This is a genomic window from Bacteroidia bacterium (genome assembly GCA_041391665.1).
Lineage (GTDB): Bacteria > Bacteroidota > Bacteroidia > J057 > J057 > JAGQVA01.
Genome location: JAWKNO010000003.1, coordinates 1,787,815 through 1,845,485, shown reverse-complemented (window position 1 = coordinate 1,845,485; position 57,671 = coordinate 1,787,815). Strand labels below are relative to the sequence as shown.

At 46.7% G+C, this 57,671-nt stretch carries 45 protein-coding genes (2 of these 45 only partly in view); 16 read left to right on the top strand and 29 right to left on the bottom strand.

The features are described from left to right. The 9 genes from R3D00_30270 to R3D00_30230 form a co-directional block, all read right to left on the bottom strand. Window positions 1-410: the start of an SMP-30/gluconolactonase/LRE family protein gene (locus tag R3D00_30270; protein ID MEZ4777501.1), read on the bottom strand. Its footprint begins 499 nt before the window's first position; the window shows 410 of its 909 coding nt (coding positions 1-410); it begins with the start codon at window positions 408-410; its stop codon lies off the left edge, out of view. A gap of 107 nt (window positions 411-517) precedes the next feature. After that, window positions 518-1,498, bottom strand: coding sequence for a MoxR family ATPase (locus tag R3D00_30265; GenBank protein ID MEZ4777500.1), 981 nt, complete (start codon window positions 1,496-1,498; stop codon window positions 518-520). Continuing rightward, complete coding sequence (locus R3D00_30260) at window positions 1,498-2,850, bottom strand: peptidylprolyl isomerase (GenBank protein MEZ4777499.1); 1,353 nt, start codon at window positions 2,848-2,850, stop codon at window positions 1,498-1,500. Before R3D00_30260 ends, R3D00_30265 begins: the two co-directional genes overlap by 1 nt. A gap of 7 nt (window positions 2,851-2,857) precedes the next feature. Then, window positions 2,858-3,751 carry a hypothetical protein gene (locus R3D00_30255; GenBank protein MEZ4777498.1) on the bottom strand — a complete coding sequence of 298 codons (894 nt, stop codon included), beginning with the start codon at window positions 3,749-3,751 and terminating at the stop codon, window positions 2,858-2,860. After that, entirely contained in the window at window positions 3,720-5,720 is a 2,001-nt protein-coding gene (locus R3D00_30250) for a peptidylprolyl isomerase (protein ID MEZ4777497.1), read from the bottom strand. The genes R3D00_30255 and R3D00_30250 overlap by 32 nt, the downstream gene beginning before the upstream one ends. A gap of 122 nt (window positions 5,721-5,842) precedes the next feature. Then, the gene (locus R3D00_30245; protein MEZ4777496.1) at window positions 5,843-6,277 is read right to left on the bottom strand and encodes a YqaE/Pmp3 family membrane protein; all 435 of its coding nucleotides are present in this window, start codon (window positions 6,275-6,277) and stop codon (window positions 5,843-5,845) included. A gap of 85 nt (window positions 6,278-6,362) precedes the next feature. Then, window positions 6,363-7,340, bottom strand: a complete 978-nt coding sequence (locus R3D00_30240) for an acyl-ACP desaturase (protein ID MEZ4777495.1) — start codon at window positions 7,338-7,340, stop codon at window positions 6,363-6,365. A gap of 53 nt (window positions 7,341-7,393) precedes the next feature. Then, entirely contained in the window at window positions 7,394-8,128 is a 735-nt protein-coding gene (locus R3D00_30235) for a lysophospholipid acyltransferase family protein (protein ID MEZ4777494.1), read from the bottom strand. Between the two features lie 64 nt (window positions 8,129-8,192). Then, on the bottom strand, window positions 8,193-9,341 hold the full coding sequence (locus tag R3D00_30230) for an NAD(P)/FAD-dependent oxidoreductase (protein MEZ4777493.1): 1,149 nt from the start codon (window positions 9,339-9,341) through the stop codon (window positions 8,193-8,195). Between the two features lie 125 nt (window positions 9,342-9,466). Here R3D00_30230 and R3D00_30225 point away from each other — a divergent pair, with 125 nt between their 5' ends. The 6 genes from R3D00_30225 (at window position 9,467) to R3D00_30200 (ending at window position 14,347) form a co-directional block, all read left to right on the top strand. Continuing rightward, complete coding sequence (locus R3D00_30225) at window positions 9,467-10,630, top strand: aldose epimerase family protein (protein ID MEZ4777492.1); 1,164 nt, start codon at window positions 9,467-9,469, stop codon at window positions 10,628-10,630. A 6-nt stretch (window positions 10,631-10,636) separates the two neighbouring features. Then, the gene (locus R3D00_30220; protein MEZ4777491.1) at window positions 10,637-11,173 is read left to right on the top strand and encodes a DUF1415 domain-containing protein; all 537 of its coding nucleotides are present in this window, start codon (window positions 10,637-10,639) and stop codon (window positions 11,171-11,173) included. A gap of 53 nt (window positions 11,174-11,226) precedes the next feature. Continuing rightward, complete coding sequence (locus R3D00_30215) at window positions 11,227-12,150, top strand: hypothetical protein (protein ID MEZ4777490.1); 924 nt, start codon at window positions 11,227-11,229, stop codon at window positions 12,148-12,150. Window positions 12,151-12,264: 114 nt separating this feature from the next. Continuing rightward, on the top strand, window positions 12,265-12,861 hold the full coding sequence (locus R3D00_30210) for a superoxide dismutase (GenBank protein ID MEZ4777489.1): 597 nt from the start codon (window positions 12,265-12,267) through the stop codon (window positions 12,859-12,861). Window positions 12,862-12,984: 123 nt separating this feature from the next. Beyond that, window positions 12,985-13,680 carry an SDR family oxidoreductase gene (locus R3D00_30205; GenBank protein MEZ4777488.1) on the top strand — a complete coding sequence of 232 codons (696 nt, stop codon included), beginning with the start codon at window positions 12,985-12,987 and terminating at the stop codon, window positions 13,678-13,680. A gap of 25 nt (window positions 13,681-13,705) precedes the next feature. Beyond that, on the top strand, window positions 13,706-14,347 hold the full coding sequence (locus R3D00_30200; protein MEZ4777487.1) for a flavin reductase: 642 nt from the start codon (window positions 13,706-13,708) through the stop codon (window positions 14,345-14,347). Window positions 14,348-14,373: 26 nt separating this feature from the next. Here R3D00_30200 and R3D00_30195 read toward each other — a convergent pair whose 3' ends face one another. After that, window positions 14,374-14,811, bottom strand: coding sequence for a hypothetical protein (locus tag R3D00_30195; GenBank protein MEZ4777486.1), 438 nt, complete (start codon window positions 14,809-14,811; stop codon window positions 14,374-14,376). A 31-nt stretch (window positions 14,812-14,842) separates the two neighbouring features. Further along, window positions 14,843-15,565: a transglycosylase SLT domain-containing protein gene (locus tag R3D00_30190; GenBank protein MEZ4777485.1), complete on the bottom strand. Its 723-nt coding sequence runs from the start codon at window positions 15,563-15,565 to the stop codon at window positions 14,843-14,845. 238 nt (window positions 15,566-15,803) lie between these two features. Here R3D00_30190 and R3D00_30185 point away from each other — a divergent pair, with 238 nt between their 5' ends. The 3 genes from R3D00_30185 to R3D00_30175 all read left to right on the top strand — a co-directional run bounded on the left by R3D00_30185 (window position 15,804) and on the right by R3D00_30175 (window position 20,962). Beyond that, window positions 15,804-16,256: a hypothetical protein gene (locus tag R3D00_30185; protein ID MEZ4777484.1), complete on the top strand. Its 453-nt coding sequence runs from the start codon at window positions 15,804-15,806 to the stop codon at window positions 16,254-16,256. 440 nt (window positions 16,257-16,696) lie between these two features. Then, a complete protein-coding gene (locus tag R3D00_30180; protein ID MEZ4777483.1) occupies window positions 16,697-16,906 on the top strand; it encodes a hypothetical protein in 210 nt (69 codons plus the stop codon). A 6-nt stretch (window positions 16,907-16,912) separates the two neighbouring features. Further along, window positions 16,913-20,962: a tetratricopeptide repeat protein gene (locus R3D00_30175; protein MEZ4777482.1), complete on the top strand. Its 4,050-nt coding sequence runs from the start codon at window positions 16,913-16,915 to the stop codon at window positions 20,960-20,962. 417 nt (window positions 20,963-21,379) lie between these two features. Here R3D00_30175 and R3D00_30170 read toward each other — a convergent pair whose 3' ends face one another. The 6 genes from R3D00_30170 to R3D00_30145 form a co-directional block, all read right to left on the bottom strand. Further along, window positions 21,380-22,171 (bottom strand): (Fe-S)-binding protein, encoded by a 792-nt coding sequence (locus R3D00_30170; GenBank protein MEZ4777481.1) that lies wholly within the window; start codon window positions 22,169-22,171, stop codon window positions 21,380-21,382. 18 nt (window positions 22,172-22,189) lie between these two features. Next, window positions 22,190-23,548: a (Fe-S)-binding protein gene (locus R3D00_30165; GenBank protein MEZ4777480.1), complete on the bottom strand. Its 1,359-nt coding sequence runs from the start codon at window positions 23,546-23,548 to the stop codon at window positions 22,190-22,192. Window positions 23,549-23,651: 103 nt separating this feature from the next. Then, a complete protein-coding gene (locus R3D00_30160) occupies window positions 23,652-24,530 on the bottom strand; it encodes a class I SAM-dependent methyltransferase (protein ID MEZ4777479.1) in 879 nt (292 codons plus the stop codon). A gap of 5 nt (window positions 24,531-24,535) precedes the next feature. After that, complete coding sequence (locus tag R3D00_30155) at window positions 24,536-25,840, bottom strand: hypothetical protein (GenBank protein MEZ4777478.1); 1,305 nt, start codon at window positions 25,838-25,840, stop codon at window positions 24,536-24,538. Then, window positions 25,837-26,589, bottom strand: coding sequence for a type III pantothenate kinase (locus R3D00_30150; protein MEZ4777477.1), 753 nt, complete (start codon window positions 26,587-26,589; stop codon window positions 25,837-25,839). The genes R3D00_30155 and R3D00_30150 overlap by 4 nt, the downstream gene beginning before the upstream one ends. A gap of 14 nt (window positions 26,590-26,603) precedes the next feature. After that, window positions 26,604-27,359, bottom strand: coding sequence for a biotin--[acetyl-CoA-carboxylase] ligase (locus R3D00_30145; GenBank protein ID MEZ4777476.1), 756 nt, complete (start codon window positions 27,357-27,359; stop codon window positions 26,604-26,606). Between the two features lie 74 nt (window positions 27,360-27,433). On the opposite strand from R3D00_30145, the gene rsfS reads away from it, so the two are divergent. After that, complete coding sequence (gene rsfS, locus R3D00_30140) at window positions 27,434-27,793, top strand: ribosome silencing factor (protein MEZ4777475.1); 360 nt, start codon at window positions 27,434-27,436, stop codon at window positions 27,791-27,793. 10 nt (window positions 27,794-27,803) lie between these two features. On the opposite strand, the gene R3D00_30135 is transcribed toward rsfS, so the two are convergent. The 3 genes from R3D00_30135 to recQ form a co-directional block, all read right to left on the bottom strand. Then, complete coding sequence (locus tag R3D00_30135; protein ID MEZ4777474.1) at window positions 27,804-28,361, bottom strand: leucine-rich repeat domain-containing protein; 558 nt, start codon at window positions 28,359-28,361, stop codon at window positions 27,804-27,806. Between the two features lie 714 nt (window positions 28,362-29,075). Then, the gene (locus R3D00_30130) at window positions 29,076-29,630 is read right to left on the bottom strand and encodes a hypothetical protein (GenBank protein MEZ4777473.1); all 555 of its coding nucleotides are present in this window, start codon (window positions 29,628-29,630) and stop codon (window positions 29,076-29,078) included. A gap of 27 nt (window positions 29,631-29,657) precedes the next feature. Beyond that, the gene (recQ, locus tag R3D00_30125; protein MEZ4777472.1) at window positions 29,658-31,853 is read right to left on the bottom strand and encodes a DNA helicase RecQ; all 2,196 of its coding nucleotides are present in this window, start codon (window positions 31,851-31,853) and stop codon (window positions 29,658-29,660) included. A 350-nt stretch (window positions 31,854-32,203) separates the two neighbouring features. Here recQ and R3D00_30120 point away from each other — a divergent pair, with 350 nt between their 5' ends. After that, a complete protein-coding gene (locus R3D00_30120; GenBank protein ID MEZ4777471.1) occupies window positions 32,204-32,776 on the top strand; it encodes a sigma-70 family RNA polymerase sigma factor in 573 nt (190 codons plus the stop codon). After that, window positions 32,769-34,520: a porin family protein gene (locus tag R3D00_30115; GenBank protein ID MEZ4777470.1), complete on the top strand. Its 1,752-nt coding sequence runs from the start codon at window positions 32,769-32,771 to the stop codon at window positions 34,518-34,520. Before R3D00_30120 ends, R3D00_30115 begins: the two co-directional genes overlap by 8 nt. A gap of 336 nt (window positions 34,521-34,856) precedes the next feature. On the opposite strand, the gene R3D00_30110 is transcribed toward R3D00_30115, so the two are convergent. From R3D00_30110 to dusB, 4 genes are all read right to left on the bottom strand, one after another. Then, window positions 34,857-38,615: a hydantoinase B/oxoprolinase family protein gene (locus R3D00_30110; GenBank protein MEZ4777469.1), complete on the bottom strand. Its 3,759-nt coding sequence runs from the start codon at window positions 38,613-38,615 to the stop codon at window positions 34,857-34,859. A 29-nt stretch (window positions 38,616-38,644) separates the two neighbouring features. Next, a complete protein-coding gene (locus R3D00_30105) occupies window positions 38,645-40,405 on the bottom strand; it encodes an ATP-binding protein (GenBank protein MEZ4777468.1) in 1,761 nt (586 codons plus the stop codon). Between the two features lie 175 nt (window positions 40,406-40,580). After that, complete coding sequence (locus R3D00_30100; protein MEZ4777467.1) at window positions 40,581-42,965, bottom strand: hypothetical protein; 2,385 nt, start codon at window positions 42,963-42,965, stop codon at window positions 40,581-40,583. Window positions 42,966-43,065: 100 nt separating this feature from the next. Next, window positions 43,066-44,154, bottom strand: coding sequence for a tRNA dihydrouridine synthase DusB (gene dusB, locus R3D00_30095; GenBank protein ID MEZ4777466.1), 1,089 nt, complete (start codon window positions 44,152-44,154; stop codon window positions 43,066-43,068). A gap of 187 nt (window positions 44,155-44,341) precedes the next feature. On the opposite strand from dusB, the gene R3D00_30090 reads away from it, so the two are divergent. The 4 genes from R3D00_30090 (at window position 44,342) to R3D00_30075 (ending at window position 50,730) form a co-directional block, all read left to right on the top strand. Next, the gene (locus R3D00_30090) at window positions 44,342-45,295 is read left to right on the top strand and encodes a CPBP family intramembrane glutamic endopeptidase (GenBank protein ID MEZ4777465.1); all 954 of its coding nucleotides are present in this window, start codon (window positions 44,342-44,344) and stop codon (window positions 45,293-45,295) included. Continuing rightward, the gene (locus R3D00_30085; GenBank protein MEZ4777464.1) at window positions 45,288-46,115 is read left to right on the top strand and encodes a phosphatidate cytidylyltransferase; all 828 of its coding nucleotides are present in this window, start codon (window positions 45,288-45,290) and stop codon (window positions 46,113-46,115) included. The genes R3D00_30090 and R3D00_30085 overlap by 8 nt, the downstream gene beginning before the upstream one ends. Window positions 46,116-46,262: 147 nt before the next feature. Further along, a complete protein-coding gene (locus R3D00_30080; GenBank protein MEZ4777463.1) occupies window positions 46,263-47,534 on the top strand; it encodes a Glu/Leu/Phe/Val dehydrogenase in 1,272 nt (423 codons plus the stop codon). Between the two features lie 163 nt (window positions 47,535-47,697). Beyond that, window positions 47,698-50,730, top strand: coding sequence for a PKD domain-containing protein (locus R3D00_30075; protein MEZ4777462.1), 3,033 nt, complete (start codon window positions 47,698-47,700; stop codon window positions 50,728-50,730). 1 nt (window position 50,731) lies between these two features. On the opposite strand, the gene R3D00_30070 is transcribed toward R3D00_30075, so the two are convergent. The 5 genes in view from R3D00_30070 to R3D00_30050 are tightly spaced (at most 30 nt apart) and all read right to left on the bottom strand, a layout consistent with a single transcriptional unit that may run on beyond the window. Next, a complete protein-coding gene (locus tag R3D00_30070; protein ID MEZ4777461.1) occupies window positions 50,732-51,904 on the bottom strand; it encodes a family 16 glycosylhydrolase in 1,173 nt (390 codons plus the stop codon). A 30-nt stretch (window positions 51,905-51,934) separates the two neighbouring features. Next, the gene (locus R3D00_30065) at window positions 51,935-52,771 is read right to left on the bottom strand and encodes a glycoside hydrolase family 16 protein (GenBank protein ID MEZ4777460.1); all 837 of its coding nucleotides are present in this window, start codon (window positions 52,769-52,771) and stop codon (window positions 51,935-51,937) included. A 12-nt stretch (window positions 52,772-52,783) separates the two neighbouring features. After that, entirely contained in the window at window positions 52,784-53,620 is an 837-nt protein-coding gene (locus tag R3D00_30060) for a hypothetical protein (GenBank protein MEZ4777459.1), read from the bottom strand. Between the two features lie 24 nt (window positions 53,621-53,644). Next, window positions 53,645-55,159, bottom strand: coding sequence for a RagB/SusD family nutrient uptake outer membrane protein (locus tag R3D00_30055; protein ID MEZ4777458.1), 1,515 nt, complete (start codon window positions 55,157-55,159; stop codon window positions 53,645-53,647). A gap of 18 nt (window positions 55,160-55,177) precedes the next feature. Continuing rightward, window positions 55,178-57,671, bottom strand: partial view of a TonB-dependent receptor gene (locus R3D00_30050; GenBank protein MEZ4777457.1) — the 3' portion only. Its footprint extends 548 nt past the window's final position; only the last 2,494 of its 3,042 coding nucleotides appear in the window; its start codon lies beyond the right edge, outside the window; the stop codon is at window positions 55,178-55,180.

Here is a 57,671-nt window from a genome sequence, read left to right as displayed (position 1 = left end):
CCATTTGCTGAAAAATCCACCTCTCCGGCTGCGGCTTTGGTCGCGAGGTCAAATACTTTTACCTTATCGACATCGGCTACATACAATTTGCCACTTACTATTGCTGATCCTTTTGGCGCGTCGAGTCCGGTAATAAATTTTTCTTCCACGACATTGCCTTCGGCATCCAGTTTGGCGATAAAACCATCGCCGTCTTTATCCATAGGTTTGAGTTCTACCCCAACGTTGGATACATAAAAAAATGTTCCATCCCCAATGACTGACTCAGGGGAAGCGAGACCCTTATTTTCCAGTTTGACTGACCGGGAAACAGTTTCAGGCGTTGTATCCTGAGTGGTTTGTTCGGAGGAACTGTTGTTGCATGCGAACATGCCCAACGCAAAAAATGTAAGGATAAATATGCGGTGCATAATGTTAAAGTTTAGAGTTGATCCTGTTTGTGAAAAAAGATAACGGGTGCTTTTCAAAAGGAACAAATGGGTTGCAGCATAAATGGCGAGAGATAAACTCCTGTATTTTACAGGAGTTTATCGATAATATCATCAGTTGTAATGCCTTCAGCTTCTGCTGTAAAGGATGCGACAACTCTGTGGCGGAGGACTGATTTTGCTACCTCATTGACATCTTCGATGTCAGGGGAGTATTTTCCTCTTAGTAATGCGGTGGCTTTGGCTCCCAGGATCAGATATTGTGAGGCTCGTGGTCCTGCGCCCCAGGTAATCAGTTCTTTGATACCAGGTGCAGCATGTGGGGTATTGATACGGGTTTTGTTGACAAGCCGTACGGCATGATCCACAACATTATCGGTAACCGGCACACTTCGCACCAGATCCTGAAAATAAAGAATATCTTCCCGCGAAAGAATGGTATTCAGTTGCGGTGCGGCGTTGCCGGTTGTTCTTTTTACGATTTCTTTTTCTTCCTCTATGGATGGATACCCCACCATGATATTAAACATAAACCGGTCAAGCTGAGCTTCCGGCAGGGGATAGGTACCTTCCTGCTCGATGGGGTTCTGGGTGGCAAGTACAAAAAACGGCGCTTCCAGCTTATGGTCTTCCCCTGCGATAGTTACCTTTTTCTCCTGCATGGCTTCCAATAGGGCAGCCTGAGTTTTTGGGGGAGTACGGTTGATCTCATCTGCGAGGACGATATTGGCAAATACGGGTCCCTTGATAAACTTGAAGTACTTTTTATTGGACTCTTCGTCAATTTCAAGGATTTCTGTACCAATAATGTCACTTGGCATCAGGTCAGGGGTAAACTGGATACGACTAAATTTAAGATCCAGTACCTCCGCTATCGTACTGATAAGGAGGGTTTTGGCGAGACCAGGTACACCTACCAACAGCGAATGCCCTTTACAAAAAAGGGCAATGAGTAATTTTTCAATTACATCATCCTGTCCGATAATTACTTTGCTGATCTCTTTTTTCAGTTCCAGGTATTTTTGGGCGAGCGCGTCTGCGGCCTCAACCTCGCTTTTATATTTCTGCATTATTCGACCCAGTTTTTAAGTGCGTTTGAACATTCTGTGGGTTTGATGTCAATATAGATATTTTTCTTAGCGGATTGCAACCATTTATCAAAAATCTCTGACTGCTTGTTTTGCAGAGCAGCATTTTGAATTTTTTGGTAATCGTCCTGCAGGTTTGGGGTATGTGGGGGGATTTTATTTTTAAGGTAAATCACATGAAACGCTCTGGATCCGTCGGGTTGAAGCAGTTCCATAGGTTTGGAGATTTCCCCGGGTTTCATTTCATCAATTTTGAAATACATATCGGCATCCAGCGCATCCATCGGGATACGAAGTTCGTTGGTTTGCGGGTTGGATATACAGCCGCCGCAGTGTTTGGAGTTCCGGTCCGAAGAGTAAAGAATGGCTGCCTGCTCGAATGTAAGGGAGTCGGTGTTGACCAGTTCCATAATCTTTGTCAGGGAATCAATCGCGATGGAATCACCGTTGGTGCTGTAGGAAAGGCGTTTGAGGATATGGGCAGCGTGGACCATTTCTCCTCTTTTTTCATACAGCTTGACGATGTGGTAGCCAAACTCCGTCTTAAAGGGTGCGGAAACCTCTCCAACGCGCATTTGGTAGGCAACTTCTTCAAATTCAGGTACCATTTGCCCGCGGCCAAACCAGCCCAGGTCGCCCTTTCTTTCCCGCCCTCCGGGCTCTTCTGTGTTTTTGGCCGCCAGCTCGCCAAAGTCCGCGCCCTCATCCATGATTTTTTTTCGTATTTCTGCCAGCGATTCTTTGGCTCTTGTTTCGCTTTCCTTCGAAAACGGAGGCGTAATGACAATATGGTTGATCTGGACTTCAGCGGGTAGTAGCCCCAGGCTGTCGACAGGGATTATTTTAAAAAACTGTTTGACTTCTTTCGGGGTGATTTTTGCCCCTTCCATCATTTCACCGCGTTGTTTATTGATCAGCAATTCATTCCGGATATCGTCTCTGATATCTATTCGGAACTGATCGACCGTTTTTCCATACACTTCCATAAACTTTTTCTCTCCCCCCATTTGCTCCAGGGTATATTTAATGCGGCGATCTATTTCGACTTCGACTTCAGCTTCGGAGATTTCAATACTGTCCTGAATAGCTTTATTGAGAAGGAGTTTTGAAACGATGAGATTATCCATGACCTGGCAACGAAGGGTTCCGTCGTCTTTTTGACCATTGATCACCATGTAGTTGTACTGGTTGTCAACGTCTGACTCCAGGATAATTTCTTCTCCGATAATAGCTACAATCCTGTCAAGTAGTTGTGACTGGGCCTGGGCTTTTGTCATAAAGACCAGCATTACAGGAAGCAGTAAAAACCGGCAATAAAACGGTAAGATTTTCATAAGAGGTTCAATAGTAGGTAACCTTTCCGGCGGCTTTTGCCTGTTGGATAAGGTTTGATTCAGTTTGGTCAACAAGTGTATTTTTCCGCTGGTTGAGAATGATATTAATGATTCTGTCGCGGCAAAGGCTCAGCGGCAACTGGTCTCCGGGGTTAATGACATCCAATAGCCGGAAAAAATCATAATAGGTTGTCTCATCTTCGGTATGGGCGTAGGGATAGACGGTGCTTTCTGAGGCTTTCCGGATATTTCCGAAATAGAAGCCTTTGGATATACGGTCGAGTTCTACGCCGGGAACATAAGTGCTGTCGAGCCGAAAATCCGCCGCATTGGTCGCAGACCAGGTGATAAGTTCCTTTATTTTCTGCGGATCGGTGGTTTTCATTTCATTGACGAGTTGATATTGTCTTTCCAGTTTGGTTGAAATATAGAAGTACTGGTAATATTCCTGTTTAGAGACAAATTTATCAGGATATTTGTTGTAATAATTGCGAATCTCTGCATCAGACACGATCAGCAGCTCTGGTTTTTCCTGAATCAGCCACGCGGCAAACTCAGTTTCCATTAACTTTTTCTCATAGGTCTTCAGTTTATAATTCACTTTATTTTCCAGATCATCGACTTCCCGCAATGCTGCACTGGCAATGGTCTGGCTACGAACCCATTCTTCGATATATTGTTTTGCATATTTTATACTGTCTTCCCCCTTCAGGGTGTCTGGTGTAAAATAATCGACTTCTTCCCGCAACAATAATTCGTTATCGAAACGGGCGATCACATCTCCTTTACCTGGCCCTGTATTATTTTGGCAGGCAGCGAATGTCAATAGAAGCAAGACGATACAAACCTGTGAAAGGTTGTACCTCGTATTATTTGAACAGGTTGTTAAATACACTTTCATTAATTTTTACCGGATATTTTTTTGCCAGTTCGGCCAGCCATTGTTCTTCCAGGAAGTCCTGGTATTTAGTGATTGCCTGTGATTTTACTTTTTCAAATGGCTGAACGCCTGCAGGATTTTTTTCTACACTGATAAGAATTCTGAAAAAATTATTCTGCTGAAGGGTTTCTGTCTGATAACCTACGGGCTGAGAAAACAATTCGGCTGGGACTTCTCCTTTTTCTTTTTCATAGGTCTGGCTGGTAATGCTGAGTTTCAGGGCAGAGCTATGATTGATTTCTTCTTCAATTTCTGCATCAGATTTCCCTGCTGCAATCAGTGTTTTTACCTGGTTAATGGCCTCTTCATCTGTGGTGCGATATTCTTTTACATCCACGGTTTCGCCTGCATGGAATTCGGACTGGTGATCTTCATAATATTTTTTCAGCCCGGTGGTATCTTCCACTGCTTTTTTCCAGACTTTTTGTTCCATAAGGGTAAATAACAGGATTCCATCCCGGTATTCCTTTAGCAGATATCGAAAATCAGGGTTTTTGTTGGGAAGTTGATCCTCTTCGTATTTCAGCAATTCCTGTTCCAGCCATGTATTGAGGATTTCATCGGCAGCCTGGGATACGGTCATTCCTGTCCGCCGTGAGCGTGTGCGTACATAAAAGTCAACAAACCCCTGGATCGGCTGAATGTATGATGCGCCGAGGGTAAAGAGGGGCTTCTGGTAAAGCGCGGTTTTGGCGGTATCGGGTTTCCATACGCCACGCAGGAATGACTCGTCGAGGGTTGCTTTAAACTCGTCAAAGTTGGCTTTGTTGAGTGCAAAAGAATTTTCCTTCTTGATTTTTTCCACCAGGGCATTGCGGCTGATTTGGGCTCTGGAGTCTCTCGAAATCTTTTGTTTGAGGATATTGCGCGAATCATCAAATGATGCCCGTTTTTCTTCTTCTGTTACTTTCAGGATATGCCAGCCAAAGCGGGTGGTGAAGGGTTCGGAAAATTCACCTTCGGCGAGCTGAAGTTTGAGGTTTTCCATTTCTGGAAGGAGCCTTCCGGTTCCCAGATCGCCACCTTTGTTGGAAGAGGACGGGTCATCGGAGAATTGCGCAGCGAGTTGTGCAAAATCAGCACCGGCTTTTAATTGGTCGTAGATTTCACGGATACGTTTTTCTGCCTGTTCTTCTGTCTTGGAAGAATATCGGTCACCCACTCTGACGATGATATGAGCTACTCTTTTGGTGCCGGTTGAGGCCATTTTGTCATGGACAAAGATCAGGTGATAGCCAAACCTTGTGCGAATGGGCTGAGAAACCTGACCTACAGGGGTCGTGAAGGCAGCTGTCTCAAAAGGATAAACCATATCGAAGGCTGTGAAATAGCCCAGGTTTCCTTTGTTTGATTTTGCCGAAGGGTCATCGGAGTATTTTTCGGCCATTTCTCCGAAATCTTTGCCATGATTGACAATCGAGTCGCGGTAAGCCATCACCCGGGCAAATGCTTTTGCTGTGTCTTCGGGGGAAGCGCTTTGGTCAACCGTTACAAGCAGGTGGCTGGCATTGACCAGAAACCCTGAACGGTCATAGGCTTCTTTTATCAGTTCGTCTTCCACCTCTTTGGCAGAAAGGTAGGGCTGAGCCAGTTGTTTGCGGTAAGTATTAAACTCCTGCTTAAATGCGGGGGTCGTGTCAAGTCCCATCGCTTCGGCTTCAAAAACCTTGCGTTTGAAGTTGATATAGAGGTCGAGGTACTCCTGCAGTTGAGCCTGGGTATGGCTGGCTGCAAGTTCTTTCCCTCCGTTATTTTTGGCATATACCCGCTCAAACTCTTCTTTACTGACATTTTCTTTGTCAAAACCGAGAAGTACGGGCTCTGCTACAGCTGCTGCCTGTGGCTGGCTGGCTGTTTTTGTACCCTTACAAGCGGAAAATATCAATACCGGAAAAATCAATAGCAGAAATAAATTGCGAACTCTGTTCATAAGGTCTAAAAATTTTTGATCTGCAAATTTAGTAATATGGGTAGAATAAAGAAACCCATAAAAAAACCCTGATCACGAAAGTGATCAGGGTGAGTATTTTCATACTGAGATAAGCTGTTTTCTTAAATCGTACCGGTTACAATCAGCAGTGCGTGGATAATCGCTACGAGACCACCGATATAACCAAATCCCAGGATACCCAGTCCACCATAACCCAAAAGGGTCAGGATGAGGTTCAGCCAGAAACGGTTGGTCGCGGCGCCATCATAGAGGTACACAGCGAGCGGTGGAATGACAATAGCCAGAATAATCAAAATCACCGGATCGAGGTCTTCAGCCGTATTGTCCCTGGAAAAAAGTTGTTTGACCATCGCTTTGCGGGCTTCTTTGCGATAGGCTTTTTTATGGGCTTTTTCGAGCTGCTGAGGAGCGGCAGAAAAGTTCTCTGAAGAACGTGCGTTCTCTGTTGAAAGTGTTCCGTCTGCCTGACCTGCGAAGGCTGGCAAGCTAAACATAAAAAAACCGGTAAGCAGAAAAATGAAGTACTTGTTTTTCATATCAATAGTGGTTAGGATTTGTGAAAACCTTTTTGTTGCGCTTATAACGATCCAAAATCTGACTCATTGTTGGTGGGCAGAAAATTTATCCGGCAATCCATTTGAACTTGTATTCCAGTGTAGGGGTAGAAAGTCTTTCCGCTGCGCGTTTCAGGCGTTCGGGCAGACGCATCATATAGTCTCTGGCTCTTTCTGCCTGGTCTGAAAGGTCTACTACTTTATCTATTTCCCAGTATTTGATCAGTGTGTCGAGGATATGGATATAGTCATGGGTGGTATAAACACCGAGCCTTTGTGCGGAGTTGGAGAAGTGTTCAAACAGTTTGCCTACCGCTCCGCCCGATTCACGCAGAAAATGTGCAGGCATAACGATTTTTTTGCGCATCATATCCTCAAAAGCCAGCATCATTTCGCTCGGGTCAAATTCGAAGATTTTTTTCACAAATGCCTGGTAAGCACGTGCATGTCTGGCCTCATCGGAAGCGATCTGTCCGCACATCCGGCCAAGTTGTGCATTTCCGGCTTTTACAGCCAGGGTACCTACCCTGCGGTGAGAGATATTGGTTGCCAGCTCCTGAAAGCTGGTATAAACAAAATTTCTGTACGGGTCATGCATGGTTCCGATATCAAACCCGTCATTGATAAGATGCTGGGTAGAAACTTCTACTTCACGCATATTGACCTGCCCGGAGAGGTACAGGTATTTACTCAGCAGGTCTCCGTGGCGGTTTTCTTCGGCTGTCCAGCCGCGTACCCATCTTGACCAGCCATTTCTATTTCCCTGGTCCACGCCTTCCACCTCCATCAGCCATGATTCGTAGGTGGGGAGAGCTTCTTCGGTGATGGTATCTCCGATAAGAACAGCCCAGAAATCGTAGCTAAGCTCTTTGGCCAGTTCCCGCAATTCTCTCACTTTTTCCATAAAGTCAGGCTTTGTCGGATCTGGCAGGAGATCGAAAGGCTGCCATTGGGTGTCAATAGGGGTGAGAAATTTTTCGATATAGTCATCCATAAACTTCTCGATTGTATGCATGACTTCCAGGCGGACATTTTTGATAGACATAGGAGATTGCGTAAGGTGAGAAAAAGATAATCTTTTTGAAAGTACAGTTAAGGTCAGTTTCTGATAGCTGAAACTACAGTTTGTTCAACTTCCTTCATTACTTCTTCAGGGTTTCGACCTTTAGGATCTATATAGGGGTGGACGGTCCATACCGGTCTTTCGCCAAATGAAAAAGGGTATTTGCCGTATTGTACGATTTTCCAGGCATTGTTTATCGTAACTGGAACCACAATGGCCGAAGGGGCATACTTCAACAGCGTTTTTAGGCCGCTGGGGGCAAATGGCCGGGGCTCACCGGTTTTACTGCGTGTGCCTTCAGGGAAGATGCAGGCCGCGTATTTATTTTCTTCGATGTATTCGGCAAATTTTTTGATCGCAGGCAAGGCTTGGCGTGGGTCTTTCCGGTCGATCAGTACCGAACCACCATGGCGGAGGTTGAAGGATATACTCGGGCTGCCGTAGGCAAGTTCGATTTTGGAGACAAATTTGACATGGTGCCTGCGGAGATACCAAAAAAAAGGAGGTATGTCGTACAGACTCTGATGGTTGGCTACAACGATGAGCGGCCGGTCAGTTGGCAACGGTTGACTCATATTAAACCTGCATCGGGTTCCCATAAACAAAAGGCTTTCCATCAGGAAAAAATTCATCAGATCTACAGATCGCTTATGCCAGATATAGCCTCCCAGCTTCAGGCAAAGCCATTGAACAGGATGAAATACAATCAATACCAGCCCAAAAGCCAGTAAATGAACAGGAGTAAATATGTAACCTAATATTTTTTTCATAGCTCTTCGGGTCGAAATTAAGAGATAGATTCAACATTGTTGCATTTTCGACCGATATTTTTCCCTAAACCGAGGTGAAATCGCTTTCCTGTTTTTGGGCAATTGCTTTTACCACTACTTCCGAATCGTTAAAAATAGTTCCCAGAATACCTCCCAGTTTATAGTTGTCAAACCCCACAAAAAACAATCCTTTATATGGCCCTTCTGCTATCGGTTGTTTGGGAATATCGTAGGAATCGAGCAGCGGCTCTGGGTTTTCTATAAACTCATGGATATTGGCTCTGTAGCCTGTGGCCAGGATTATGCTGTCAAAAGCGTAGGTTTTCCCATCCTTAAACTGCACACCCTCATTGGTAAAACGATCGACATCCGGTAAAATTTTTATTCGGCCTGATTTGATATGTGCTACGGTTCCCAGATCGATCACCGGCGTATGGCCGGTCGTTTTTAGCTGCTCAGCAGGTGAAAGCCGCGACATGGGCACACCGTAGCGGGAAAGGTCGCCGATTACGATTTTGCGTACCATTGTACCGATAAAGTCTCCAAGGCCAAAGGGAAGTTTCTCCAGCATCCTGGCCGTCACCTGTACCGGTCTGCCTCCCACGTCGCGGGGCACGACATTGATCGGGCTGCGAACAGAAATATAGGTCTCAACGCCAGACTCGCACAGGTCTAGCGCGAGTTCTGCACCTGTATTTCCCATGCCGATGAGCAATACCCGCTGGCCCAGGAAAGGCTCCGGGTTTTTATAGTTTCGGCTGTGAATGATTTTTCCGCGAAAATTTTCCTGACCCTCCCAGACCGGGCTGAAAGGCACACGGTTGATCCCAGTGGCAAAGACAACATTTTCGGCAGCAAATATTTTTCCCTGCCGGGTATTGAGTACCCAATGGTTGTCCTGTTTTTTTACAGAAATGATTTCCTGCCCGAAGTGAGGATTGATGCCAAAATGCTGCGCATAGCTTTCGTAATAACTGGCAAGGTCTTCTCTTGGGACGTAGAGCGGATAGGTTTCCGGGAAGGGGAGATGAGGCAGGTGAGAGAGCTGTTTGACGGTGTGGAGGCATAGCCGGTCGTAGTGGTTGTGCCAGGACCATGCGATTTTATCCGATTTTTCGATGATTTCAAAGGGGATGTCGGCTTTGCGCAACCTGCCTGCGACGGCTAGTCCGGCGGGGCCGGCACCAATGATGAGGGTGTTTATTACTTCCACAGAATTCTAATTTATTTACCAGGACAGATGATTCCGGGGGAAAGGTAAAAAAAATCTTTTTAAGGTGCGGGTTCAAGTATTATCTTCACCGAACTACAACAACTACTCATTTATACCTGAAGATTATGTCTGTAAAATTTTCCCCCATAGTGACAATGCTGGCAGTTGCCGTATTTTTGTATGCCTGCCAGGGCGAAAATCAATCCCAATCCGACCAACCGACAACTGACAATGGACTTTCCGTCGCAGTCGAAGAATCTGGGAAAACACCCGATGGCGCGACGATCCATTTATTTACCCTGAAAAATAAAAACGGAGTTGAAGCGAGGGTAATAGATTATGGCGCTACAATTATTGCGCTGATCGCTCCGGACAAACAGGGAAATATGGCGGATATCACCCTTGGTTTTGACAATGTTGAAGACTATACCCGCCCGCACCCCAATTTTGGTTCGACGATTGGCAGATATGGAAACCGTATTGCTCTGGCAAAGTTTTCCATTGATGGTCAGGAATATCAGCTGGCGGCCAATAATGGGGTCAATCACCTTCATGGCGGCCTGAAAGGTTTTGGACAGGTAATGTGGAAAGGAAAAGAAATCACACGGGAAGATGCCGTTGGCGTAGAACTTACCTATACCAGTGCCGATGGAGAGGAAGGGTATCCCGGCAAACTGGATGTGATTACCCGGTTCCTGCTCAATAATGAAAATGAACTTCGTCTCGAATATGAGGCAACTACCGATAAAAAGACGGTGCTCAACCTCACAAACCACGCGTATTTTAACCTCGCCGTGAGTGGAGACATTCTCAATCACGAATTAATGATTATGGCCGATGGTTTTACGCCTGTGGATGCCGGGTTGATTCCTACAGGAGAAATTCAGTCTGTAGAGGGTACGCCATTTGATTTTAGGGTTGCCACAGCTATCGGCGCGCGAATCAATGCAGATGATGAACAGATCAGGCTGGGAGGAGGATATGACCACAACTTTGTATTCTCTGGCCCGGAAGGCATGCAAAAACGTGCGGAAGTATATGACCCTTCCAGTGGTCGCGTGCTGGAGATACTGACCGATCAGCCCGGCGTACAGTTTTATTCGGGCAACTTTCTTAATGGAAGCATTACAGGTAAAGGGGGGAAAGTCTATGCTAAACGCAATGCACTTTGCCTGGAAACCCAGCATTTTCCCGATTCACCCAACCAACCACAATTTCCTTCTACATTGTTAAGCCCCGGAGAAACATACAAAACCGCAACCACCTGGCGGGTATCCGTCAGAAAATAATGAAATATGTCAGCAGAAACGAAAAAATGGATCGAAAATATTGTTGTCGGACTTAATCTTTGCCCATTTGCAGGATCGGTGATGAATGCCGGCAAGGTTCGCTATAAGATGAGCAAAGCCGAAAATCATGAGAATCTGATGCAGGAGCTACTTTTTGAAATAGATTTCCTGCTTGCCGCAGATCCGGAAGAAGTAGAAACCACTTTTCTGATTCACCCTAACATACTTACTGACTTTCCGCTATATCTCGATTTTATAGATATGGCAGAAGAACTGCTGGAAGAAGGGGAAATGGAAGATCTCGTGCAAATAGCAGGCTTTCACCCTGATTATACGTTTGACGACACAGACTACGATGACCCGGCAAATTATACCAACCGCTCACCGTACCCTATGTTGCATCTGCTCAGAGGCGAAAGCCTGGAGGCAGCTATAGATGCTTATGGAGATACCGAAAGTATTCCACTTCGCAATATTGAAGTGATGCGTAAGCTGGGGCTGGAAAAAGTTCAGCAGATGCGGGAAGAATGTTTTGATAACTGAACCTGTTTAACCGGAAAATTCGTTATATTGAGGTGAAACAACCATTGCAGAAAATGAATTACCTCAAAATATCCCTGTACTTGCTGTTAAGCGCAGGTTTAAGCTGGGCAGGGCTGATTGTTGCCGATTTTTTCAGCGACCCGGAATCTTTAGTATCTCCGATATTGAGTCTTCTCGCTTATAGCTGGGGCCCTGCACTGGCCGTACTGGTCATGCAGAAACTCATCTATCGGGATTCCATGGCCCGCTATGGCTGGAACCGCAAACATTATAGCCTGAAGTGGATTCTGACAACGCTTTTTCTTCCGGTAGCGGTAGTCATAGGTTCCGTTGCAGTGGTATTCCTTTTGGGGAATGTAATGCATATTCCCGGCTTTGGTAAAGTGTCTCCCGGCAATCCGGAGTTTGGTCAAATGATATTTGACAAAATTTCACCCTGGCTGGGGCAAACTTTTCTGCATATCTATATGCCATCCAGCATGATCTACCTGTTTCTGGGGCTTACTGTATTAGGGATCATTGCGGGAGCTACTTTTAATCTCCTGTTTAATGTAGGAGAAGAAGTCGGCTGGCGGGGATTTATGCTCATCGAAACGCGAAGCCTGGGTTTTCTGGGCAGCAACCTGATTGTCGGAGGATTCTGGGGCTTGTGGTCTGCCCCTTATTTTCTTTACAATTACCCTGAGCCTACGGCTGATCTTTTGTGGTTTCTTTTTGCCAATGTCGGTTATTGTGTAGCGATTTCATTCCCCCTCGCCTACTTTGCCCTTAAGGCGCGGAGCATTTACGCCTCCGCAACCTTTACCGGTATTATCAATAATCTGGCGATTCTTTCCGCGCTGTTTGTGGTCGATGGCGATCCGTTGCTGAGCAGCACAAAAGGTTTTGCCGGTATGATGGTTTTCCTGGTCATCACCTTTTTTATCATTCGCTATGATGAAAAATTTGTGGAGGAATATCCGCAATTATTTTATTGATCACTGGACTTTCCGCTGCGGTTTCACCTAAACTGTGTCTCTAAAATTTATTAACTTTGCAAACTATTGGACTCATTGCTGAGTTAATCACCCAAGTTAACAAATCAAAATATTATGGCTTTTACACTTCCCAATCTTCCGTATGCGCACAATGCGCTGGAACCACATATCGATGCCAAAACCATGGAAATTCACCATGGAAAACATCACGCAGGTTATACAAACAATCTGAACGCTGCCATTCAAGGTACAGATCTGGAAAATAAATCTATCGAAGCGCTCATCGCTTCTCCGGCAAATGCGGCAATACGCAACAATGGCGGTGGATTCTACAATCATAGTCTCTTCTGGGAAACCATGAGCCCCAACGGCGGAGGCGTACCTTCCGGCGCACTCGCTGCTGCTATTGACGCGGCTTTTGGTTCTTTCGAAGGATTTAAAGATGCTTTCTCCAAAGCAGCGGCTACCCGCTTCGGTTCCGGATGGGCATGGCTGATCAAAAAAGCAGATGGCTCACTGGCTGTTACTTCAACCCCCAATCAGGATAACCCTCTGATGGATGTAGCCGAACAAAAAGGTACGCCGATTCTCGGACTGGATGTATGGGAACATGCCTACTACCTCAATTATCAAAACCGTCGTCCTGATTATATTTCCGCTTTCTTCAATGTTATCAACTGGGAGAAAGTTTCGGAACTGTACGCGGGTTAACCGGTGTGTTTTGTCCTTTTGACATTCATACTGAAAATACAAGGCTCCTCATAGGGGCCTTTTTTATTTTTCCGGGATTGGGATTACGCAGAACAAATATCCGGCTTGCGGGTTAGGATGTACATGAAAAATTATTTGGTCGTAGGTGGTAGTTCGGGAATCGGACTGGCTATCGTTCAACAGCTGGCAGTGTCGGGAAATCAAATCCTTGTACTGAGTCGTGAACCCCGCGAAACAGCTTCTATTGCTGGGGTAAGCCATTATTCAGTCGATATCGGGCAAGATACCCCTGCTTTTCCCAATATCGATATCCCGCTGGACGGACTGGTGTATTGTCCGGGAACCATTAACCTGAAACCTTTTTCCTCACTGAAGGACGTTGATTTCCTGAATGACTACCAGATCAATGTTTTGGGTGCGGTAAAAACGCTTCGAAAATACCTGCCAAATCTGAAGGCCGCGGGCGCCCCCTCTGTTGTCTTATTCAGTACCGTTGCCGCCAGCACCGGAATGGCTTTTCACGCCTCTGTTGCCTCTGCGAAAGGTGCGGTGGAGGGGCTGGTAAGATCGCTGGCCGCAGAGTGGGCACCTGATATTCGCATTAATGCTATCGCACCTTCCCTTACCAATACCCCGCTCGCTGCAAGATTGCTGGCCAACGAAGCCCGTGTCCAGCAAGCTACAGAACGAAATCCGCTGCGCAAAATCGGACAGCCGGAAGACATCTCAGGCATGGCAGCCTTCCTTCTTTCCGAATCCAGCCGCTGGATTACCGGACAAGTATTTCATATTGACGGAGGAATGGGGGTGTTGAAATAGATAAGGATTGTGTAAATTGAAAATCATGGAAAAAATTATTACCAACGAGGAAATTATGGCGATGGAGAAGCAGTTCCGGACAGAACTGATCAACTCGCTCCCCGGCTTTAAAAGTGCCACGCTTATCGGCACTGTCAACGGCCACGGGCAGACCAATCTTGCCGTATTCAGTTCCTTTATTCATATCGGTTCCAATCCCCCATTGTTTGGCTTTATTACCCGGCCGGTGTCTGTGCCGCGGCATACCTATCTCAACATTAAAGCTACCGGCTACTTCACCGCAAACCATATTCACGCAGATATCTACCAGGCCGCACACCAGACTTCTGCCCGGTATCCGGAAGATGTCTCCGAATTCGATGCTACCGGACTTACCGTTGAGTTTTCGCCACAATTTCCCGCGCCTTTTGTGAAAGAAAGCAGGATCAAGCTGGGGCTCGAGTTTGTGGAAGAACATCCGATTGAAATCAACGGCACAATCCTCGTCATCGGAAAACTTGTTGAGGCGCGTTTTCCGGAGGAAATTCTGGGCGGAGATGGCCTTTTGCACATTGAAAAAGCCCAATCACTCGCTATCAGCGGGCTGGATGTGTACCATAACCCCCAAAAACTTGGGCGGCTTAGTTATGCAAAAACTGACAGACCTGTAAAAGTCAGAGAGGATTAAAATACCTTCACCCGTCAGCCTTTAGGCTAATGGTGAATCAATAGTCCAAAACAAATAATAGTTTTCACGGACCAGCCGATTGTCCTGATCCAGTTGGTGCGGACCAGTTTGTAATAACTGCTTTCGTCAAACCGGCGGCTTAGCCTGTTATGCTGCGGAACCTGTAGCAGAAATGTGGAAAGCCAGATAAGTAAAGTCAGGCCAATCAGCCAGCATGTCATTGCTAGTGAAACAAATTCCGGTCGGTAAAACCACAGCAGAACGGTGGTTCCCAACTCCGTAAGCATAATCGGGACGACTACCAGCCCGGTGCGAAAAGTATGTTTTTCTTCATAGTTTACAAAAGCTTCTGCGCCTACCTGATTAAAAAGCGGGTAATGGACAATTTGCACAAACCATATCAACCCCGTCATAAGGGTGGTGGTAAGTGTTGCGAGGAGAAACATAATTTCCGGAATATTCATTCGGGAAAATTAGCAAACTCCCCGCGATTTGTCAGCGCTCTTTTTCTGTCATGTAGGCTGTAGGAAACAGCCGCTTTAATCTTTTGTCAATATCGCTGATCGTGATTCTCCCATCTTTGTCTTCGTCCAGTCCGGAGTTTTGTTCATACGACTGGCTGGGTTTACCAAACAGGGTGTAACAAAAATCCTGTCCGATGGCTTTGGGATAAAGAATCCCAAGGTATAAATCCGTAAGGCTGCTGAAATCACCATAGCGGTCTCTGACATTCTGGAGGTAGAGAAATACATACTCCAGTTGTTGGAGAGAATTCATTCTCCGGAGCCTTTCAGAAGAAACATTCAGTTCGGTGGCTGTTCCGGGCATAAACTGAATCAGCCCTACGGCACCGCTGCCTTTGTAGTTGGCTACGGATGGGTCAAACTTCGACTCAGCGTACATGACAGCCATCAGCCATTCGGCAGGTATTTCAAGCATGTCGGAAATATCGCGGACTTTACGCTCAAAATTTTCCTCCTCCTCCACGAATAAGCGGGCTTTGTCCATCAGGTACAATTCTGCACCCGGCACAGTTACTGATTCCGGACTCACGGTAGTGTCAGGTTTTATCAGCCAATGGGTCAGGAGATTACTCCCCAGGACCAGGGTCAACACAAGGATCAGGTTCCTGAAATTCCGCGGCAGGTTTTGCGGCAGGGGTAACATCAGATACCGCTTCTCCTTACCGGTTGAAGGGTATTTTCCCGTACTTCTCATCTCTGTCCGATTTAATTAGACTTGTAAAAACTAAATATGCGTTTGTAACGCCAAATAAGCTAAAAATATTAGCAATAACAAAGCCAAAAATCTAATTTTTTTAGAAAAATATTTAAACCGCGCCGAAGATCCCGGTGGTTGAGGCTCTTGAAACCACTGGAGCCTTCAAAACCGTCTGGAGGCATAATTTATATTACAGGCTCTCGGATAATTTGCGTTTTTGTGTTAATTTGTATATATGGATAACAACCCCACACCCGAAACCCAACCTGAATCCCCGATTCCGGGCAGATTCGCCTCGCCGGAGAAAAAAAACTGGCGCGAGTACCTCCTCAAAACCCGGCAGGAGGAACCTGTGCGTCTCGAAGAAGCCGCCAAATTTCTGGCGGGCATGATTTCCATCTCGCTTTCGATATTTCTCGATATCAACGAAACGGCCTTTGCCGGGAAAATGTATTTCGGTTGGGTGGCTACGGGCATTGGTTTGTGGCTGTTTTCGCTACTGTCGGCATTTCTGGTGCTGTTTCCGTGGAATTACCGCTACAGTGATGATTCCATCGCCACCGTCGAAGCCATGCACGACCGGGTTGTACGCACCAAGCGCAGTTTTCTGATTGCCGCGACGATGTTGTTTACCGCCGCATTGGTGATTTTGTCCGTGGTGTATGTGTTGAAAATCAGGGCGGTTTAAATCGAAGATTTAATTGTGGTTATCTGTGAAAGGCAAAATGATCTAACATGCGATTCCTCCGGAATCGGTTCTTAACATATGATATGCCTCTGGCTACAAACATTCGATCCCTCCGGGATCGCGGGCTTCGCCCGGTTGCGTTGATTCCGGCGTAGCTGGTGATCCCGGAGGGATCAAATGTTTGTAGAAAAAACAGAGATAGGGCAAAGCCCATGATTCCGGAGGAATCACATGTTTGTAGAAAAAAGTATAACAGGGCAAAGCCCCTGATCCCGGAGGGATCAAATGTTTGTAGAAAAAAGTATAACAGGGCAAAGCCCTGATCCCGGAGGGATCAAATGTTTGTAGAAAAAAGCTTAACAGGGCAAAGCCCATGATTCCGGAGGAATCACATGTTCATCGAAAACCTTATTTCACATAACATTAATACAAAAACACATATGCCCAAATCCACAACAAAAACCTATACCGTAACCTGCCCCTGCGATCAGAAACATACCTACGATATCGGGGTGGAGGTCAAAGATCAGCCCCAAACAGGCGGCGGAAAATCCTTCACCGTCGAAAAATACTGCCCATTTTGCGACAGATACGTCGAATTTACCATCCCCGACGAACCCTTCAACAGCGATACAATTACCCGCGAATAAGCCCCCATGACACATAGCCAGATTTTTCCACCTTCCGACGATAGACTCTCCGACCTTGCAACCCGCTACCTTAGCCTGCTCAACCAGGCCAAAAACCAGGGCCTGCCGCCTTCGGCGCTCACCCCCATCGGTGAGGCCCTTCGCGCCTGGCTGGAAAACCAGCCTGAATCGGCCGCATGTCTTGCGGCCGCTGCGCAGAACTCCGAACACCGCACCCTCCTGCTTCGCTCCGACAACCCGGAGTGGCTCAACCTGCCTTGGCGGCTGGGGGTCGCAGAGTTTCCCCATCTGTTTCTGGTCAAGGGAAATGCAACAGCGGAGACCTTGCCCGATTATTTTCCCTCTATCGCTCTTCCGCTCAAAATCCTGGTGATGATCGCCTCCCCGGAAGACTCTGAGTGGGACCGGCGACTCAATTACGAACAGGAGGAAGACCAGATCATCAACGCGTTTGCCCCGCTGCTGGAGACCGGGCAGGTGAAAATCGAGTTTACCGAAGATGGTTCGCTGGATGCCCTTCGCGAAAAACTCCGCGAAAACGCCTGGCATATCCTGCATTTCAGCGGACATGGGGCCTTCCACAAGGGCATTGGCTGGCTCGAACTCGAAACCCCGGGCACGATGGAGCGGGTGGCTGTAAAAGCTGCTGATTTTGCTGCCGTGCTCAACGCCAAACCTGAACATAAACCGCCGCTGTTGGTGTTGTCTTCCTGCCAGACAGCGCAGGGAGGGGCAGATGCAACACAGACGGGCGTGGCAACTGCTTTGTTGCAGGCGGGAGTTCCTGCGGTTATCGCTATGAGTGAAAGCATCCGCGATGACTATGCCACTGCCTTTGCGGCCAGGCTGTATCAGGAACTGGGAACCAAAGAACCCCTTCACCGCGCCTTCCGCACGGCGGCGGAGTCTGTCCGTGAGCGTGAATTTGAAGAAACCAAAGGAATCCGCGCCCCTTACCATTGGCTGATGCCGCAACTACTGATGTCAAAGAAGGTGACTCAACTGGCAGACTGGTCGGCAGCGGCACAGGAAATCCGCTATGCGGGGGTGAAATTTACCACCGGTGAGGCACAAATCCTGCTGACCCATGAAAAGGGGTATCAGTTTGTCGGGCGACGGAAGGAGCGGGCGCGCCTGCTGAAGGCCCTTCGCCAGAAGCAACCCGTGCTGATTCGCGGGATGGGAGGAGTCGGGAAAACCGCCCTTTCCGAACATCTCGTGCAGCGACTACTGGCAGCAGAACCACAGGTAGAACCATTTTTTTTCAACGAAACCAGCCTCAGCCTTCCGGCACTGGTGGAGGCGCTGAAAGCGTATTTCCTGCGGAAGAAAAAATTTACCGTCCAGACCCGCTTGAAGGATATCGAAAAAGTCGTGGATCAGGTCTGGGTATTGCTGGAAGAACTGGAAAACCTGCGGATAAAACCCGTTTTTATATTTGACAACCTCGAAGACTTTCAGCAGGGGCCGGGACAACCCTTCAAACCCGAATATGAAGAACTGGAAGAAGTCATACAGACCCTTGCCCAAGCGGAGTATTACCTGATTTTTACCAGCCGCTACCCCTTGTCGGGACTGGATCACCTTCACGATGAAAGCCTGAATCAGGCAGGGAAAAATGACTTCTGGAAAAAATCGCTGCAAACACAATTGTATCAGCGGTATATGCAGTTGTCGGTGGAGCAGTTACAGGATTTTTCAGGAAAAAACAAAGTAAAAACCGCCTATATAAGCTACCGGGGTTTTATCGAAGACTTATATACCCTGATGGGGGGCAACTACCGACTGCTCGAATACTTCGACGGCATCCTTGCAGAGCGACCCGAAAAACTACCGGAAGCCCTCAAAGGACTGGCCGGGCTGGGAGGCGAGATTGTGGCGGCGCAGGAAAAGATGGCCAGTGGCGAGCGCGGCAACCGGCTGATACTTGGTGAACTGCTTGACCTGCTGACCGAAGGAGAGCGGACGGTATTGCACCTGCTGGCCCCTTATCGCATACCTGTAACAGAAATGGCGGTACGGTTGCAGAAACCCGACCAGTCATGGGAACCCGTATTGCAAACCCTGTCGCGGATGACCCTGGCAGAGCGGCACGAGGATCCTGCCGGTCGGGTTTACTGGTATGTGGTTCCCCTGCTCAAAGACCACCTGCGGGAAAACGGGCAAACCGCCTATCCCTTCTCAGACGAAGCTGCAGGGCGATATTACCGGTATGCCGCCGAAAACCATACACAGAGCAGGTTGGAGCACCAGGAAGAAGCCTTTTACCACTATTGTCTGGCGGGAAATATAGAGGAAGTGGCAAGGCTGGGAGATGTGCTTTCCCGCGTGTATCGGGATGCTTCCCTTTACCGGCAGGCCTTGGTGTATGCAGAGACTGCTGCGCAGATGGCGGGAGACATTATCAGCACAGGATTGCGCAACCGGCTGGGGGAATTATTTTATTATACAGGAGATTATGATAATGCTCTGAAATACTGGGAAGAAATTCTTGAATACTGTAGAGGGATTAGTGATATGAAATCTGAAGGCCAGTTATTAAATAGTATTAGCCAAATATATTTCGCAAGAAGTGACTATGAGAAAGCACTTTCTTACCTTAATTTAAGCTTGATGCTTAGCCTTGAGACCGGAGATAAGTTGAATGAAAGTATGGTTTTGGGAAATATTAGCCAAATATATGATGCAAGGGGTGATTACGAAAAAGCACTTTCTTATCTGGAACAGAGTCTAGAAATTAATCGTGAAATTGGAAGTATATCAGGAGAAGCGAAAACATTGGGGAATATTGGTAATACTTATTATGCTCGGGGAGACTATAAAACATCTTTATTTTTTTTAGATCATTGCCTTAAAATTAGCCGAAAAATTGGCCACAAATTATTGGAAGGCAGATCATTGGGGAATATCGGCAAGATTCATGATGCCTTAGGTAATTATATAACTGCAATTGAGTATTTTGAACAAAGTCGGCAAATTCTGGAGAAGATAGGTGATAAATCTGGACTAGGAAAAGTATTAGGCAATATTGGCGGTATATATTATGATCAAAACGACTACAAAATGGCTTTACTTTATATGGAAAAAAGCATAGCCATTATGCAAGAAATTGGTGATAAGCTAAATGAGGGTACTTGTTTGAATAATATAGGTAATATCTATTTGAACCAAGGAAATTATGAAATAGCAGATCAATATCTGGAACAAGGGTTAAACTTGAGCCTTGAAATCGGAGATAAATCGGGTGAAAGTATATCTCTTATGAATCTCGCAACCATAAAGCATAAGATGGGGGACTATAAAAAGGCGCTTGTGTTTTTTATGCAGAGTTTGAATATTAGTAAAGAGATAGGCGATAAGCATAGTGAAGGTACAGTCCTCAATAGTATTAGTCAGATATATTTTGATCAAGGTGATTACGAAATAGCAATTAAATATCTTCAAGAAAGCCTCCAGATTAGACGTGAAATTGGAGACAAGTTAGGTGAAGGTTTAACTTTGGGTAATTTGGGAAGGTTGTTTTTCGTTCTGAATGAGGATGAAGTGGGACTTCAGTATATGAATGAGAGTCTTCTTATTCACAAAAAAATTGGAGCCAAACATGGTCAGGGAGCTGCTTTTGATCTAATTGCTCAGGTATATTCCAAACGTAAAGACTTTAAAACTGCTCTTCAGTATCTGGAAAAAAGCCTTCAGATCAACCGAGAAATAGGTGATTTAACAGGAGAAGCCACAACTTTAAACAACATTGGAGAAATATTATATACCCTCATTGATTACAAAAAAGCGAGCCAATACTTTGATCAAGCCTTACGTATTAATCGTCAAACGGGGTATAAATTAGGCTTAAGTGCAACTCTTAATAATATGGCTGTCATTATTTTGGAATATCAGAAAAAACCCGAAGAAGCACTTAAATTATTTCTTGAGGCTCATTCTACCATGCAAAAGATTGGTTCTCCTAATATAAAAGCTCCCGAAAAATATTTAAACCAAATCCGTACCCAAATCGGCGAAGCCCGCTTCCAGGAATTAATCGGGAAGATGGGGGGGTAGGTTGTAAGCCCAAAGTGCCTTTTTGTGTTTTTGCGAAACCTTATTGAAAACTTGGTAAAAGCGTTAATTCCTATTTTAGCGCGCAATGGCGCGCCCTTCGAAAAGGTAAAAAAGGGGGCACGTCATGTGCTATAATCCTGTCACCCCTTCGGGGTTTTGCCTACGGCCAGAAAAACGGATCGTAGATCCAACCCCGAAGGGGTGACAGGATTATAGCCAACCGGCGACCCCTCCCCATTTTTATTCAAAGGGCGCGTCTTCGCACGCATGATTGATTTCTGCCTGGTTTTCAAAACCTTAGAGAAGTTTGCGTGAACCTCCAGAAGACAAAAAACACTTGTATGCACGGCTAACCACACAATAAACCCCGCCTTCCGGCAGGGTTCGTTATATAGGGTCTCGGGGAGGTTAAAAATACTATTTTTTCAGCCCTTTTTCTATTAATTCTGCGATATCAAATACTTTGACGGAAGTTTCTTTCTCAAAATGTTTGACTCCGTCGTCCATCATGGTCATACAAAACGGACAGGCGCTGGCGATGATTTCCGCTCCGGTCTGAAGGGCTTCTTCTGCCCTTTCGACGTTTATTTCTTTATTTCCTTTTTCTGCTTCCTTAAACATCTGCCCGCCTCCGGCTCCACAGCAGAGTCCTTTGGAACGGCAGCGTTTCATTTCCACCAGCTCGGCATCAAGGGCTTCGAGCACCTGCCGCGGCGCTTCATATACGCCGTTGGCCCTGCCAAGGTAACATGAATCGTGATAGGTGATCTTCTTTCCGCGAAATTCTCCCCCGCCCTGTAACACTACTTTTCCTTCCTGTATCAATTGCTGCAAAAAGGTGGAATGGTGAATGACTTCATAGTTTCCTCCCAACGCCGGATATTCGTTTTTGAGGGTATTAAAACAATGGGGACAGGCCGTAATGATTTTTTTGACGTGGTACATATCCATCGTCGCAATGTTCTGCATGGCCTGCATCTGGAAGAGAAATTCATTTCCAGCTCTTTTGGCGGGGTCGCCGGTGCAGGTTTCTTCTGGTCCCAGCACAGCGTAGTCTATTTCCAGATGGGACAATATCCGGACAAAAGCCTGGGTTACCCGCTGATAACGGGCGTCATAAGATCCGGCACAACCTACCCAGAACAAATATTCGGGGGTTTTTCCTTCGGCGGCCTTATCAGCCATCAGGGGGATTGTGATATTTGTCATAAATGATAAGTTGGATGATTATACGCCTTCTGACCAGTTGAATCTGTCTGCGGCAGGAAATGCCCATGGTGCACCATTGTTTTCGATATTGGCCGACATTCCCGCCCATTCATCGGGCATTTTGGATTCTTCCATCACCAGATACCTGCGCATCTCGATAATCGGTGTAACAGGGTTGATATTCACCGGGCAGGCGTCCACACAGGCATTGCAGGTCGTGCAGGCTCTGAGTTCTTCTTCTGTGACGTAATGCCCCAGCAAGGTATGGGATGCAGCCTCTGCGGTTGCTTCTGTGCCTGTCAGTACCCCCTGTTCGTCGGGAGTGAGTTTGTATTTCTGCACTTCTTCCAGCCGGTCGCGGATGTCCATGATAACTTTCCGGGGTGAAAGTTTTTTTCCTGTCAGGTTTGCCGGGCATACGGAGGTACAACGCCCGCATTCGGTGCAGGTATAGGCGTCCATCAGGGTTTTCCAGGTGAGGTCGGTTACATCTCTGGCACCAAATCGGTGAGGCGGATTTTCGACGGTTGCGGGTGTATAGGAGGGATCCATGATGGCTTTGATTTCCTCCTGAATATTCTGCGGGGAGGAAAATTGCCCGGCGGGTTTGAGATCCGAATACCAGGTGTTGGGAAATGCCATGATGATATGGAAATGTTTGGAGATGGGAAGGTAAATCATAAATCCAAACACGACCATTAAATGGCCCCACCAGCCGATTCGTTCGAGGATATGCAGGGTGGTTTCGCTGGTGATATTGCCAAATAGTGCCGGCCCGAGCCAGCGGCTGACAGCAAAACCAAAACTTCCGGCTCCCTGTGCTCCGGCTGCATGTGTCGCTCCCAGGTTATATAAAACCTCGTCGGCGCCATTCATCGTGAAAATAAATATTATCAGCAGAATCTCCAGGTAGAGGATAATATTACCGTCGAGTTTGGGCCAGCCGGTCATCTCGTCTTTGTGAAACCGCGGTATCTTCAAAAGATTGCGCCTTGCGAGGAAAGTGACCGTGGCAACAAGCGCCAGGAGAGAAAGCACTTCGATAAAACTGATCAGGAATGTATAAAATCCTCCCAAAAATGAGCCAAACAAGCGGTGAGAACCGCTGAGTCCATCAGCAAAAATTTCGATGAGCTCAATCTGGGTGAGGAGAAATGCTGCGTAAATAAAAAAATGCAGAACTGCCGGCAACAGGCGCTGAAACATCTTTTGCTGGCCAAACGCTACCAGCAGCATTTTTTGAAAACGCTCGTTGCTGTTTCCCGAGCGATCGTCGGGCCTGCCGAGCAGAATATTTTTGCGGATCTGATTTACCTGCAACCCGAAAAAACCTAAGGCTCCGGCTGCGAGAAGTAAGAAGATAATCTGGCTGATCATAGTCCCTGGCTTTACACAAATTTAGTATGCAAGCATAACAAATGCCAGTAAATATTTATTTTTTTCTTTGGGAAAGATACCTGATCAGGAAAATATTTATGAATCAGGAATTGGAGAAGCGCACAAAAATTCCTGCCGGCAACTTTCTCCCGCTTCGCTCGCTGAGGTACAGCTCTCCGGTTTCGGGCGTTACTTTTTGAAGTTGTTTGGGGAAATGGGTTTTCACGAGGTTTTCGATCACGAGGGTGGAAAAACCGAGTGAGTAGCTGTTATAAACGAGGAAAAACTGTTTTTCGTCAAGAATGGCCGCCACACTTTCTGTCAGCTCGTTGATCATGTCTTCGAGTTTCCACTTTTCGCCTTTGGGGCCATGGCCATAGGCAGGCGGATCGAGGATGATGCCGTTGAAGGTATTTCCCCTGCGGGCCTCGCGTTTGGTGTATTTGAAGGCATCTTCAAGCAGCCAGCGGATATCATCGAGACCACTGGACTGCATATTGTGATTGGCCCAGTTGAGGACATTTTTTACGGAGTCGCAATGCGTTACATCTGCACCGGCAGCGCGCGCAGCGAGTGAAGCACCGCCGGTATAAGCAAAAAGATTGAGTACCCGGCAGTTGGGGATCGATCGGGCAGATTCGTAGATAAAGTCCCAGTTCACCGCTTGTTCCGGGAAAATGCCTACATGTTTGAAGGCTGTAAGCCCCAGCCGGAACTGAAGTTTCGCTTTTTTATAATTGTAGGAAACGTACCATTGATCGGGAATAGATTTCAGCTTTTCCCAGTTTCCGGAGTGGCTGCCTTCCTGTGCAAACCGGGCGTGGGCAATTTTTCGCCATTCGGCTTCTGCCATCGCCCGGCTCCAGACGGCCTGTGGCTCCGGGCGAATGAGAATATACTTCCCAAAGCGCTCAATTTTTTCGCCGTTTCCGCTATCGATCAGCTCGTAATCGGGGAATATCTCAGGAGTAAGTAGTTTCATGAAAATTAATCAACAACTCTCCGGATAAACCAACGATCATTCAGGCTGAATCCCAGCCGGATTCGGGCGTATAATTCTTCCAGCGGCTGAGAGTTGATCGAACCGCGGCGTCCGAGTTCCAGGCTCAGGTTAATTCGGGAAGTTGCCCGGCCCTGATTGAGGCGGGAGTTTCCTTTCAACCCTGAAGGCAGACCGATACCCATGGTAATGCCATAATCCTGAATGGGTTTGTTTTCCAGTTGGAGATACGTTTGTTGCCAGTAAGCGCCAAATCGATAGCTGACCCGGTTAAAATATTTCGCAGACTGGGGATTGGGAGAAAACTCGGTCCCGGCACCAACGCGGAGTTCGTTACCCAATGTCGTGACGTCGTCGAAGTATTGGAAATTTTTCCAGTTTCTGTACATCACATCGAGTCCGACAGACCAGTACCCGGGTTTATTAACCATAAATCCGACACCGATGCTGGAAGGAAGTGAAATGTTTCCTGTTTGAAATCCGCGGCTGGTAGTATCGAGTACCTGCCCATTGTCAAATTCAGTTACCCGGTCGCCTTTCAGGTTGAGGCTATAGTCAGTGGTGGCACCAAACCTGAAAAGAATATTATCCTTTTTGTTGATGGTGTCTTGATAAATAAGGCCAACTTGTGTGCTGAATCCTTTGAGATATACATCGCGGTTGGCGGATATCAGCTGGAAGTTGTCGACTACCGTAGAATCGGAATTGCGAAGCAAAACCAGCCAGTTGTAAGTAGTGTTGCCAAAAAGATACCGGGCATTCACGCCGATTCGGAGTTTTCTTTTCATGAGGCGAGCTGCAGCGCCAATGTAAGCCTGATTGATTCCACCGTTGGCGGAGTATTGGGTCTCCTGAATATAGGAGGAGTCGCCCAGCTGAACATTTTTCAGGTCAACGATTTTGTATCCGACTGCACTGAATGGGGCAAATCCCATCACCAATACAAGACTTTTATTGGAAGGAAATCCAAATCCTATATCGTGAAATCCCGCCGAAAACTGAGATTCCTTGGTTTGAGTAGATTTTAACCGGCTGAGCTGCCCGAAAGCAGAAATGTCGAATGTCGTAAAAACAAGATCACCGTAGGAAGCCGGATTTACCCTGTTGATGGAAAAATAGTTGTCGGAAGCTATGCCAATACCTCCCATACCGGCGTTGCGGGTAGTTGTACTGCTCAGAATATCGCCGATTCCGTAGCGGGAATAGGGGCTGAGTGTTAATTCCTGGGCATGGAGGGAACAAACCAGAAAGAGCTGGCAAATCCAAACAACTGCGAATCGTCTCCTGTTCATAAGGGTTTTTTGAAGGTCAGAATATGGTTTATCCCTTTAAGGGTTAGAAAAGTGTCTGCAAAATTGAGGTTTTTCAAATGATTTTCAAAGAGATGTAAATCTCCGCCCGTAATGAAGACGGAAAATGGGTCTCCAAAGGTTGCATGATAGCGGGTTATCGTGCCCGAAATTTCTTCCCGCATCCCGTTTATAACGCCAGATCTGATGGCGGTTTCAGTGCTGTTTCCAATGAGCGGCACATCTTCCCGGGGTTCTACGAGCGGCAACCTGGCTGTGAAAGTATGAAGCGATTTCAATCTCATATTTACGCCAGGGGCAATTCCACCGCCAAGATAAATATTATCTGCGGTAGCAAAATCATAAGTAATCGCTGTTCCGGCGTCTATTACGAGTACCGCACTTCCCGGCGCCAGGGTCTGAGCGCCGATTACAGCAACGATTCGGTCAATCCCCAGCGTTTCAGGTGTTGCATAATGATTGACGATCGGCAAGTGATCCATTACTTTTATCTGGCGAACGGTTGCAGGAAAAGTCAATTCCCCCCAGACAGTAAAACTGGCAATATCTGCCGGTTTATTTACACTGATCCAGCCACAATGCAAAATTTCGCATTGTTCTATTTCCCTGAGACAGGTAGAAATAGAGGTTTCCAGGTCTGTCGAAGGCACATTCCAGGTTTGGACCAATTCATTTTGCTGAAAAAGCCCAAGTTTAGTCCTTGTATTTCCAATATCAATTGCCAGTTCCAATGGTAAAGCTGGTTTCAGATCACAAATTCAATTTCCTTAAAGTCAAAATATTGCAGCTTTTCGCCGAATTGAACGGCGAGTTTTCCGCCGGGACTTACGCCTGCGATGGATGCTGTAATTTTTCGGTTTTGTATTTTCATTTCTACTGGCTCCTGGTAGCCGTACAAATGGCTAAAGTATGCCCGGTTGGCAGTCTCTGCACTACCATTACGAATGGCAAGGTACCACGATTCCAGGTCAAACAGCAATTGCTGGAGGACTTTTTCAAGATCAAGATCGTGTGGATGATATTTTCGCATGGAAACCGCCCGGTCTTCAATTTCCGGGGGGAAGATCAATTGATTGACATTCAGGCCAATACCGATGATGGTTGACCGGATTCCCATGCCTTCCAGTTGGTTTTCAATCAGGATTCCGGCCACTTTTTTCCGGTTCAGTAAAATATCGTTGGGCCATTTAATCCAGATGTCTTCCATGGGAAGAAATTTTGAGATCGCATCTCTGACCGCGAGGCTGGCGACCTTACTAAGCATAAAAACTTTGTCCGGGGTAAGAAATTCCGGATAAAAAATCACGCTGAAAGTTAAGTTTTGCCCGGGGCGTACAGACCATACATTGCCTTTTTGTCCTTTGCCCTGAGTTTGGTTGATTGTGGTAATAAGCGTACCTTCCGGAGGTTGAGAAGCCAGTAACGCGTATGCGTAGTTATTCGTAGAGGGTATTTCAGGAAGATCAATTCGATTTTTTCCTGTAAAAATTGTCTCAGGCATATCGCCAGGCTTTTTATTTTATGATTAAAGGCTTAAATTTAATTAAAAACTACAAACACGTATAATTCTACTGAATGACACAAGTTTTATTGGATGCGCGAGCACTTTCCGATGTAGCCGTAAAAGGCCTTCTGGAAATCAAGGGACAGGATATTGTGAAGATGGATCTGCGGAAAACAGATGGAGCGATTACCGATTATTTTGTGATTTGTACGGGTACCTCCGACCGGCATGTGCAGTCGCTCGCAGATTCTGCCATGAAATTTATGGCAAGGGTTGGTGAAAAACCTATCAGTAAAGAAGGCCTTCAACATGGAGAATGGGTACTGCTTGACTATGGAAACATTGTCATCCACATCTTTCTTCGGGATGTAAGATCTTTCTACAGGCTTGAAAACCTGTGGGGAGATGCAAAATCAGAGTGGATACGCTAAGCGATCCTTCTCAAAATAATATTTTGCAGCCTGGCGTCATTTCACGATAGGCGGAGATTTCTGCTCCGGGTATTGGGTTGAAAAATGCGCAAATAACTTCTACCCGGTTATTTCCTATAAATGGTACCACTGTGGCCAGGCCACATGCGTTGCAGTACAATTCCCGGAGGTTTTCCATCAGACTCAGATCGGGCAGACGGGAACACATTTCCTGTGGATAAGAAATATCGAGTACTTCCAACTGTGGCATTTGTTCCAGAACAGAAAGGTTGAGTTCACCACAAAAAGTAGCGTGTAACTCCTTCAGTTTGGGAAGATGAAGCAGTGGCGAAAGATCAGAAATCCTGGTTTCGCTTATATCCAGCGATTCAAGCTGTGTAAGTGCAGCTATTGGAGCAAGGTCGGTAATGGCAGAACGGCTACAATCGAGTTCTGTAAGTGTAAGCACAAATTCAATGTCTGCTTCGGAGAAGCAACCATTAAGTTCCAACTGATCTATAATCAGTTCCTGCCAATCATCGTCAAGGGCTTCCCACCAGTTTTGGAGGGTTATTAGCTTAGATACCATAATGACCCGTGCATTTAATCAGTGCATGAAATCAAATATAACGGGAGTGAAGCATTAATCTGAGTGATTGATATTCCAGATATTACATTGACCTTTATCACTTTTTTGCAACCTGAATATTTTGTTTTGGTCTGTATGGTTTTTTTGTGGTTTTGTGGCCAATATGTGTGTAGTGATTCAGAAAGGGAAATTTTTTTCTTCGAAACAGGATTTTTGCCTTATCCGGCAGAGATGAGGATTATCGCCTGAAAACGCATGTTAATTTCGGAGATTCATTGAGTACAGGCAGATGGAATCATAAAACAAGATAATTCAACGGTTGAATCAAATGGATTTCGGACTAAATGTATGGCAGGCAAAACGGGGTATTTTTTTGTGACGAGGAAGTGTTTTTCCCGATATACCTGACACGTATATCTGCGTTTTTTCCCGAAATCTAACATATCTGTTTTTATGCGTACATCAGTTATGGGGATTGTGATTGGTGGAAAAATATTTCCAAATTCGTGATAATCAAAGATTTATGAGCATACCCGCCGAATGTCGGGAAGGGAAATTGCGCAAATAGTCATAAATTATTTCGTAGGTAGCGGGAGGCAACCTCTTCGGCAGGGGGTATGGGATCTGTCAGATGAGGTTTGGCAATTCCCAATTCTGAAAACCAAAAAGCCGGCTGAGACTCAGCCGGCTTTTTGGTAGTTACCTATATGCTTCTTAATAAGCACCTTCCAGTTTCTCTTTTAGCTGCGTGATAGGCATGCTCAGCAAGTCGAAATCGGGATGTACATGTTTGAGGAGCATAAACTTCTCCGTGTACATTTCTGTTGCCCGCTGATTTTTTTCAACAAAACTCATGAGTTTATAGAAATAATCTTTCACAGATGGGTGCGATTTGTCCACGACAAGCGCTCTGATTTTGCCCAGTTCAAACTCTTTTTCCTTGGCAAAATAGGTTACCAGCAGGGGTTTCATGTGCATTTGCTCTTCCTCTTCAAAATTGCTGCTGATAAAAATGCGGATGAGTTCGTGGATATATACACGCTCTTCCGGGGCATCGAGGAAGTCTGAAATTTTTTCCCAGAAAAGAAAAGGGATATAAGCACCGCCAAACCGCTCTGCGGTCTGGACGAGAAACCGGTTGAAGGTATCTTTATTTTCACGTGCTTTCAGGTGAATCGGACGAAGCGCATCAATCAGGGCAGCTTTATCTTCTTCCCAATCGCCATAATACTTGTCTTCCAGTTGGTCTAATTCTTTAACGATATCCATTTAGATAATTTTTTATAAAAATATACGCTAATTCCCTACTTCGGAAATAAACTTGATTCTTACCAGCTGAATTTCTTCACGCTCATATTTTCCTCCCAGTTCATTTTCCGCATCATCTATGCTGTCGGTCTCTGAGGACATAAAGTAGTCGAAGATATCATCGATTTTTTCTTCATCAACCCTGTCTTCAATATAGTAGTCGATATTGAGTTTTGTACCGGAGTACACAATTTGCTCAAGATTTTCCAGCAGTTCCCCAAACTCCATGCCTTTAAGTTCGGCAATTTCATTTAGTGGTGTACGTCGATCCACATGCTGAATAATAAAAAGTTTATTCATAGACTTACGCGCGGTAGATTTCACCACAACGTCAGCCATTCGCTCTATCCCATTTGCTTCAACGTAATCTTTGATGAGTTTGATAAAAGGTGCGGCAAATTTTTGTGCTTTTCCTCTGCCGACTCCTGTGATATTCTGAAACTCATCAATCGAAAGTGGATATTTGGTGGACATATCTTCGAGCGAGGGATCCTGGAAAATCACATAAGGAGGAATACCTTTTTCTTTTGCGATTTTTTTTCTGAGCGCTTTGAGACGGTCAAAAAGAATAATATCATAGGTTTTGAAGTCTTCAACCGGAACAGCGGCGCTTTTGAGTTGTTCAAAATCCTGAAATTTGACGAGTTTGACCGGATAAGGGCTTTCCAGAAACGCCTTGCTGGTTTCAGCGAGTTTGATTACCCCGTAGTCTTCTATGTCTTTTAGAAGGAAGTCATTGACAATCAGTTGACTAAATATCGACTTCCATTGTTTTTCATCGAGATCACTTCCTTTTCCGTACACATCCAGCTTTTCATGTTCGTAAAGATTAATTTGCTGGTTGTTGCTTCCTCTGATCAGGTTAATCAGGTGAGTGAGGCCAAATTTCTCATTTACAGCAATGACTGCGTTGAGTGCGAGGAGGACGTATTTTTCGGCGGAGAAGGTTTCTTTGGGGTATCGGCAATTGTCGCAGAGGACGCCACAGGAGTCCTGTTCGTAGGTTTCTCCAAAGTAGTGGAGCATCATTTTGCGGCGACAGGTACCAGACTCGGCGAAGGCAGCCATTTCATACAGGAGATGTTTTCCCGATTCCCGTTCACTTACAGGTTTATCTTTCATAAACTTCTCCAGCTTCACGATATCATTGAAGTCGTAAAACAGAATACAGTTGCCTTCCAGACCGTCGCGCCCTGCTCTGCCGGTTTCCTGATAGTAACTTTCGATACTTTTGGGTACATCGTAGTGGATGACATACCGTACGTCCGGTTTATCGATTCCCATTCCAAAAGCAATGGTAGCGACAACGACCTGAACATCCTCATTGAGGAACATATCCTGGTGTTTGGTACGGGTAGCAGAATCGAGACCTGCATGATAAGGCACGGCTTTGATACCGTTCACATTCAGGATTTCGGCATTTTCCTCTACTTTTCTGCGGCTAAGGCAGTATATAATGCCCGACTTTCCGGCATTTTGTTTTACATATTTAATGATTTCCGTAGTCGCATGCGTAGGACTGACCTTCGGACGAATTTCGTAATAGAGGTTTTCCCGGTTGAAGCTGGTCAGGAATACATCTGCCCCTTCAATATGAAGGTTTTGAATGATGTCCTGACGAACTTTAGGCGTTGCCGTGGCAGTGAGCGCCACTACGGGCACCGAGCCAAGTTGAAGCAGCATTTCGCGGATGCGTCGGTATTCCGGACGGAAATCATGGCCCCATTCGGAGATACAGTGAGCTTCATCCACCGCCATAAAACTTACATGCGCCTGACGGAGGAATTCGATGAACTCGTCTTTGACCAGAGATTCAGGCGCTACATACAATAATTTGAGCGTGCGGCTGAGTACTTTTTGTTTTACCGCATCATAATCTGCCCGGGACATGCTGCTGTTCAGAAAGCCAGCTTCAATACCGAAGGCCTGCAATTGATCGACCTGATTTTTCATTAAGGCAATCAGAGGAGAGATGACCAATGCCGTCCCTTCCATAATCACAGCAGGGAGCTGATAACAAAGAGACTTTCCCGCTCCGGTAGGCATGATGACAAAAGTATTTTTCTTTGCCATCACATTCCGGATCACGACTTCCTGTTTTCCCCTGAATGAATCATATCCAAAATACCTTTTTAAGGCCTGAGATAACTCTGTATCCTGTGTAATCGCCGTATGCTCGTTCACCGTTTTGAATCTGTTTTCTTACTTGTTTATCTTGAAAAACCGGGAGTTTCCCAGACGAATATAAAGTCTGTGTTGAACACCGGTTCATCGGTTGTTCATTCAAAGTTAATTTAACAAATAAAGATGAATAAAACTAACCCAACCTGTGAATCTGGAAAATCATTTTGCCAGTTCAGGAAACCAAAGTTAACTAAATCTTTCTTCTTCTGATATATCTTAGTGGGAAATTGATGGTCTTTCTTTTATAAAATTTATTTCTTAACTATACAAAGGGAATATGTGCGGTAGGGTTTTTTCCTGGTTAAGCAACCCCTTATAAAAGGTTAGCGTTGATGAAGTACCAAGATAAAATGAGATTTAAAGATTATCACGAGGATGAGATAATTGATGGTTGTCTCAATGGTGGTCGCAAATATCAGAAACTGCTGTATGAGCAATTTTACGGCAGCATGATGGTCGTTTGTATGCGCTACACCAATGACAGGGAAGAAGCACGTGATGTGCTTCATGAGGCGTTTATGAAGGTCTTTAAAAATTTGAAAAAATTTAATCGTGGTACAAATCTTGGCGCATGGATCAGGCGTATCATGATTAACACAGCGATTGACCATTATCGGAAGACAGCCAAACGGCCGAATCTGGTAGAAATTAATCAGGCTGTACATGAAGCAGATTCTCAGGATGTGGTGGGTGATCTTAGTGCGGAAGAAATTCTGGGTATGGTGCAAAAACTTTCCCCTGCTTACAGGACGGTATTTAACCTGTATGTAGTTGAAGGGTATTCTCATAAGGAAGTTGGAGATTTACTAGGTATAAGCGAAGGAACATCCAAATCAAACTTAGCAAAAGCCAGGGCAAAACTTCAGCAAATGGTCCTCAAATCGAGGATCGTGCGAAGAGCGGAAGGCGACAACTATGCGTGATTTTTACTTTGATAAGCTCATTTGGGAAAAACTCCATGGCCTGGAGGTTCCTTTCGATCCATCGGATTGGGAGGAGATGGAGTTTGACCTGGATCAGAGTGATGAATTGTTTGAACAGTCTTCTATTGAAGACTCTACGACAGTACTTGCTGCCGGAGAGGAGGTTTTTGTGGAATTAATTCCCAATGATTTTGATCTGAAAATCAGAGAAAAACTCTCTACGCTTCTGGAAACCCCCATCCCTCAGGATTGGGAGGAAATGGAATTGGCCCTTGAAGAGGGTGCCTTCGATTTTTCCGTTGCCCAAAAGCTTGAAGGTCTTTCTCTCCCTTTTGTGGATGCTGACTGGAACATACTGGCCGCAGACCTCGATGAATCTCCTTTCGATGCTTCTGTGCGCGAAGCACTGGCTGATTACCAGGTACCCTACAACCCTTCCGACTGGCACGATCTCTCCGACAGGCTTTCTGCTCCATTTGATCAGGCAATACGACATAGCCTGGGCAATTTTATCTTCTCCTTTTCCAGAAAAGACTGGCGCCACATGGCCGCAATACTCAATCAGGCAGCTATCTCCGAGGGGCTGGCCGAACCTGCATGGTATGCTAACTGGAAAAATTATATCTCCGCCGCATCTGTTATCGCACTTCTTTTTTTGACTTCTCTATGGTCGGGTGAAATTCACAATCTCTCCCGCCCGGAAAAATCTTTTGTAGAATATCATGCGCCTGTGTTCCAGCCTGAAAATGGAAAAGCAATGTCTGAATCATTTTCTGGTCAATGGCAACCACATGAGCTTCCTGGTCATGATCTTTTGACCAATAAACAGATAACTCCGGTAAACTCTTCTTCTAAAACCCCGGCAAAAACCAATGGCAATTCTTCTGAAATTTCTTCTGACAATTCGGGTATAATTATTCCAATGAGACCTGTGTATGAGGAAATGTTTCCCGGCAATTTTGAGCATTCAGCATCTCAAGCTAAAAATACTGATCACACCACAACAGAAATTCCATTGATCTCAATGATTGATGGATTTGACGCTCCTGATATTCAGACGTTAGCTCCGCTTCATACTTTACCTGATTATTCTACGGAACCAGTTCAAAAAATACGCCCTGAGCCGGGTATTCGGGTTGGCGTTTATGGTGGACAAACACGTACGAAGGCGGAACTTAGCAATCGCCCGGAAACAGGTTTTATGGCTGGTACCCGTTTGGAATTTCTCATTAATGATAACTGGAGCGTTGTTTCCGGCATTCATTACAGCATGAAACAGTTCCGGTTTGAATATCAGATATTTGCGCCACAACGGTTTGATCGTGCCGTAGATGCTAACCTTAAAATGATTGAAGCGCCTCTGCTTATCCGGTATAATTTCCCTTCCACCACTCCGCTTAATCTCTACGCACTTACCGGAATTGTAACCACGGTTTCTATTTCAGAAAATTACTGGGAGTACGATCCCCGGTCGCCTGACAATCAGGGCGTAGACCGAAATCTTCTCCGCCAGCAAAATCTGCCTACCGATGAAAGAAGCCTGAATACGTATGTAGGGAATATTTATGTCGCCGGTGGATTGGAGTATCAGTTTGGCGACCATTTTGCTCTTCAGGTGGAGCCTTACTTCCAGATGAATGTCCAGCGGACCAAAGGGTCTGGTGCCAGAGGGTTTGAAAAGCAGCTCTACACGTCAGGGCTCAGTCTTTCTTTCATGTACAACCTCAGTAAACACAAAAACTGATTGTAGCTAACCATTTGATAAGATAATGCTCAACAAATCTTTGTTGAGAAAAGAAAAAACCAGCCTGAAAAGACTGGTTTTTTTTTGAATCTTTTGGAAGGAATTCCTTTTAAAAAATTAGGGGACTCTATCCCATAGGGAGAGTCAACCCTAACCCCTAGCTTCTGTATCTGGCGTAATGCCTAATAAGATGTATCAAAGATATGCGGGCAGTGGAAAGTTCCCAAATCGTATCAATCTCAAATATAACATAACCAAACGCGAAATAATCAGCCTGTACCCCTTGTTATTTGCGTATCAGGGCATATTCGCAGAAATAATCTCTCGATCTTCCGCTCATCTATAACGCCCGTACCCGCCGCCGCCCGGGGTTTCTGTTACAAAAATATCACCGGGATTAATAAAAATTCCGTCTGCCCCTTCCAATAATTCTATCTCACCGCCTTTTCTTATGACCCATTGCCTGCCGCATTTACCAGAGTACCCACCTGCCATACCATAAGGCGCTTCTTTTCGGTGTTGAGACAAAAAGGTAAGTGAAACGGGGGCGAGAAATCTGATTTCCCGAATGACACCATTGCCTCCCTGCCATTGGCCTTTTCCTCCGGATTCCTGGCGGATTGCAAATCTTTCGAGTACGACGGGGTAACGAAATTCCAATATCTCCGGATCGGTAATTCGGGTATTGGTCATGTGTTGGTGCACAGCGTCTGCCCCATGGAAACCATTACCCGCTCCCGTTCCTCCGCAAATGGTTTCATAATATCCGAAGCTATCATTTCCGAAAAGCAGGTTGTTCATCGTTCCCTGACTGCAAGCTGCAAGGCCAAAAGCTTTGATCAGCGTATCTACCAGCCGCTGGCTGGTCTCCACATTCCCCCCTACCACTGCCGGACATTCTCCGGGGGCTTCCGGGAAAGGTGGGTTTAATATCCCTTCGGGTATAAACATGCTGACGCGCTGCATCAATCCTTCATTCAATGGAATCGCTTCATCCAGAATCAACCGAAGTACATAGATGACTGCGCTTTGCACAATGGCTGTGTTGGCATTCAAATTTCCGGGGTGAACGGCAGCGCTTCCTGCAAAAGAAATTGCGACCTGATCTTTATCAACCGTTACTTCAACAGCCAGCGGTGAGCCATCGTCGAGGTATTCTTTGGCTGAAAATATGCCCTGAGGTAAGGTGCGTATTTTTCGGGAAAGGGCTGTTGCTGCATAGTCTTTGACTTTTTGCATATAGGTACGGACGTTCTCCGGGCCAAATTCACGGCAAAGCTGCTGCAACCCATTGATTCCTGCATATATAGATGCCAGACCGCCGTTGAGGTCTGCGAGGTTTTCCTGAGGAGAACGCGTAGGCCATACGGCCTGCGTCAATTGAGCAGTGATTGCTTCCCATTGGGGAATACCCGCTTTCACCAGATACATGGGGGCTATCACCACCCCTTCCTCTACAAGCCGGGTCGCATCTGGTGGCATGGATCCGGGACGTTTGCCGCCGAGTTCTGCGTGGTGGGCGCGGTTGGCTACATAACCTATGCACGTTTTCTGATCGTCAAATACGCCGCTTATCAGCGTAATATCTGGCAAGTGTGATCCCCCAAATCCGGGATGATTGGTAATCACGATGTCTCCCGGGGCGATAGCTATGGATGCCCGGACCTTCCGCACACATACCCCGAGACTGCCCAGATGAACAGGTATATGTGGCGCATTGACAATCAATTCGCCGGAAGCATCCAGCAGGGCACAGGAAAAGTCCAGTCGCTCCCTGACATTCACAGAAAAACTGGTGCGCTCCAGCACTGCTCCCATTTCATCGGCAACTGCGCGAAAACGGTTGGTGAATAGTTCCAGCTGAATGGCGCTGTGTTCGCTGCGGATGTGTTCATTTGCCTGTAAAGATTCCTCTTTCCGTAGAATTGCCTGACGTTCTGCATCTATTCTGCAATACCAGCCTGCATCCACAATTGCCGTATTATGTACACTGGTAAGTAGTGCCGGGCCGTAGATTTCTGCGCCGGGTAAAAGTTTTTCTCTGATAAATACAGGCATTCCCCGGAAATTATGATCGGGTTGCGGGAAATAGGTTTTGAGTGTATTCGTGTTTTTGTCAGATTTTTGGGGTGGCTCCAAAACAGCAACTACCTTGATAGATTCAAGTTCTACTGTGCGGTTGTCCACCCAGTGGCCAAATAACTGCTCATATTCCTTCCGGAATCTGTTTCGGGCATCTTTTCCCGCTTCCCAGGGAACTTCCAGCGCATGCTCCTGCCCCATCAGCCTGAGAAAAAGACTGATACTTCGAATGGCGGGATTTCCATTGCCGTGTTTTTCTTTTTTTACAAGAGCCAGTGTTTCCTGTGTTAGTTCATCAATCAGTTTTTCGAGGGTTGGATCGTCTGGCCGATAAGGTTGGAGCACCTGGCGGGAAAGAAACCGGCTGATCACTGCATTTCCGATTCCCCAGGCACTGAGCACGCCAGCATACCAGGGTAAGATAGCCTGAGAAATGCCCAGAATTTCTGCAACATGGCAGGCATGTTGGCCCCCTGCTCCGCCAAATGCAAGCAATGCATAGTCTGCGGGATCATAACCACGACTAACGGAAATACGGCGGATTGCCCCGGCCATCAGCTCGTCGGCAATTCGGAGAAATCCGCGAAGCAGTTCTTCTTCCGACAGGGTGCTTGTACCTTTTACCAAGAGCAAGGCTTCTCTGGCCGAGTGTATATTCACCGGAATTTGAAATCCGGAAGGGTCAGATCGCCCCAGCAGGAGGTTGACATCGGTAATCGTCAGCGGGCCGCCGGCTCCATAACAAGCCGGGCCAGGAAATGCGCCTGCGCTATCGGGCCCTACGGTCAGGCGCGTTCCGTCAAACCGGCAGACAGAACCTCCGCCAGCGGCTACGGTTTCTATGGCGAGAGAAGGGCTTAGTAACCGCGCATCGCCTACCTGCGACTCAAACTGGTATTCAAATTTTCCATCATAACGGGCGACATCGGTACTGGTTCCGCCCATATCAAGAGATAGTATTTTCCCGAAACCGGCCTCTTCTGCCACTGTTGCCGCACCAACTACTCCGCCTGCCGGCCCACTTAGCAGGCTGTCTTTAGGGAAAAAATGTCCCACTCCGGCCAGCCCTCCTGCGCTGGTCATCACGTGAAGTGATCCATTTAATATTTGTGTTTTTACGCGGGAAAGATAATCGTCAATGACCGGATGCAGGTAGGCATTGACAACGGCAGTTTGTGCCCGGGGCAATATCTTGATCGAAGGGGCAAGGGAAGAAGAAACTGAAAGATAAGAATACCCCGCCGCAAGCAGACGTTGGGCCATCATTTGTTCGTGGGCAGAATTGCGGTAGCTATGGAGAAAGGAAATGGCAATGGCTTTGCAGTCTGATTGTTTCAATTGGGCGATGACTCTGTCGCACTCAATGGCTGTCAACTGTTGTATAATTTCTCCCTGCGCATTTATCCTTTCCTCAACTTCAATTACCAGATCGTAAAAAGGCCGGGGTTTTTGTATGTTGAGGGCAAAAATATCGGGTCTTTGCTGATTGCCGATTAGTAGTAGGTCGCCAAATCCACGTGTAACGAGAAATGCGGTACGGGCGCCTTTTCTTTCGAGGAGTGCATTGGTACCTTTTGTAGATCCCATGCGCATTTCTACTGGTGGCAGGGGTTGGTGAAGCGGGGTTTTTGTGACGATGCGTGTTGCCAGTACAGGTGCCTCTTCTCCGGCGGAGATTTCGAAATCAGTTCCCGGCTGAATGGGTTCTGTGAGGGGTTCTTTTAGGTAAATTAACCCGCGGGTCAGGTCTGAAGCGGCTATTGTCCCAAGTTTTATTCGTCCCGATTTCAGAATGAAAAGCTCGTAACCTGTGAATATATCGGAATGATCGCCCCAGTTTACACTGACCGACAGGGTGCCAGATAAGGCACTGTTTGTAATTTTTCCGCGGAGGGCACTACTGCTCAATACTTTTGCCAGGTGGGTTTTCCCATCCGGGTCAATGGCTACGCAGTCGGTAAAGGTTCCACCGGTATCTGTGAAAATCTGCCAGGGTTTCTGATTTGATTCCATGGCCGGAAATTACCAAAATCCTTTTGTATTCAGCGTTTTTCCAGTTCACCAATCAGCCAGTTGAGCTGAACTTTTGCGTCGGAGAGCATGCCTTTGTAGGATAAAAAGCGAATATCGGCACTTGCTTTCTGGCCTACCATCCCGGGACTAAGCGCGCCACCGATGACAATCACGTCAATATCTCTGCCTGGAAGATACACCTGAAGGTCTGCCTGAAACTCTTTGGCTCTGCGTCGGTCTGGAATTTCGAGCGTATGGTCTGGCCTTTTGAGGTCGAGTAGGACAAAGCCTTTGTTGAAGTCCTGAAGCAGGAGCAGGTTGGGCGCATGAATGGCGTGGCCGTTGGTAAATTTGTGGCCCACATACATATCCACAACCTGTTGTAGTTCGGGGTTGGTAGAGACCAGCGAGTTGGGGTTGCCCAGCATCCAGAGGTTATTGGTGAGGGCAATGCGTATTTGGTTTAGCGTGGTACCGGGGTTGAAAATGAGTTTTTCAATATCCTTGATAATACTCAGTCTGTGTGTCGACTGTTGGCCAATCATGGCGAGATCCAGTATACCAAATTCGGTAAAAGCATGGGTAAGTTCTTCCATTTCGCCTTTGCGTGACTCTTCAAAATTTTGCATGACCATCCAGTAGTCATTTTTTTCGAAGGAGTCGAGGAGAACAGAGATAACGGCACCGATTCGGGATTCACTTTCTCCGTAAAATTTGCGGAGGATTTTATCTGTTACTTTGCGTGCGTAGGCGCGGCGGTAGGGAGGGAGAAGAGAGAGACCTGTATCAATACGCTTTTTCAGGCGAATTTTGGTCATAGAAACTTCCCTGTCGTAAACTTCCCGAAAGGAGTTTTCGAGTATGGGGCGAATCAGCGCACTGATTTCTTCAAGGACAATGCTATTTTCTATCACAGATCCCCAATCAGCGGTGACATCTGCTTCGAGAGAATCTGCGATAATCTCGCCGTAAATTCTTTTCAGCAATTTGGCGGGGATATCATCATTTTCTTCAAGACCAAAGAAGCGCGGTTGTCCGACAATTTTTCCTCCTACCCGTATGGCGATTCCCGACTGGCGGAGCGGTTTGCGTCCATCGGAAATAGTATAGCGGATATGAACCGTTTCCCCATTTGTCAGTGTAAGATCGTTTTCGAAATTGTCGCCCGGAATATCTTCGATATCAACCAGTTCGCCATCCACATAAATGCGAAAATCCGACAAGCGGCCATATTCCATCACGAGGATGCGCTTCAGTTTTTCGGCATTAGGGAAGGTGAAATTTTGATTAATGCCGCTGAGAATAATTTCTGTTCCCGATTTTTCGGGGTCGCTCAGAGAGGTTTCTATGGGCAGGTTGACTTGTTCGAGGTCGTGTTTGGCGCGGATCAGTTCATCTCGCCATATTTTCAGGTAGGTTTCTTTACCACGGGTGCGGGTGCGCACTTCCATAAGAGAGGCGACCATGAGGCCGGCAAATTTGCCAATACCTTTACGGCCTTTCACCATGCGGTTTTTGATTTTGGTGCGTTCCCCTTTTCGGGAAGCGCGGCTGCTGGCGATGTTGAGGTATTCGTTGCGGATTTCATTTTCGGTCATCCCGGTTCCGTCGTCAGCGATCAGGATCGGATCACTTGTTAATGGGGTCGGGAGCGTAATCCAGACATTGTCGGCATCCGCATCGTAGGCGTTGTCGATGAGTTCTTTTATGGCAAGTTCGGTAGATCTGTAATTTTCACCCAAAAGGGCAGCAAGCCTCGGGTCAACTTTAAAATTTGCGTTTGAATTCATCCGTAAAGGGGTGTGAAAAATTGCGTTTGTAAAAATACAACACGGTTTTCACGACCTGTCCACGTTTGTGGTAGTTTATCCACAAACAAGTATGTGGATATGTGGATAAGCACGGGGATGTATAAAAAAAAGCGCCCCATTTGGGACGCTTTTAAAATATATTTTCAGATCAGGATCAGTCTTTGATAATCGACTCTACATTGTGGAGATCCACTTTGTCAGTAGCTCCATCACAGATGATATCTGCTTTGAATTCCAGATAGATTGTCTGATCATAAGTAACGTCCACTTCGTTGAACTTCAGGGTAGGGAGAATCGAACGAAGCTGAAGTTCTACAATGGCAGAGTTGGTAGCCAGAACTTTATGGTTGATCACATTTCCTTTAGGATCGAGGGTAACTGAGAATGCCGCTTGTCCTAATCCACAGACACCGCCATTTTTCAGGGATTCTGCAATTTTTTCCTTCATGGCAGAGCGTCCATCCACATAGTTGCGTGGGAAAAATTTGGGTCCTGGAACGTTGGCATGAGTTTCCTTGTGGCTGGGGTGTGGGCTATAGCCTTTTCCTGGTGTATATTCAGGAACAGTTTCATCACCCTTATTGGTTTTTACAGGTGTTTGGTCTCCTTCATTTGAAGGTGTGTTGCCTTCACTTCCTCTTACGACGGCGACCTGAGGAGTTGCAGGTTTTGCTGTACTGGCTACATAGATTTCAGAGGATTCCCCTGGCTTTTTGTAATCAATATTTTTCCACTTGTTATCGGTAGCGGCGCTACTGTTGGAAGGGGTAGTTGTTTTACCGGAAGTTTTTTTATTGTCTCCACCAGAGCTGGAAGCAACACCGGTATTACCACCTTCCATCAACCGGATCTGCTCCTGCAGTCTGTTGAGTTCCATGCGGAGTTGGTTGACTACCTGTACAAGCGCCATATAATTGGCACTGTCTGCCTTGGTTGTCATAGATGGGATCGCAGAAGGATCAATTGCCACAGCACCAGGATTAGCGGAGTTTAAAGCAACGGTACTGCTATTGAGCAGGCTCTGTCTTTTGTTGGCCAGCTGGAGCTCCTGTTCTTTTTGACGGAGGACTCTTTCGAGCATGATTTCCTGCTCGCGGGCCTGTTTGGCAGCGGCGAGGTTGTCGAGATCCTGTTTTTGTTTTTCGAGATCAGCGATTTTACGGGCTGCTTCGTCCTGTAATTTCTTGATTTCATCCATCATCCGCTGGTAAGCATCCTGCTCTCTGACTCGCTGATCTTCTACGCGACGGCGTTCCTGCTCCATCCGATCCAGTTCCAGTTGCTCGCGGGATTGGTTGGCCAGTTCCTGTTTGCGCAGAATTTCTTCTTCAATTTTGAGGAGTTCCTGATTATCGCGCTGGTTTTGCTGCTCTTTGTCGCGGAGTTCGCGGTCGCGGGCACTTCTTGATTCTTCCAGTTGGCGTCTTTGTTGCTCCAGCATAGCAATTTCATTGCGGATACGATCTTCTTCTGAAGCACCAGCGGGAGGATCAGTGGGGAAGGAACCTCCGGAATTGCCTGTACTTGTTGGCTCTTCATCGAGAAAAAGTCCTCCTCCCGAACCACTATTGCCACCACTTTCTGGCTTACTGTTTTTTGCAGCGGCCATTTGTTCCTGACGGGCTTTTTCGCGCTCTTCTTTTTCCCTTTGCTGTTTTTCAGCGGCGAGTCGGCGCGTTTTAGCTTCTTCTTCCTGAGCCCGGAGTTTTTCCATACGCTCTTTGAGGCGGCGGATTTCTTCTTCCTGCGCGATTCTTTCAGCTTCTTCGCGGGCACGGGCTTCGCGAAGCTCGTCACTTTCCGGTTTTACAGGCTGAGTATTGGCAGCAGTAGCAGGCGTTGTTGTCTGAGGGTTTTCCTGTTGCGTGGTTGGTCTTCCTGGGCTTCCGGGAACACCTACGGACTGACCATTATTACGGGCAGGCTCAGTCTGAGGCTGGGTGGTAGGTTTTACCGGATCACCGGAAGCAATTTGTTTATTGGGATCAACCGCAGGCTCAGTTTTGGGTGTCTGGGGTTGAGTCTGCGGCTGGGTTTGGGGTTGTGTTCCTGAAGCGATACTTGGCGGATTACCGGAAGTACCTGTCGGATTTCCCATTTTGTCGAGGAGCGGGTTGTTGTTTATTTCTACCTGGGTGTAGGTGTTCCCTCTTTCTGCTGAGCAGTCAATGCTGGGTTTGATTTCAAAGTAAACCGACTTAGGTCCTTTGAAGTCAGACGCATCCCATTTGATATTTTTGACTACGTCAATGGCTGACTGCTTAAAACAATCGTTTTTGCCTGTCAGGGGCTTTACATAGAGCACATAACCCGATGGGTCAATTTTCACTTCCAGATAAATACGATCGCTACCACAGCAGGAGGTTTGCAGCTCCATTTGCTCGTAGATATAACCTTTGACCGTATTCTTGTTATTGCTGAAGATGAAGGTCTTGGTGTCGGCTGTCAGCTTGGTTACGTCCACTTCTCCCCCTTGTGCAAAGGCGGCGCGAAGTGAAAAACCGAGGATCAGACCCAAAAGCAACAATCGGCGTTCCATAATATTTGAGAATTTGATTTAATACACAATCCTGATATGCAAGTTAGCGATAAATTAAGCAATAAACAGTGAAAATTGAAAAACCGGGGAAAAATTCATTTCAACTGTTCGTTATTTTCAGTCGTTCCATCACATCCGTTCCTGAGCGAATATTGATCAGAGCGGGTTCATTGGTTTCTGTCTCTGTAAAAGCTTGTTCCTGATCATATTCAGGTGCAATCACCGTTTTTATATGATCCAGTGTATCTCTGAGTTCTTCCAGATTTTCGGAAGATACGAGTTTCATCCGAAAAGTTTTGAAGTTTGGAAGTCCTTTAAAATAGTTGGTATAATGGCGGCGCATTTCGCGGATTCCCGTAAGCGCTCCTTTCCACTCGACAGACATTTCGAGGTGACGGCGGCAGACTTCTGTCCGTTCTGCGAGTGAAGGGGTTGGCAGATGTTCACCTGTCTGGAAAAAGTGTTTGATATCCCGGAAAATCCAGGGATAACCGATTGCCGCTCTGCCGATCATGATTCCATTTACCGGATATCGTTGTTTCATTTCGAGGGCTTTTTCCGGAGAATCGACATCGCCATTCCCAAAAATAGGAATCTCGATATCGGGGTGTGCGGCGACTTCTCCGATCAGCGTCCAGTCGGCTTCGCCTTTGTACATCTGCATCCGCGTGCGGCCGTGTATGGTCAGGGCTTTGATCCCTGCATCCTGAAGCCGGAGCGCTACTTCCTGAATCCTGATGGTATTGTCATCCCAGCCGAGGCGGGTTTTGACCGTCACCGGAAGGTGGGTTGCGTTGACGATTTCGCGGGTCAGTTGCTCCATTTTGGGAATATCGAGCAAAATGCCTGCGCCTGCGCCTTTACATGCGACCTTTTTTACCGGGCAGCCGTAGTTGATATCGATAAATTCGGGTTGTGAGCGCTCTACAATCCGTGCAGATTCCTGCATTGATTCGATTTCACTGCCAAATATCTGGATGCCTACCGGACGCTCTTCGTCATAGATATCCAGTTTCATCATACTTTTCTCTGCAAACCGGATCAGGCCTTCGGCACTGATAAACTCTGTATAAACTACATCTGCCCCCAATTCCTTGCACAAAACGCGGAAAGGCGGATCACTGACGTCTTCCATTGGCGCCAGCAATAGTGGAAATTCCCCTACTTCTATATTCCCGATTTTCACCATATATACATCTGCCATTTATTTCCTGACCCTACGCCATCCCCGCCGGAGTTTTTTTATAAGACAATCTGCTTCAGGAAATTCCACAAAAATACACGCAAAGATTTAATCTTCATCCTGTTATCTGTAATTTCCCCGGCTTATAGTGCGGAAAAATATAAATTCACCTATCTTATTCGAAAATTTTACTGTGAATACCCTGGATTCTCTACAAATACATATCAGTAAAAACCTCAGGCTGGCCTTATTCTTCAGTCTGTTTTTATACACGTTGGGACTGATTGTTCTGTTGCCACTTGCGGGAATAATCATGACAGGGTTTTATGGGCTTCACTTCAGTGAGCTTACCCAAATCCTTACAGGGAACTTTGCGATTCACCCTGACGGAATACAGATCTTCAGGTTGATGCAGGCCATCAGTCAGGTGGTAACCTGGGGGGTAGGTGGGCTGGTGATGACATGGCTGATGGGCATATTTCCGCAGGTTCTGGGTTTTCACAAACCAGTTCCCCTGCTTTCTGTTTTTCTACCCGTACTCATTATTTTCACCAGTATTCCGCTCGTTCAGGCTGTGCATATTTCTCCGGAATTAAGCATTTGGCCTGAGATGTGGAAAGAGTGGCTGTCTCAATGGGCCAGTGAGGAGACGGCAAGTCAGGAACACCTGATGGTGATCCTGGGAGAACAAAAAATCAGTACGCTACTTGTCAATTTATTCATTTTTGCATTGTTGCCTGCGGTATGTGAAGAGCTGTTTTTTCGCGGATTTTTACAAAAGAGACTAAGCGATACCTGGAGTCCTCAGATTGCAATATGGACAGCGGCGATTATCTTCAGTTTTGCCCATTTTCAGTTTCTTAGCTTTTTTTCCCGTCTTTTGCTGGCCTGGCTGCTTGGATACTTTTTCCATACAACACATCGCCTTTTTCCCTGTATTATTGCCCATTTTGGCTACAATGCTGCTACAATTTTGCTGGTCTATTTTTCTTCCGGAACCAATAGTACCGCCTTTACCCCATTTGTGGGAGGGGTAGGTATTGACTGGGAGATCGTCTTGCTTTCTGCGGTTGCCACCGGCATCCTGCTGTGGATTTTTACAAAACTATACAAATCACCTGATTCCCTTCAGATTACCCATGAATAATAACCTTGTACAACGGATCCTTACTGCATTGGTGGCGGGTTCTGTAACGATTGCTGCCATTATTTTTTCCCCTTACGGACTCTGGGCATTTTGTACCCTCGTCGCCCTGGCCGGGCTTTGGGAAATGCTGGGGTTGCTTGGCGTAACCAAACGACGTTACCGGTGGCTGACGATGATTTTTGCGGCGGTTGTCTGGATTTTGCTTTTACTGGAGATTGTGGCAGATACGATTCTGGAAATGCCTGCCACCCCCTATATACTCGCGGGCGTGATGGCCTTTCCGGTTCTGGCAATAACAATGTTATATGATTCCAAAGTTGTACAACCGGTACAGATTCTGAGCGCGATCCTGATGAGTCTGGTCTATTGTTACCTTCCGCTGTTTTTGTTTTACCGAATGTCCGTCCCGGCCCTTATCATGGATTATGATCCGGCTTTGCCGATGGGTATTTTGGGGCTGACCTGGATACTTGACTCCGGGGCATATTTTGTCGGAAGGTTTATGGGGAAAAGACCGTTGTTTCCGCGCATCAGCCCGAAAAAAACCTGGGAAGGAGCGATCGGTGCAGCAGTACTATGTGCAGGTACAGGTTTATTGCTGGATTATCTGCTGGCTCCGGAGAGTTTCCGGTGGGTGGTTGTCGCATTGATCATTAGTATCACAAGTCAGCTTGGAGATTTGGTCGAATCCATGTTCAAGCGGAGTATGGCCATTAAGGATTCGGGAAATATTTTGCCGGGGCACGGCGGAATACTGGATCGGTTTGACGGAATTTATGTGTCCGTACCTTTCCTGTTTTTATATTTTTCTTTGCTTTGATTTTGAAAATTTTCAATGAAAATAACATTCTTTTAAATGTTTAATATATTGAAAATCAGTGTTTGAAATGTCCCTCAGCATTGTATAAATTAGCCTTTTGTCTTATACCTGAAACTATTGCAAAAAGCAAAAAATCATTTAATTATCATGGCAGAAATTAAGGCTACCATTGCTCAGGAGAAACGGCCATCGGCGTATGATTCGTTCATGGCCAGATTCAATGAAGCTGCGGATCTCATCAGTCTGGACCAGCGGTTCAGGGATATCCTCGGCGCTCCCGAAAGGGTGATCAACGTGAACCTCCCTGTCAAACTTGACGACGGCACAACGCGTGTATTTGAAGGTTTCCGTGTCATTCATTCTACCGTCATGGGACCATCAAAAGGTGGGATTCGATTTGCGCCTTTTGTGGATCTCGACGAGGTGAAAGCACTGGCAGGGTGGATGACTTTCAAGTGTGCGCTTGTAGGACTTCCCTACGGCGGCGCAAAAGGAGGGATTACCCTTAACCCGAAGGTTCGCAGCACGGATGAACTGGAGCGCATTACCCGCGCTTACACACGGGCACTGAAAGATGTTTTTGGGGAAGATTCCGACATTCCGGCACCGGATATGGGCACAAGTCAGCGGGAAATGGCCTGGATCTATCACGAGTATTCACGTACATACGGCTATACACCGGGTGTCGTAACGGGCAAACCACTCCACCTTGGCGGATCCAAAGGCCGTGTGCCTGCCACCGGCTGGGGCGTTATGCTTTCTGCAATGCTCGCTATGGAAAAACTGGCGCTTAAACCCGAAGAATGTACCTGTGCCATCCACGGATTTGGAAATGTGGGTAGTTGGGCTGCAAAATTTCTTGCCGACAAAGGCCTGAAGATTCAGGCAATCAGCGACAATACCGGTGGTTTCTATCGCGAAGAAGGAATTGATATTCGCGCTGCAATCAAACATATGCGCAACCACGGAAGCCTTGAAGGATTTGACGGCGGTGCGAGAATTACCAACGAAGAGTTGCTCACCCTCCGTGTAGATGTGCTTGTTCCTGCAGCCATTGAGAACGTAATCACGCCCGCCAACGCAGGCAATATCCAGGCTAAACTTATCGTAGAAGGTGCCAACGGCCCCGTCTCCTCCGATGCCGACGAAATTCTCGACGCCAAAGGGGTAATGATTGTGCCCGATATCCTTGCCAATTCTGGCGGTGTAACGGTTTCCTACTTCGAATGGGTACAAAACCGCCGCGGACATTATTACTCAGAAGAGGAAATTCAGGCCAAAACACTTCCGATTCTTACCGAAGCATTTGAACGGGTATATGAAACCCACAAAGAATACGAATGCTCCATGAGGATTGCAGCCTATATCGTGGCGATCGAAAGACTGGCTACAGGTATTGACCTCGAAGGAAATTTCTGATTCTTCTTTTGGGACGCAAAACTATTATTGGGGAAAGATCCATTGGTCTTTCCCTTTTTTTTTATGGGTTTTTATGAAAGAGTAGGTGAAAGATTCGTTTTATTTCCCCTCGCACTTTATGTAGTTTTGGGGTACATCTATGAAAAAAAATTACCACTCAAACATGAATGCAGGATTACGGAGTTTTTGCTGGTTTCTGTTTCTGAGCATGGCACTCGTACTACCCCTGCATGCGCAGATTTCCTATACGCCCCTGTATCATTCGAATGCAGGAAATCCGGGGGGACTCAACAATGAGTCTGATTTTGAAACTGTAGGTTGGACCAGCATTCTCAATGGCCTTCTTTCCGTCAATCAATGGTCAAATAATGTAACCATACCATTTGCATTTAATTATTACGGAACTGCAGTAACTACAGTAAAAGTCAGTGCCAACGGTCTGCTTACATTCGAGCCTGGTGCCTCTTTATTGCCCAACAATAATCAGTTTCTTCCTACAAGTGCGCTTCCCGGCAAAACGATCGCATGTTTCTGGGATCAGTTTACCATAAACCCTCCGACAGGTAGCAATGACCAGGTCTATACCAAAACGTTTGGTACTTTTCCCAACCGGCAATTTTGGGTAAGATGGTCTTCCTTCGAATGGGGTACAGCTGATTTTACTTATGTAGCCGCTGTTCTGGAAGAAACCACCAATAAAATATATATCGTCGATATGTATGGCAGTCCCAATACGACTGCGGTTACAGCTACAGTAGGCGTTCAGTCCAACAGTTCTTTTGCGATTCAGTACGGTACAGCCAGCACAGCAATGACTGCCGGAGGATCTGTTAATTCTGACAATAGTTACTATTCCTTTACGCCATTTGTAATACCGCCATTTGACCTTCTGCCCGTGGAAGTATTGTCGCCGGTTGATGAAGGGTGTGGGTTGGGAATGGAAGCGGTGTCCTTTCGGGTGACGAATATCGGCCAGCTAAATGCAAACTCGATCAAAGCCACCTTTACCGTAGATGGCGGAAGCCCGGTAACGCCGGAAACCATACCCGGCACATTATTGCCGGGAGATACAACCACTTATACGTTCTCCGCATTAGCTAACCTGACCGCGCCGGGAAATCATCTCATCGAGATCAGCGTCAACCTCACCGGCGATGGAAATATTCACAATGACACCATCGATTTTGCTGTCAACAATTTACTGAACGTCACATCATTCCCTTATTTCCAAAACTTTGAAGCGGGTACAGGCGGCTGGGCTGCGGGTGGGGCAAACTCCAGTTGGGAGCGTGGTATTCCTGCCAATGATACCATCGACCATGCAGCTTCCGGCATGTATGCCTGGATCACCAATGCATCGGGAAACTACAATGTGAACGAAAACTCGTTTGTCAGCAGCCCATGTTTTGACTTGAGCAATGCCAACAGCAAATACCATTTAGCCATGAAAATCTGGTGGGAAAGTGAGTTTAGCTGGGATGGCGCGGTGCTTCAGTCTTCCACCGACGGTGGCAAAACCTGGACAGCCATTGGCAATTATGGCGACCCTGACCATTGGTATAATGACAACTCGATCAACGGAAACCCCGGAGGCCAGTTGCTTGGCTGGACCGGCCGTGCCAGCACAGCGAATAGTTCCGGTGGTTGGGTGAGAGCACAACACAAATTGCCTTCGGCACTTATCGGGCAGCCCTCCGTTCGGCTTCGGTTTGCCTTCGGCTCTGATGGATTTCAGACCGACGATGGGTTTGCTTTTGATGATTTTACAATCGCAGCCGTGCCCAATGTGAACCTTGGACCTGACCGCTTTTTTTGTGATGGGGATTCACTCGTAGCGGGTAATGCCGGGTACAGTTACCAATGGTCCACAGGATCTACTGCGCCTGTCATTCACCTTTATAATACTGCTGGATTCGACTTCTCAGACAGCACCATTACCGTTACTGTCACGGATACCCTGGGAATGGTTGCCCGTGATACAATCCGTATATCCATGGCCAAATCCTTAACGGTTATCCCGATATTAACTACAAATATTTTGTGTGGGGGAGATTCTACCGGCGAGATTGATGTTTTGGTAAACGGAGGTGCTCAGCCTTTTACGTATTCGTGGAACAATGGGGCGTCCACCGAAGATCTTACGGGCGTGCCAGCCGGTACGTATTCGCTTACTGTCGTCGATGACAAAGGGTGTACGCGGTCTGCGGGGCCCGTTACGCTGACAGAAAATCCCATCCTTACCCTTTCAGGAGAAACTACCGATGTTTCCTGTTATGGAGAAAATGACGGGAAGATTGCTGTTTCGGCTGGTGGCGGTACCGGTGGATATGGATTTTCGTGGTCTGATGGCCAAACTGACAGCCTGGCCATTGGATTTGGTGCAGGAACCTATTCGGTAGTACTAACCGATGCCTTGGGGTGTACGCTGACTGAAAATTTTACCATTAACCAGCCAGACTCCTTATTTGCCATAAAATCAGGGCTGACAGATGCTTCCTGTATCGATCTGGCCAATGGATCGATTGACCTGTTAGTGTTTGGTGGTACTCCTCCGTTTGTTTTCTTATGGAGCCATGGCGATACGATTGAAGATCCGCAAAATCTGCTTCCCGGAGGGTATTCGGCGACGGTGACAGACAGTCAGGGATGTATAGCATTTACCGATACCTTTACACTGGTATATACCGATACACTGCCTGCGGCGGGATTTTTCTTTAACATTACCGGTGGTGCCGTAGGCTTTCAGGATACCTCAGCCGGCAGTAGTTCGTGGTTGTGGGATTTTGGTGATGGGAAAACCTCTACCTTCAGAGAGCCCGTGCACGAGTATGCCGTCAATGGGACTTATACCGTTACGCAGATTGTCAGCAATCTTTGTGGCAGTGACACGATGATATCGGAGGTTACCATCAATACCGTAGGGATTGAAAAATCACTTTCTGTGGTTAGTTGGGATGTATTTCCAAACCCTACATACGGCGACATGACCTTATGGGTAGAGTCGGCAGTTGCGGGTGATTACATCGTCCGGATTTTTGATCCACAGGGCAGACTGGTTATGGAAAAATCACTCGGCAGGCTGAGTGGATCGGGCAGGTATGAAATAAAAATGTCCCCTGGCATAGCCAGAGGACTGTATTTGTTGGTTTTCTCATCCGGAGAGGCAAGAGAATCCCGACGGATTATGTTGCGGTAGTTTATTGAAACACCCTTATATAATCCACAATCATATATTGCGGAAACACCGTTGTATTGTCAGGGCTACCTGGCCATTGTCCACCTACAGCGATGTTGAAGATGAAAAAGAATTTTTCATTAAAAGGCCATGGGTTGACTGCGTTGCTGCTAATCTGAAAATACTGAACATCATCGACCAGCCATTTGATGAGATTTTCTTCCCATACAAGTGAAAATACATGGTACTCCTGGGAAAATTTAGCTCCACCGGGAAGTATTTTAGAACTGCCTGTGTACTGGTGAGAAGCAACGTCTGCACCAAAATGTACGGTACCATGAACTTGCCCGGGCGTATGCCCTACCAGCTCCATGATATCAATTTCACCACAGGCAGGCCAGCCGCTGGTAAAAAAGTTGGCACCAAGCATCCAAAGGGCGGGCCAGATTCCCTGTCCTTCGGGCAGGGTAGCGCGTATGTCTATTCTGCCAAACTTAAATTCCTGCTTACCCGCCGTAATCAGTCTTGATGAGGTGTACTGGCTTCCGCTTACTGACTCTTTTTTTGCCGTGATGACCAGGTTTCCATCAACGACAGATGTATTTTCCGGCTGATAATACTGCAATTCATTATTCCCCCACCCGCCTGCGCCGGTCTCAAAGGTCCAGTTTGCAGGGTCCACGTCTGTACCGGTAAATTCATCCTGCCAAACCAGGGTCATGCCCGGGTAGGAGGTGGCGGAAGAGTATCCTGTTTCGGGTATAGATAGTTTGCCTTCATCGTCATTGCGAATGGTGCCTTTCCCTTCAGCATCGAGGAGTTTTGCGCCGGAAATATTGGACAGAGTCACAATAAAAGTTTCGTCTGACTCATTTTTTATATCACCGTGAATCGGAATATCAAAAGATTTTTCAGTTTCACCTGCTGCGAGGGTCACGGTACCTGAGGATTCTGTGTAGTCTTCTCCGGGAGTAGCTGTTTCTGCCGAGGTCTGGTAATTGACGGTTACCCCCTGCGTATTTTCTCCAGCCAGGACAATGCGAAAACTAAACACAGAGTTTTCGTCTCCTTCCAGGCGGGATACATCATTGATGGCAGCATTGGGAAGAACCACCGGCGCAGGATCTTCTTTACAACCGGTAAGCAGCAAAAAAGTAACGGGTATTATGTGCAATAGTGAGGAGAGAGTTTTCATCAGTTTGTGGTTTGGTTTGAAACTAATTGATCATATTCCATGTAAGTCGGGTGCCGCTTGTTGATATACACGTACGTAATCCACGAGCATCCTTTGAGGCCAGATGGAAGGGTCTACGCCCATTGCCCCACCCCAGTTGCCTCCTACGGCAACATTCAGTATCCAGTGAAATGGCTGATCAAAAGGCCATTGGTCTGTATTGTCGCTGTCTTTAAGAAAGGTAAAACAAAGCTTTTCGTCAGTAAAGAACTCCATTTTTTCGGGTGTCCAGTTGAAGGTAAACGTGTGGAATCCCGATTCTGTTTCTTGCTTATGGATACTTCCGCCACGCTGTGTACCCAGCATTCCGTTATAGGCACCAGTATGAACCGTTTGAAAAATCGAATCAGGTATATATCCCACAAACTCCATGATATCGATTTCTCCACTGGAAGGCCAGGTTCCATATTTGGATTCAGATGGCATCATCCATATTGCGGCCCACGTACCTTTTCCTTCGGGTAGTTTTGCGCGCATCTCAAATCTTCCGTAGAGAAAATCACCTTTAGCCTTGCTTATAATCTTGGCGGAGGTGAATTCACTTCCTTCCAATGGCTCTTTTCTGGCTTCTATATTCAGAAACCCATCTTCAACCCAGACATTTTCAATTCGGTCGGTATAATACTGCTGTTCATTGTTTCCCCATCCGCAAAGATCAGGACAACCATTTCCGAGACTATATCCCCACTTCGCCGGATCCGGTGCGCCTGTGTAAGCAAATTCATCTGCCCATACGAGTAGCATTTCCGGAGAAGATGGAGTGGTTTGGGGGCGATTGTTGCACCCCCAAACCAAAACCAACATCAAAATAATACGAACCTTAACCATATGTTTTGTGGGTTAGTCCGCTTTGACAAAACGGAGGGTAAACCATCCCACAGTACCTGGAGAACAAGGTCTGATAGGACTGTGAAGGATCAGCTCTGTTTCAGTGACGCTGATAATATCATAAAACGGCCCTGAATCAAGCACCCCCATAAAAATTTCATCAGGCAGGGTGATTCTCGTTTCACCGCTTAAGCCAGCACCCGGAGTGAGTGACCATTGCATATTGGCCGGGATGTTGAATGGCAGTGCCTGATATCCCTGACAAGGATCCACGGATAAGCCATTGTTGTCATATTCGAATCTGTTACCATCAAAATAGAATGTATAGACATCATCGTATTGCTCCGGTTGAAGCCCATTAGGCGGAGAACTGTACCATTCGGTAGAATAGGGATTCGGTCCGACACCTACTGCGCCGGCAGCTGTAGAAAATTTCCATTTTCTTCCTACTCCCTGGCATTCTCCGGTGAGGAGGGAAACCAGACTATCGCAGGCAATGACGAGATCTTTGTCAATCGTGACGGTTTTGGAAACAGAAGAGGTTCCGCCTCCTGTTTCACTGGCTGCGTAAAGGGTGATGGTGTAGGTTCCTGCCTTTGTATAGGTGATTGTATCTAAAATTGCCGTCGAACGACCAGGCGCTCCTCCGGGGATATCCCAGACACGAGAAAAGAAGCTGCCGGAAATATCTTCGATCACCACTTTGTTAGGATCGCTTGCCAGTACCTGTGCTGAAAAATCAGGCGCACCCGGCAATGGGCCGATATCGATGTCCTCTGCCACAAATGGCGCGCAGGAAATCGCAGAAACAGCGATTCCGATTAAGACTATATAAACTGAAAGTTTCATGTTTTCTGTTTTACGAGTAGAAAATCAATACCCTGTATTCTGTGTGATCACCCCATCTGACAGCTGAATCTGTGATTGAGGAATGGGGAACAACTTGTGCACATCGTAGTTAAATGTCGGGTGCAAAGGTTTCATTACAGATTCGGCATAGGTTTTTCCCTGGCGAATCACATCAAAAAACCGGTGTCCTTCCAATCCGAGTTCGACACGGCGTTCGTGTAAGATAGCATCCAGCAATGCCTGTCCGGAAGCGGTTACATCTGGCAACAGGTTGGTATTGCCGCGGGCACGGGCACGAACTTCATTGAGTGAAAGTTTGGCTGCGCCTTCATTTCCGTTGTGGTAAGCGGCTTCTGCATGCAACAAAAGAATATCTGCATAGCGAATTACGCGGTCGTTGGACTGACCATTGACATTCGGGTCTCCGGTAGGCGCTTCCTGATTTTTATTGATAAAATATTTTTTCGCATAATAATCATAAGGGAAACCACCGGTAGCATCTTTGGTGAAAATACCTCTGTCGCCCATGGGCTCACCTTCGCGGAAAACCGTAGCTGAAAGACGGGGATCTTCAAATCCTTCTTTGAAAAATTCATCCACAAATGATTGGGTAGGGATGTTAAATCCATATCCGCCAAAATCACCGCGGGCTCGCTGGAATACATTCGTCAGCGTACCTTCTTCAAACCTTCCCCAGTCGCCGTTAGAGCGGTTCATATACTGAATTTCGAAGATCGATTCAGGTCCGTTTTCACCTGCGATGGTAAAAATATTGTTGTAATCGCTTACCAGAAAATACTCCTGTGACTGAATGATCGCATCGGCTAAGGGTTCTGCTTCTGCCCATTTTGACTGGAAAGCATATACTTTTACCAGCAGCGCCTGTGCAGCCCCGCGGGTGATACGGCCGATCTCATCATCGCTCAATTCACTGCGGAGCGGAAGGGAGGGAATCGCTTCCTTTAAGTCGGTTTCTACCTGTGCCCATACTTCTCCTACAGGGGTTCTCGGGCGTACATCGTCAGGTCCTACCACATCTGTTACAAGCGGTACGTCGCCAAACAACATCGCCAGGTTGTAATAAAACCATGCGCGGATAAACTTTGCTTCGCCGATTACCTGAGCCTTAAGAAATGGATCCATTTCAATTCCCGGAACATTTTTGGTTACCAGGTTGGCAAAGTAAATGCCTTTGTAATCGGCATTCCACTCGCTTTCCAGCAGCTCATTGGTCGGCCTTCCGTCGAAGTTTTCGAGGCGTCCGAGTGAAGCCACGTCATTGTCTCCGGACCCGCCTTTGGTCGCATCGTCGGAGACGATATCTCCCCAAAACCAGCGGAAGTGCCCGGAAGGAGTGATTTCATACTGAAGGGCCGAATAGGCTGCATTGACTGCCGAAACGGCATCGTCAGCATTTTTGTAAAAGTTGGCTTCCGTAACACCCACTTTGGGGTTGCGCTGGAGAAATTCTTTCTCACAGCCTGTGGCAACCAGTACCATCGCCAATAACAGCAGGGTAATTTTATATGAAATTTGCATGTCAGTAATGGTTAATGGTTAGAAACTTACATTTATACCGCCCAGCACTGATCTCGCCTGTGGGTAAAAACCCCGGTCGATACCGATCTCCAGGCTGCCACGTGTACCGATTTCCGGATCCAGGCCGCGATATCCTGTGAATGTAAACAGGTTGTTGCCTGATACGTACAAACGCAGTTTGCTAACATTGATTTTCTCTGTCAGCGCTTGTGGGAAAGTATAGCCCAACTGAACATTCTTCAGGCGCATATAGGAACCATCTTCTACAAACCGGTCGGAAATCCGCGCGTTTTGGTTGGGATCGCTCAGGATCACCCGTGGTTCGTCATTGCTTGTGCCAGGACCTGTCCAGCGGTTGAGCCTCCAGTTTGGTACGTTGATATAGGTGAAATCGTAACGGGTATATCCCTGATAGATATCGTTGCCATGTGTACCCTGAAGGAAGAAATTCAGATCCAATCCTTTGTATGACACACTTCCTGTGATACCATAAGTGAAGTCGGGAGAAGGATTTCCAATAAACGTCTGGTCTTCCTGGTTGATGATATTGTCGTTGTTGAGGTCTTTGAAACGAATATCACCCGGCTGAGCGCCTTCCTGTGCAGCATGCTGCGCTACTTCTTCCTGTGTCTGGAAAATGCCATCGGTTACGTAACCGTAGAAAGAAGCTACAGGATTCCCTACTTCTGTGCGGGATATGAAACCATTGGCTGACTGGAGGAAACCTGTCGTAACGGGTTGTCCGCCATTGCCCAGGCTGGTAACAGAGTTGCGGATAAAAGCGATATTTCCTCCAAGGCTGAAACGCACTTCGCCGACTTTTTCGTTGTATTCGGCTGCAAATTCGATCCCGCGGTTTTCAATTGTACCTGCATTTTGTGCAGAAGGCTCGGCTCCGATATGATCCAGAATCGGAATCGTTACGAGCATATCTTTGGTCTGTTTGAGAAATACGTCGGTGGTGATGGTGAGTTTGTCGTTAAACAATCCCATATCAATACCGATATCACTCTGAATAACGGTTTCCCAGCGCAGGTTAGGGTTACTTGCTGTAACAGGCGCGCTGCCGTTGGTAATGGTTTCTGTGGAACCAAAAGTGTAGTTCTGCCCGGTATTCACCACAGAAGTAAACTGGTATGCACCGATACGGTCGTTTCCGTTTTGCCCCCAGCTTGCCCTTACTTTCATGAAGTTGATGGCAGCGATTTTGAAGAATGATTCATTTGAAATTACCCATCCCAAAGATACCGAAGGGAAAAATCCGAACCGGTTGTTTTCTCCAAATTTGGATGAACCATCGCGGCGGGCTGTCACGGAAAGGAGGTAGCGGTTGTCGTAATCGTAGTTGACACGAGCGATATAAGAAACCCAGGCTTCCTCTGTGATCCAGTCATAAGCGCCTTCACTTTCCCGGTCGCGGGCGTTGGCGATATAGGCAGCATCGGGGTCATTACCCGGAAGGTCAGACTTTACACCGCCGAGCCCTTCGGTAATGCCTTCCTGCCTTGAATAACCACCCAGAAAGGTGAAATTATTTTTTTCAGCTATCGTTTTTGTATAGGTAAGGGTATTTTCCCACAGCCAGGTACGCCAGCGGGGATTTTCTACCAAAACAGAGGAAAGCAGGTTTTGCTCATTTGCTGCCGCCTGGCCGGTGGTTGTGTACAACTGGTAAGAGGGCGAAAAGAGCTTGCGTTTGGCATAGGTAGCATCGAGATTAAAGGCAGAGCGGAAGGTTAGTCCTTCTATAAACTGATACTCAGCAAACAGCGATCCTACGATCCGGTTGGTGATAAAATTGTCGCTGGCAAGTGCGATCTGATTGAGCGGGTTCCGGATATCTGTATCGGAGTAGAGCGAAGCCGCGAATGTACCGTCATCCAGTCTTACCGGTGTGATGGGATCCATATTCAGTGCGCGCACCAGCGGGGTGGAAAACTCGTTGTTTTCAGGCATCGCACTGCGCTGAAGTGCGATCAGGTTGAGGTTGCTGCCGATTTTCAGTTTGTCAGTAGCCTGAAAAGTATTGTTCAGCCGGAGGGTAAAACGATCAAATGCCGATTTATCTCCACCGACGATTCCTTCCTGGCTGAAATAGTTGCCACTCAGTGCAAATGTATTGCGGTCGTTGCCGCCGGTGACAGACACCTGGTGGCTTTGAATGGGCGCATTGGTAAACAATTCATCCTGCCAGTTTGTGCCTTCTCCCAGTGCATCAGGATTTGAAAACTGAGGCAGCGGAATTCTTCCGGCAGCTATATATGCCTCATTCGAAAGGATAGCATATTCACGGGCATTGAGGAGATTGAGTTTTTTCCAGGTACTTTGCGTACCATAATATCCGTCATAAGAGATGACCGATTTCTGGTTGCGTTTTCCCTGGCGGGTGGTGATCAGTACAACGCCGTTGGCTGCACGCGCACCATAAATGGCGGCAGATGCGGCGTCTTTGAGTACACTGACAGATTCCACGTCGTTGACGTTGAGGAAGTCCAGACCACTTACGGGTATG

Coding starts and splice junctions, on each gene's coding strand:
- R3D00_30265 (MEZ4777500.1), bottom strand. CDS start 1,498: ATGCAGAAATATAAAAGCGAGGTTGAGGCCGCAGACGCGCTCGCCCAA.
- R3D00_30260 (MEZ4777499.1), bottom strand. CDS start 2,850: ATGAAAATCTTACCGTTTTATTGCCGGTTTTTACTGCTTCCTGTAATG.
- R3D00_30255 (MEZ4777498.1), bottom strand. CDS start 3,751: ATGAAAGTGTATTTAACAACCTGTTCAAATAATACGAGGTACAACCTT.
- R3D00_30250 (MEZ4777497.1), bottom strand. CDS start 5,720: ATGAACAGAGTTCGCAATTTATTTCTGCTATTGATTTTTCCGGTATTG.
- R3D00_30245 (MEZ4777496.1), bottom strand. CDS start 6,277: ATGAAAAACAAGTACTTCATTTTTCTGCTTACCGGTTTTTTTATGTTT.
- R3D00_30240 (MEZ4777495.1), bottom strand. CDS start 7,340: ATGTCTATCAAAAATGTCCGCCTGGAAGTCATGCATACAATCGAGAAG.
- R3D00_30235 (MEZ4777494.1), bottom strand. CDS start 8,128: ATGAAAAAAATATTAGGTTACATATTTACTCCTGTTCATTTACTGGCT.
- R3D00_30225 (MEZ4777492.1), top strand. CDS start 9,467: ATGTCTGTAAAATTTTCCCCCATAGTGACAATGCTGGCAGTTGCCGTA.
- R3D00_30220 (MEZ4777491.1), top strand. CDS start 10,637: ATGTCAGCAGAAACGAAAAAATGGATCGAAAATATTGTTGTCGGACTT.
- R3D00_30215 (MEZ4777490.1), top strand. CDS start 11,227: ATGAATTACCTCAAAATATCCCTGTACTTGCTGTTAAGCGCAGGTTTA.
- R3D00_30210 (MEZ4777489.1), top strand. CDS start 12,265: ATGGCTTTTACACTTCCCAATCTTCCGTATGCGCACAATGCGCTGGAA.
- R3D00_30205 (MEZ4777488.1), top strand. CDS start 12,985: ATGAAAAATTATTTGGTCGTAGGTGGTAGTTCGGGAATCGGACTGGCT.
- R3D00_30200 (MEZ4777487.1), top strand. CDS start 13,706: ATGGAAAAAATTATTACCAACGAGGAAATTATGGCGATGGAGAAGCAG.
- R3D00_30195 (MEZ4777486.1), bottom strand. CDS start 14,811: ATGAATATTCCGGAAATTATGTTTCTCCTCGCAACACTTACCACCACC.
- R3D00_30190 (MEZ4777485.1), bottom strand. CDS start 15,565: ATGAGAAGTACGGGAAAATACCCTTCAACCGGTAAGGAGAAGCGGTAT.
- R3D00_30185 (MEZ4777484.1), top strand. CDS start 15,804: ATGGATAACAACCCCACACCCGAAACCCAACCTGAATCCCCGATTCCG.
- R3D00_30180 (MEZ4777483.1), top strand. CDS start 16,697: ATGCCCAAATCCACAACAAAAACCTATACCGTAACCTGCCCCTGCGAT.
- R3D00_30175 (MEZ4777482.1), top strand. CDS start 16,913: ATGACACATAGCCAGATTTTTCCACCTTCCGACGATAGACTCTCCGAC.
- R3D00_30170 (MEZ4777481.1), bottom strand. CDS start 22,171: ATGACAAATATCACAATCCCCCTGATGGCTGATAAGGCCGCCGAAGGA.
- R3D00_30165 (MEZ4777480.1), bottom strand. CDS start 23,548: ATGATCAGCCAGATTATCTTCTTACTTCTCGCAGCCGGAGCCTTAGGT.
- R3D00_30160 (MEZ4777479.1), bottom strand. CDS start 24,530: ATGAAACTACTTACTCCTGAGATATTCCCCGATTACGAGCTGATCGAT.
- R3D00_30155 (MEZ4777478.1), bottom strand. CDS start 25,840: ATGAACAGGAGACGATTCGCAGTTGTTTGGATTTGCCAGCTCTTTCTG.
- R3D00_30145 (MEZ4777476.1), bottom strand. CDS start 27,359: ATGCCTGAGACAATTTTTACAGGAAAAAATCGAATTGATCTTCCTGAA.
- rsfS (MEZ4777475.1), top strand. CDS start 27,434: ATGACACAAGTTTTATTGGATGCGCGAGCACTTTCCGATGTAGCCGTA.
- R3D00_30135 (MEZ4777474.1), bottom strand. CDS start 28,361: ATGGTATCTAAGCTAATAACCCTCCAAAACTGGTGGGAAGCCCTTGAC.
- R3D00_30130 (MEZ4777473.1), bottom strand. CDS start 29,630: ATGGATATCGTTAAAGAATTAGACCAACTGGAAGACAAGTATTATGGC.
- R3D00_30120 (MEZ4777471.1), top strand. CDS start 32,204: ATGAGATTTAAAGATTATCACGAGGATGAGATAATTGATGGTTGTCTC.
- R3D00_30115 (MEZ4777470.1), top strand. CDS start 32,769: ATGCGTGATTTTTACTTTGATAAGCTCATTTGGGAAAAACTCCATGGC.
- R3D00_30110 (MEZ4777469.1), bottom strand. CDS start 38,615: ATGGAATCAAATCAGAAACCCTGGCAGATTTTCACAGATACCGGTGGA.
- R3D00_30105 (MEZ4777468.1), bottom strand. CDS start 40,405: ATGAATTCAAACGCAAATTTTAAAGTTGACCCGAGGCTTGCTGCCCTT.
- R3D00_30100 (MEZ4777467.1), bottom strand. CDS start 42,965: ATGGAACGCCGATTGTTGCTTTTGGGTCTGATCCTCGGTTTTTCACTT.
- dusB (MEZ4777466.1), bottom strand. CDS start 44,154: ATGGTGAAAATCGGGAATATAGAAGTAGGGGAATTTCCACTATTGCTG.
- R3D00_30085 (MEZ4777464.1), top strand. CDS start 45,288: ATGAATAATAACCTTGTACAACGGATCCTTACTGCATTGGTGGCGGGT.
- R3D00_30080 (MEZ4777463.1), top strand. CDS start 46,263: ATGGCAGAAATTAAGGCTACCATTGCTCAGGAGAAACGGCCATCGGCG.
- R3D00_30075 (MEZ4777462.1), top strand. CDS start 47,698: ATGAATGCAGGATTACGGAGTTTTTGCTGGTTTCTGTTTCTGAGCATG.
- R3D00_30070 (MEZ4777461.1), bottom strand. CDS start 51,904: ATGAAAACTCTCTCCTCACTATTGCACATAATACCCGTTACTTTTTTG.
- R3D00_30065 (MEZ4777460.1), bottom strand. CDS start 52,771: ATGGTTAAGGTTCGTATTATTTTGATGTTGGTTTTGGTTTGGGGGTGC.
- R3D00_30060 (MEZ4777459.1), bottom strand. CDS start 53,620: ATGAAACTTTCAGTTTATATAGTCTTAATCGGAATCGCTGTTTCTGCG.
- R3D00_30055 (MEZ4777458.1), bottom strand. CDS start 55,159: ATGCAAATTTCATATAAAATTACCCTGCTGTTATTGGCGATGGTACTG.